This is a genomic window from Nitrincola alkalilacustris (assembly GCF_008973755.1).
In the GTDB taxonomy this organism is placed as follows: Bacteria; Pseudomonadota; Gammaproteobacteria; order Pseudomonadales; family Balneatricaceae; genus Nitrincola; species Nitrincola alkalilacustris.
Window position 1 is genome coordinate 1 of record NZ_WBOM01000002.1, and the last position, 57,671, is coordinate 57,671.

Genomic DNA, 57,671 nt, shown 5'->3' on the forward strand with positions numbered 1-57,671 from the left:
AACTCAGAAGTGAAACGCGTCATCGCCGATGGTAGTGTGGGGTCTCCCCATGCGAGAGTAGGTCATCGCCAGGCACTTAATACCGCAGCCCCCGGTCTCTTCGAGATCGGGGGTTTTTGCGTTTAGCAGCTTGCTCTGAATACGGTACAATTGCGTATGAACTCTTTTAAGTAAGCAGATGGCAGGCAAATGATCTATTTCTTTATTTTTATCGGTTTAATAGTGATTGCCGGATTACTGGCTTTTATCTTCAAGCATCTGGCAGCGCAGAAACAGCTTAAGCTTGAGCAAGAAGCCACCGTTCAGAAGGCTCGCGCGGATGCCCTGCATCATCGTCAGTATCTGATAGACAGTATCCGCATTCTCAGCAAAGGGATGGAGAAGGGAGAACTGAGACTGTCAGAGGGGTGTATTCGTCTCAAGGTGTTGCTTGATAATCTGGTTCCACATTTACTGGTTGATGCCAAATTCATGGTTTTCAATCATGTATATAATGAAACCGCCCATATTCCGCGTTTGAAGGAGTGGAAGGCTCTGACAGCAGATGAGCGTCGTAAGCATGAGGTGACACTGCAAAAGTTAGAGATGGAGTGTCAGGCTGACATTCGTGAAGCGCTGGTTGAGCTGAACCGCTACCCACTCGAGCGAATGCAGTAATGTCACAGTTTATAGCCGTTTTTCTGGTGACGCTTTGTGTCATGATTCTGATTGTCCTGGCCATGATGTTCGGTAAGCCTATCGGTTATCGCCCGTCACGCGAGTCAGTTTTACTGCTCTTGCGTGGGATAGAAGATGGCTCGACACGGCAGGAAGCCTGGGACATGTTCCTGGGTTATCCAGTCAGTCATGACCCCGAGCTTGAGGCGATTCGCAGGCAGTTAGTTACCCTTCATGAGGGGCTGGATGGCGCAACTGCTGCGAAAGAGGGGCTCAGCGGTTATATCTATGATCGTGAGGGTCGTGCCAGAGTGGCAAAGTTCACCGCGCAGCTTGAAAAACTGATCAACGAAGAACCAGGCTTTCGTGAGTTCTGAGCTGGGCGGTAGTTTTCATTCCACTTCTCAAACGCGATTTCGCATAGCCCTCTGCAGGCGGTAGTAGTGCTTCCAGATCACCTGTCTGGAGCCATGTGGTATGCTGTTGTGCAGCTCAAATACACAGGACTCCAGTTCCGGATTTTCGTAAAGCCCGGCAAGCCCTATCAACTGATGAGTGTGTGTTCGTATCTTCTCAATCTGGCCTGACAGAAGTAATTGTAATATTGCATCGAGCTGTCTCTTCACCTCTTCATTGAGTCGGTTAGCAAAGGCGAAGGATTTTACACTCGGAAAACAGCCCTGATACTGTTGATCAACGATACTCATAGTGTTGGCTGGGTCAAGCCCGGAGAGTAAGCGATGGAGCTCTGGAATTTTGATCGGTTTCAGCAGTATCTCCGTCACGCCTGTTTCACGCAGTGCTCTCTGTTCTCGTGCGGCAATGTTAGCTGTCAGCGCTACTATTTTTAGTTCTGGGTAATGGTCTTTCAGGTGTCGGGTTGCTGTGATTCCATCCATTCCCGGCATATTAACATCCATCAGTACCAGGTCTGGCAGTGCTTTTCTTACAGCTTCAAGCGCTTCTTCGCCACAGGTTGCTGTTGTCACTTTCGCACCAAGCTCCGATAGAATACGCGTGATCAGCATTCGGTTAAGCTCATTATCTTCCACCACCAGAACTTGCAGGCTTACCGGAAGCGGCTTCAGCTTCATCTCTTCATAGGTGATGGTGTGTCTGGTATCAGCGATGATCTGAATCAGTTTTTGTGGGTTAACAGGTTTGCTCAGGTAGATCAGACTACTGTCGGGCGAGTCCTGTAGTTGGTATGGCGGCATTAACAACAGTACTTTTGTTCCTCTGAAGCGGATCCTGAGTTTGTGCTGCAGGCTTTTGCTTTCTGTCAGTGTCATCTTCAGGCTGGTTCCAACCAGAATATGAGTAAACGGATTCCGGTTGAACAGCAATTCTGTTGCAGTATTGAACTCTGTGACTGATGCGCCTGCTATTCGAAGTTGTTCTGCAACTGCTCTGGAGAGCACAGGGTAGCTGTCATATACGGCAATCACAGCTTTCAGCTCTTCCTTGATCTCTTTGTGTTCCTGTACAGGCTGTAAGGGAAGATCTATTGTAATATGTGTCCCGTCGAACTCCTTGCTGTCGAGGTGTATAGTGCCGTGCATCAAAGTGACCAGCCTATATACGATTGCCAACCCAAGTCCTGACCCTCCATATTCTCGGCTGATACTGCTGTCTGCCTGACTGAAGGCATCGAACAGGTAGGGCTTGTGGTGTTCGGCTATACCAATACCTGTATCGTTGATTTCGACGTGTAAGCAGTCGCTAGCTTGATTGCTGATGCGTGTGGCTCTAATCAGAACATGCCCAGAATCAGTGAATTTGATTGCATTATTCACAAGGTTGCTGATGATCTGCCGGAATCTTGTTGGATCTCCATGAATCAGTGTCGGCAGTGAAGGACTGTAGGTGAAGATCAGCTCCAATCCTTTTTGTTGTGCAGAAGGTGCCAGCATGTCGATCACATCCTGTATCGCCGCGCAGAGGTCGAAGGGTATCACTTCAAGTTTGATTGCGTTGGATTCAAGGCGAGAAAAGTCTAGGATGTCGTCAATGATATTCAGTAGCAGTAATGAGGTTTGGTCAATAATCTGCAGATACTGTTTTTGCTGCTCCAGAGTATTGTGTTGACCCATCATCTGGGTGAAGCCGATAACAGAGGTCAGAGGAGTGCGCAACTCATGGCTCATACGAGCAAGGAACTCATCCTTGGATCGGTTCGCATCATCAGCCTTATTACGTGCGGTGGTCAATTCAGCATTTTTATTTTCTATCTGCTTGATGGTTTTTGACAGCTGACGTGTGGCAAGTTCTACACGGCGCTCTAGCTCTCTGTTCGATATCTCAATAGTGGCGGCCAGGTTGTTGATCCCTTTTGCCAGAATATCCAGTTCGTGAGTGGATGTTGATGTGGCGCGTATCGAGAAATTGCCTTTCTGCAGGAGTTTAATCACGGCTGACAGGCCGGCAATCGGTCGTGTGATGCCATTACCAATACGGCTGGCAATCATGAATGTGGTGATCAGCCCTATGCAGGACAGCAGCAGACTACGCCATATGATCTGCCTCTGCCTTTCTATGATCGGCTGATCTGAGATCAGAATTCCGACCCAGCCAACATTTTCTCTGTACTGCTCATCATGCAATTGGTCAGAAGAGTGGTCGATGACTTGTATGGGATCACTTTTGACCGGCATGATGAAATACCAGATGTTGTTGATCAGCTTGTCGCCATTAAGTGCCTGCTCAAGCTCAAGTGGAAAATCTGCTTCACGATGGAGCAGTTGACTATCAGCATCCAGGAAAATGACATCTGAGATATGCGGGTCCTGCAACAGTCGCTGACTAAGGGGAGATAACAGATCAATATTACCACTCAATATGCCAAACTCGGCAGAGGTGGCCAGTAAGCGGCTTAGCTCATGCCCCTTGGTCAGTAGTGTGCTTTTGGCATCCGATATCTGAATGTAGGTGAAGTAGCTGCCCAGCAGCACAGTAATCAGGATCATGGGAACCAGCGACAATGCGAGGACGCGGTTTTGAATGGACAGGTGTTTAGTTCTTCTGGCGGTCATATAACAGCTCGGACGTTCTGAGGGCCTCTTCGATCAACTCTAGAGGGGGAAGATCCAGTCGAAGCGTCCTTGCAGCCGTTCGGTTGACACTGACAGTGTAATATTGAGGGTATTGCGGCTCAGGCAACTCTGCCGAGCTGCTCATCGTCTTTATCAGGTCAGCCGTATGTCTGCCAACTTGCGTCGGGGTCGAATAGATACCGAGTACCGCACCGGCATCTACATAGCTGGTCGAAAATCCTATCAGCGGAATGCGGTTGCGCAGGCTGATATAGAGTATCCACTTTGCAGCCGTCCGGTTGAAGACTGAACTGTCTGGTATTGCAATAAATACATCGCTGTCTGAAATGATCGGTGTGAGAACTCGAACAGGGTTATCACTTTCATTCATCAGCGTATACACCGGACGCATACCGAAATCGGTACTGACTCGGACAAAATCAGCTTCAAGTACTCTGGAGGAAGGGCCGAACACTGAGCCTACGCTGGTCATGTTCGGTTGTATGATTCTGGCAAGTATCAGTTGTCTGGAGAAAGGCTGGTCCATGAACAGTGCGGTAATCTGCCTATTGATGAAAAGCAGGCTTGCCTGATGATTCTGGGACAGGACTGTAAATGCCTGAGAGGGTAAAAAGGTACATAGTACTCGAGTAGATGGCTGAGCATTTCGAATGACAAACTCGCAGGCACGGGTTCCGACCGCAACTATGGTTCGATCAAGGCTTTTTTCCTGATCGAGAGCTCCTTGCTGCAGGTAAGCGGTCTCGAGAGTTATCTTGAGTTCCTGCTCCAGTGTCTTGAGCAGCGTAGCATAAGCGTCTCCCTGGTCACTGAATATCAGTAAGGGGGTGCGTTCTGCCGCAACAGACTGTGTTACAGCCAGGCATATGGCCATGATCAGTAGCCGTATGAGTCGGTGATTTAACGCTGTCAGGAGTCCTTCCATAGCTCGTCCATTTGCCCCGGGCTCAATGATATTTCATCATCAGTTGAATGAAAACTCGGCGCTCGAAATCATGATAGTCATAAAACTCCTGATAGTCAGGGCCAAAGGCATTTTGCACCACTAATGCCAGTTCTGTTTCACGAGTCAGACCTCTGTTCCAGATTTTTGCGGCCTTGAGGTCGGTGCGGTTATAGGCTTTTCGATCATCACCTTCCAGCCAGTGTACCTTGTCCATGAAATAGTGAGCTGCACTGAGAGTCATGTCAGGGGCTACCTGCCAACTGATCAAGGCGGAGACTGTATGCCTTGGTGACAACATGGCGCGATTGAAAGGAGTCCTGTTCACGGCAGGGCCGCCCTGATCCCAGTTACTTGTCTGTGTTCTATTGTAACCATAGTTGAGTGTTGCAGAGACAGTGCTGAGAGGTTGCAGATTCAGTTGCAACTCCGCACCAGTATTGGTCCAGGCACCTGCATTCCTGTTGGTACGACTTCGAGCTCCAGGAAGATCATCCCCGGCTGGAATCCAGTAACTGACAATGCCATCTGAGATCTCCTCACGGTATATCCGCAGATCGAAATAGCCATTCATATTTTCCAGTGCGTGCAGCAGGCCAAACTCATAGCTACGAAGTGTTTCTGCTCTCAGTGCTGTGTTGGCCTGCACGACTCTATCGCTGACTCGTCCATCCGGCTGGTAAAGAGTGAAGTTGCCAAAGCGCTCAAGCAAGGATGGTAAACGCTGGCTGTGGCTGTAACCCAGTCTGAAGGTCGTGCTGTTCAGGTGAGAGTAGTTAATCGAGGTACGTGTAGAGCGTGCAGTCGTATGGGTGTATTGACGCTCATACAGGGCACCCAGATTGAAGACCAGATCTGGAGTCAGGTTGAGCTGGGCATTGCTGAATGCTCGCCCTTTGTTCCCTGATACGGTACCTGACTGAAGCAGCATCAGACTGGAGGCCTTCTCGTGGCGATATCCGGCACCAGCATTCAGCTTCAGCACTTCATCCTGAGTATGGGAAAAGCCCAGCTCCATATCATACAGGCTGGTGGTGCCATGCTCCCCAAGTGCCCGATAGCCGGGGTTGGCATTGAGCTGCAGTTGGATCAGCTCTACCGGTACATGGTAGAGACTTTCTGTATAGCGTTGCAACTCTTGTGCGGTGATCGGCTGTTCATCGGCGCTCAGATAGTTTCTGTAGGAGCGAAAGTAGACGGACTGATGTGGTGACAGTTGCTGTGTCCAGGTCAAGTCCTGGTAGTTGGCGCTGTAGTCGCGCCGTGCAATGAAAACCTCTTTACCTATCCTTTCACGCTGCAGAGGGCTGCTTTTGAGAGAGCCTGTGCGGGTATGACCTCTGTCAAGACCTATGCGCAGATCCAGCGTATGGCGCAGGGTTGGAGTAAGGCTGGCAGCCAGGTTCATATACTGGCGGCTTGCATCGTCACTGTGGAGGCGGCTGCCGTCGTTTTGCTGGTGACTGGCACTGATGCGATAGCGACCATGAAGCAGGTCATCGGTGACGCGCAGGTAAGCATTACGGGTATTGAGCGAGCCCGCTGTTATACCACCTTCGGCGCCGGTTTCCTTAAGCGGAGATCGTGTCACGAAATTAATGGCCCCGAGCAGAGCATTGGAGCCATGAGTGGCAACATTAGAGCTGCGAATGATTTCTATTCGCTCCAGGTCATCTACACCCAGTCCGAGTGAGGTCCAGTCCACTGCTGAAAAGAGAGGCAGGTAAACCGAACGCCCATCAATCATCACTTCAAGGCGATTCGGAAAGTCATTGCTGAAACCGTGATAGGTTGCACCGAACTTGTTTGTACTGACATGAAAAACCTGAAATCCCGGAACCAGGCGCAAGAGATCGGGAAGGTTTTGTGCTCCTGATGAGGCAATGGTCGCCTTGTCGATCACAGTGATGGATGCGGGTGCCTCATTTACCTTTTGAGCAAGACGGGTTGCCGACGTGATGACTGGAATGCTGGTCAGCAGATCATCTTCATGTAGTGCAAAGGCCTTATCATCCGCGTGATCAGACCAGGCCAGTGGCACAACCGAACACAGGGTCAGAACTGAGCAGACGGTGAGAAGTATTCTGGGCCAGTGATGTGGTGTGTAATGAACTGTTTGCATGCAGATCCAGTGTCGACAGCGTTTATATCAGGTACCCCAATTATATCAGTCTGCGGTGTGAAGTGACTAACGTACTTGAGAAAGACACATCAACGGAACTTTAGTCTGGCAGTTATCCAGGCTCTGCGATCAAACTCATTGAATGGATAAAATTCCTGATACTGTTTGCCTGACAGGTTTTGCAGGGCCAGTGATAGCTCAAATGTGTTGTCATGATCCAGCTGCCAGTGCCTGGCCACTTGCAGGTCTGTTCGATTATAAGATGGAATCACGACATGCTGGAGATTATCCGCCCAGTGTACACGGGCCATATAATAGTGGGTTACACTCATGCTCCAGTCCGCGGTTGGCTTCCAGTGCAGCATCATGGATGCTGTGTGGCGTGGTGACAGCGGGCCTGTCGGGTTAAAATGTCCACCTTGCCCCTGATCCCAGCGATTGTGGCGTGAGTCAGTATGGTTATAGTTCAGGAGCAGGCGCATGCTGCGCACTAACTGCCTACTGTACTGTATCTCCAGCCCCTTGTTTTTCATCTCGGCGTGATTGGCGTACATCAGGGCACGATCTCCGGGTCTGCGCCAGGGATGAATACCGTCACTGATGGATTCATAGAACAGGCGAAGGTCTACATGACTGGTGTCATCGAAGAGATGGTAGACCCCCAGTTCTTTGCTTTGGATCTGCTCCTGGCGCAGGTTCGGGCTTCTGGCAGAGTTAACCAGAAGTACTTCTGGGCTGGATGTGAAAGGCCTGTAGACGGTGTAGTTTCTTTCAAGCTCGAGTAGAGAAGGCAGGCGCTCACTGTGACTGTAACCCAGTCTTACGGCAGTCTGAGCCTGCGGTTTCCATAACAGTGCCGCCCGATAAGAAGTGGCATGCTGATCTGAGCTGGCATGTTCATGAAGCAGGCCCGCGTTAAGCGTGAAATGGCGGTTGAGTTGCAGTTCTCCATGGTTGAAAACGCGTATCTTTTCACGCGACACGCTGCCATTGTGAAACAGCATGGTGCTGGAAGCCTGCTCATGTCGGAAGCCCAATGCGGTCGAGTTGCGATAACGGGCATGAGGTGTGAAATCAACTCTCATCTCGGCATCACTCATTCTGGTATTGCCATGCTCGGCGAGGAGTCGACCGCCTGGATTGGCGGCGGCCAGACCATCGGCTATCTGCTGATCGCTGAAGAGATCCGGATGCAGTGACATCATCTGCCGGGTCAGGTTGATCAGACCGGTCTGATGTTTAACAGCATCCATGCCGGTGGGGGCGGCCTCATCCAGTTTCAGTCGGTTACGGTAAAACATCATGTGCAGTCGAGTGGTGCTGGAAAGGTCTCTTTGCCACTTCAGCGATTGAAAATCGGATACATGCTGGCGCTTTACAGTATAGGCATCGGGAGTACGCAGTCGTCCACTGACGATATCTCCCTGATCATAGCCAAGGCTTATATCGATGGAATCAACCAGGGTGGGCGCCAACTGAGCGGAAAAATGAGTGAATTGGCGTGAAATTCCATCGCGGAAACGCTTGCTGCCATCATTTTCATCATGGTTGACGGTAAGTCGATAACTACCCAGTGATGTGTCATGACTGAAACTTGCTCTTACCTGACGGGTATTCATTGAGCCGGCAGAAGTCTGTAATTCAATCCTGTTGTCCAGCAGCGGCCTGCGTGTGATGAAATTGATGGCGCCCATGAAAGCGTTGGAGCCATGAGTGGCAGCATTGGAGCCGCGTACCACCTCTACTCGCTCTATGTCTTCAACCGTAACGGCCAGTGTTTCCCACACGGGGGTTGATAGCAGGGGGATGTAGACTGATCGCCCGTCGATCATCACCTCCATGCGGCTCGGGTGATGGTCTGTTGCGCCATGATAGGTGGCGCCCATCTTATTGCTGCCTGTCATGAACACCTGCATACCGGGCACCAGGCGTAATAGGTCCGGGAGTGTTCGTGCGCCACTGGCCTCAATTGTTGAACGGGTGATTACAGTCATGGAGGCCGGGGCATCGGTCAGCAGTTGAGGCAGGCGCGAGGCCGCGGTGACTTCAGGGATATCGAACTCAAACAGGGATAGTTCATCTGTAGGGTCTATATCTGCCTGAGTGCCTGAAATGTAAAGGACTGAGATCAGTAGCAGTGGCGACAGTCTGTACTGGAAAAGCTTGGACGGCATCTGTATATCCCTATACACGTTCACTGCATTGCAGGTGTGGTGGTAAAAATCGGAAGTGTATTCATTATACCATTATGGAATATTTGTTCAGCATTTTCAGACTGTCTGATTTGCAACTGTCGGCTTGTGATCCGGCTCGGCTCTCCGGTAACATGTTTGCAGATTTCTGAAAAAACAACTCTGGCGATGCGCTGAATAAACCTCTGTTCAGACCGCGGAGCAGAAACCCTGATGGATAAGGCGGCTTATGCAGAATCTGAAAATAACACTGCTACAGACCTCACTGCACTGGCAGCAACCCGATACCAATCGGAGCGCTATTGAGGCCAGATTTGCCGACGTGACTGGAAAGACAGATCTGATCCTGTTGCCAGAGATGTTCACCACTGGCTTTACCATGGCGCCAGAAGGGCTGGCAGAGGAGGAGAAGGGGGAAACACTGGAATGGATGCAACGTCACTCACGACTTACTGGGGCGGCGATCTGTGGCAGCCTGATTGTCAGTTCACCAGCAGGCTTTCGCAACAGGCTCTATTGGGTCACCCCTGAAGGGGAGAGCACTTACTATGATAAGGTGCATCTGTTTCGCATGGCGAATGAGCATGAGCATTATGCCGCAGGTGAGCGGCGCCTGATCATTGCCTATCGTGGGTGGCGCATCATGCCGCAGATCTGCTACGACCTGCGTTTCCCTGTATGGTCGCGCAACCGTAATGATTATGATCTGCTGCTCTATGTCGCAAACTGGCCAGCCCCTCGTCGGCATGCCTGGCGTACGCTGCTGCAGGCCAGAGCGATTGAAAATCAGAGCTATGTTGCCGGTGTCAATCGTGTGGGCAGGGACGGTAATGGGGTTGACTACTCAGGTGATAGTCTGTTGGTGGACTTCAAGGGGGAGCTGATGATCGATCGGGCAGAGGGAGAGGTGTTTATTGAAACCGGTGAGCTCGATGGTGCAGCGCTGGCCGATTTCCGAAAAGCCTTTCCCGCCTGGATGGATGCGGATGCGTTCAGTATCAGCGGCCTGGATAGTCAGGAGAGCATAGATGGCAACAGATAAATCAGCACACAAGTTTTCCGATGATGCCGCAGTGATCGCCTTCGTCAGCGCACATAGCGATAGGCTTGACCTGAGTGCTCAGCCGTCTGTTGAAGAGATAGGTGATGGCAATATCAATTATGTCTATCGTGTCCGTGACCACAGGGGATTCAGTCTGATAGTGAAACAGGCGTTGCCCTACATTCGGATCATAGGCGAAGGCTGGCCTCTGTCACTGGATCGAATCCGTATTGAGGCTGAGGTGTTGCTTAGTGAGGCGTGCTGGGCACCTCATCAGGTGCCTGAGCTGCTGCATTACTCACCTGCGGACGCGGCCATACTGATGGAGGATGTCGGTGACCATCAGAACCTGCGCCACGCCATGATTGAACGTCGCGAGTTTGCTGGCCTGGGGCAGCAGATAGGGGGCTTTCTGGCTGCCACCCTGTTCCATACCAGTGATTTCTTTCTCGGCAGTCAGGAGAAAAAGGCGCAGTTGGCGAGCTTTATCAATCCTGACCTCTGCGGTATCTCTGAGGAGGTCTATTTCATTGATCCTTTCTGTGATCATGAGCGTAACCGGGTTAACCCATTACTGCTGGAAGATGCGCGCAACATCTGGGCCGATGAAGGGCTCAGGGCAGATGTGGCTGAACTCAAATATGGTTTCATGAATCGCACCGAGGCGCTGATTCATGGGGATCTGCACACTGGCTCCATCTTTGTCCGAGATGGCAGTATCAAGATTATCGATCCCGAGTTTGCCTTCTGTGGCCCGGTTGGGTTTGACCTGGGTACAGTGCTGGCCAATTTTCTACTGAACTACTCGGCGCAACTCGGCTTGTCGGGTCATGCGGATGAAAGGACGCGCTATCAACGCTATCTGTTACAGCAACTGCGTGAGTTGTGGCACTGTTTCAGTCAGGCCTTCCTTGAACTGGCGGAGCAGAAATCGAAGGATCCCGGATTGGCGTCAGTGCAGTGGCGGCAACGGAAAATGGCGGACTTCTTTGCTGATATGCTGGGCTATGCCGGAGTTGAAATGATGCGTCGTACGCTGGGGATAGCGCATGTTGCCGATCTGGAGGAGATAGCAGACGAGCGTTTGCGGGCTGATTCCGAGCGGTTGTCGCTCAGGTTGGCATGTCTGTTGATCACCCGCCGCAGAGAGCTGTCTGATATTGAGGCGTTACTTGAAGAGGTTCAGGCTCTGCAGGCGTAAATTCTTGAGTCTGTGACTGCCCCGATGAGGGGCAGACAGTAGAAAAGTAACTCGCGGATTACTGGCGAATACCTTCAATATACAGATCCAGGTGTACGGTTTCAGCAGCCGGGCCGAGGTTGAAGTTGAGTCCGAACTCAGGCAGATTCAATGCTGTGGTACCTGAGAAACCGGCGCGGTAGCCACCCCATGGGTCGTTACCTTCGCCTATCTTGGCTACTTCGATTTCGATTGGACGCGTCTGGTCATTCAATGTCAGCTCACCCTGCAACAGTCCCTGGCCATTGCCCTTGTCTTCATAACCTGTACTGACAAAACGTGCTTCGCTGAATTTGGATACTTCGAGGAAATCACTGCTGCGGATGTGGCGATCACGTTCGGCGTGGTTGGTGTCGACAGAGGCTGTGTTGATTTTGACCTCTACACTGGTAGCGTCAAGGTTGTCGGCATCGTAAGTGAACGTACCTTCAAATTCATTGAAGCGGCCTACAACCATGCCTACTCCAAGGTGATCGATTCGAAAGTTGACAGAGGCATGAGCGCCCTGGGTGTCAATGACATAATCGGCCGCCAAAGCTGGTGTAGCTGCAACCACTGCTGCCAGGGCGAAGCTTTTCAAAAAAGTGTTTCCAATCATCGGGTATTCTCCAGATCTAAGCCCAGAATGCGTCTGAGCGTGTTATCACGATTAATAAAATGGTGTTTCAAAGCGGCAAGGGCATGAATTGAAGCCATTACTATGAGCCCTGTTGCGGCATAAAAATGTACGGTGCCTGCCAGCTCTTCCTGGCGTGTGGCCAGTGCCGGGATGGCAGGGACACTGAACCAGTTGAATACGCTGATGCTGCGCCCATCTGCTGTAGACAGCATGTAGCCTGAGAAGAGTACAACAAGAACCAGCATATACAGGGCGATATGACCCACGGATGCGGCAATTCGTTCCCAGCGCAAATGTGACAGACTCATGGGTGAAGGATTAATAAGCCTCCACAGCAGTCGTAACAGGATCAAAACGGCGAGTAAAATGCCAATGCTACGGTGAATATCAGGGTAGAGACGATACCCGGGATCAAAGTAACTCAGGGACACGATGTAGAGGCCCAGAGGGTACATGCCAATAATTGCCAGCGCGGCTATCCAGTGTAAAAGAATGGCTACCCAGCCGAATTGCTGTTTACTGTTTCTGACCTGTTTTACCAGCGCCATAGACTAAGCTCCATGAAAAGATCTCACTAGGTTAAACTGTCGTGTATAATTCGTCTAATGCATGTGTGAGATAGTTATTATGCATGGACGATATGTTTGTCAGGTGTCTGTTTTTTTCAACCCTGTTCCCAAAGACCTGCATGGGCCGGTGTTAGTTCACTGGAGTGGCGCACAGTCGATTAATCTAGAGAGGTGCAGGTGAGCAGGGTACATGATGTCCAGTTGCGACAGTTGGATCTGAATCTTCTGGTGATATTGGATGCCCTGCTTGAAGAGCGCCATATCACCCGGGCGGCAGAGCGTCTTGAGATGAGTCAGCCGGCAGTCAGTCGGGCTCTGGCAAGACTCAGGGAGGCCTTGCAGGACCCGATTCTGGTAAGAACATCCGAGGGGTTGTCAATGAGTGCCAGGGCTGCCGGTATGCAGCCACAGTTAGCGGATCTGCTCAGAGGTATCAGCCAACTGGTCTCTCCCTCTGGTTTTGAGCCGGCGACAGATGCACGACTGATCAAGCTGACTGGACTGGATCTTGAGCTGGCACTCTACATACCAGCGCTGGCAAAACGTATTCGCAGGCTGGCACCTCTGATGCGGCTGGAAACAGTCAGGCAGGAGTTGGACAGCTTCACCATGCTGGAGCAGGATGAGGTGCATTTCAGCCTTACCGGTCTGGAGCCCATGCGTGCAGCAGACCAGTTGCATCGACTGAGTATCGATACCATGCCAAGTATCTGCCTGATGGCAGAGGATAACCCATTGGCGCTGGGCGACATGAGCACTCGGGCCTATGCGGCGGCCCCACACGGCCTGGTGTCCATCACGGGTAAGGGGCCGGGGTATATGGATCTGATTCTGCAGAAAAAAGGCTATCAGCGCACCATCATGCTGCGCCTGTCCAGCTTCATGTCAGTGGCGGATTTCTGTGAGGAGAGTGATCTGATCTTTACTTTGCCGTTACGTCTGGCCGAGCGCATCGCAGCGGGGCGCAGACTGGTGCTGCGCCCACTGCCTGAGGACATTCAACAGCCCCCCATCACCTTTTACCTCTATTGGCATGCCCGATATCATCGCGATCCAGGCATGCAATGGGTCAGAGAGCAACTGCTTGAGGCGCTGAAGGAAACCACTGCTGCCGCTTACTGACAGTCCAGATTATGAGCCCAGCGCAGGAAGCGCTCCTGCAGTTGTGAACCAGCTCCTGCATGTGCATCAGCATGGTTTATCATCAATACCACCATCAGATCCTTGCCACATTCGCTGCGCACATAGCCGGCGATCGCCGAGACATTATTCAGACGCCCTGTTTTCAGGTGCATGCGGCCGGCTTCGGGAGACGCGGTAAATTGACGACGGGTAGTCCCATCCACACCTGAGATGGACATGGAGGAGATGAACTCATGGCGCCAGGGGCTGTTCCAGCCAGCGTTTAGCACCTGCCCGAGCTGGCGTGGCGAGATGCGTACATGGCGGCTCAGGCCAGAGCCATTGTCGATCACCATGCCACCGACTTCAACGCCTGATTCGCGCAGTGTCTCGTAGAGTGCATTGCGCGCTTTTTCCAGGGTAGCGGGCGTGCCGTAACGCTCTGCACCCAGAGTCAGGGCCATATGTCGGGTCATGATGTTATGGCTCCATTTATTGGCTACCTTGACCAGATCTCCCAGCGGGCGAGACTGATGCTGCAACAGGGCTCTTGCCGGCAGAGGTGGAGAGGGAACTGTGCGAACATGGCCGTTGAACTCGCCACCCCACTGTCGCCAGTGCAGTCGGAACATCTCTGCGGCATAGAACTCAGGATCTACAGCGGTACGCAGCAGCTCATAATTACCGCAGTGAACCGGATAGCGGCCGCTGAAAGTCACCTCATTGTCGGAGGCCTGGTAATGGATACCACGCTGCCAGTCTCCGCAGTTACCTGAACCTGCTTGCAACTGGTTATTGATTTTCATGCCAGGCAGCGGTGGGTCTGCCTCTATATGAATGCGACCCTCAGCATCAGGGAGGACATGAAAGCGCAGAGAGTTGGCATTCACCAGCATTGCGTGGGGCGGCTGGTTATAGGCGCGAAGTGGCTGGCCATCAAACGCACCGGGATCTTCAGGGGCCAGTGAGAAATAGCTGCTATCGAGAATCAGATCGCCTTCAATTTTGCGCAGACCGGTTCGATACAGGCTGCCGATCATGCGCCAGTGCTCTTCACTGACCAGCCCCGGATCACCTGTGCCACGCATGATCAGATCGCCTTTAAGTACGCCGTTTACTATCGGCGCGTGGCTGTAGAACTCTGTCTTCCAGGTGTAATCAGGGCCCAGTGCATTAAGCGATGCCAGTGTCGTCGCTAGTTTGATCGTTGATGCGGGGTTGAGCATCTGCTCATCATTCAATCGTGCCAGCGGTGTTGTCTCACCGGCACGCTGCACCCAGATGCCAATGGCACTCTGTGGCAGTGATTGTGCGCTCAGTAGTCGCTGCAGACTATCCGGTACCTGTGCCAGGGCCTGGTTGAAGGGAATGCTGAGCAAGGAGGTCGTGATGATCAGGCTGAGGATATGTCGGCTTTTGTATGGATACAACATGAAAAAAGCACTCCGAAAATGATGTAACAGTTTTTACTGGACGGCAGATTACGCATGCAGCCGTGCACTTTCAACCAGCGCTGCGAAAAGCTGACGCTGACGTTTCATGAAAATCAGAAATTCCGGGTGCCACTGTACACCGATCAGAAAGCCGTAACCTGGGTCCTCAATGGCCTGGATGATACCGTCCAGATCGCGCCCTGATACATGCAGATGATAACCTGTTCTTTCTATCGCCTGATTATGCAGACTGTTGATCTTGCATCGGCTCTGACCAAGGCAGTCTGCCAGCAGGCTGCCGGGCTCTACCTCCAGTGTTTTCAGTGGCAGAAAGGTTCTTCTGTTGGAGGTTATGCGGCGCTGTGACTTGATATCCTGGTACAGGCTGCCGTTACGGCGGACATTGAGCAGTTGGGCGCCGCGGCAGATCCCAAGCAGCGGTAGCCTGCGCCTCAGTGCATCGTCTATGACCGCGGACTCAAAATGATCGCGGAGCTTGTCATAGCGTGGCTCCACCTCTGGCTCGGAGGCATAGAGCACCGGGTCAATATCATGACCGCCGGTGACGACAACCCCTTGATAATCATATTCAGCCAGAGTATCGCCGGGCCTCAGTTGCAGCGGTTGTCCACCATAGAGGCGTACCGCCAGTGCGACCATCAGGCGTGGTCCTGCCGCCCCCTTTTGCGGGCCGGTGATCGCTATTACCGGCTTAACCATCGCTTGCTGACCTCCTCTTCCCAGTGACCCAGCCAACGGTTCAGCGGTTGTTCCAGAAACAGTAGAAACGCCTGACTGCAGTCTCTGAGCCGCTCCGTATCCGATGCCAACCACTCAACCTCCACCCAGTCATTCCATGCCTGATGAAACCCCCAGTCCGGCTGATCTATTTCGCTGTCGGGCAGGCGGTAATGGAAGGTCGGACGTGCCTTGATCAGGGGATCGTGAGTGATACGGTTGACCCGCGCTTCATCCAGATACTTGAACAGCGGCAGTAGATCAAGCGCTCGGTTTCGGGTTGGGTTATGTGTCAGATAGTCGTCAATCAAGCGGCTCTGATCCGGCCAGTAAGCTGAATCAAGCACGAGACGTAAGTAGTTGATCGGAAATGGATCTATATAGTTGGTCAGGCGCCGTGTGATGTTGATATCGGCGCGTTTGAGCAGCCAGGGGTAGAGGCAGAGAAAGGCTTTCAGATAAGCGGTCAGAATCGTGGGGTCTTCGCTGGGGATTTCCGGATTGAACTGCAGGCCGAAAGCGTTGCTGGCTTTTTCCGAGGTGCCTTTGGCGCCAGCCAGACGCAATGTCTGAAACAGGGACTCCACTTCAGACAGGCGATCCAGTGGCAGTGGCGGGCTGACCATCTCAAGGGGAACCAGGGGCTCAGCTACCAGACGCAGCAACTCTTCGGCGGTTTTTCTGACCTCGGCTTTCAGATCACCTGGCTCGAGCGTTTCACGCCCCATCGTCTTCAGCAGATTGAAGTCCAGTTCGACGATCCAGTCTCCGGCCTTGTCACCTTTCAGAATGCGTTGATAACGCCCGTCGGAATGGATCTCTGTGCCCAGAAAATCACTGACAGTCTTTGCCAGTTGATCCAGTGTCAGCCCATTCATTTCCAGTTCAATACCGACTCGCCGTGTATCGCCGCCGGGGTTGTATTGCCAGGGTGGTTGTCTGATCTCTATCTCCATACTCAGTCTCCTCGGGCTACACCGTCCAGGCGGGGGTCCGCGCCACCTCTCCAGCCGGAATCTGTGCGCTCTATACCATGCAGGCCGCTCTCCAGTGATATGATTCTGATCTTATGACCGCGAGCCTGCAAGTCAGACGACAGATCGGTCAGTTGAGTTCCCTGCTCCAGTTCCAGAGCATCACCACGATGGATCATGTTGGGCAGCGCAATCGCATCCTGAAGATCCAGATTCCAGTCGAGCACACCGAGAAGCGTTTTAAGAACATAGCCGATGATCCGGCTGCCGCCGCGTGATCCGATCACCAGCTGCGTATTGCCTCGGGCATCAAAGACGATAACAGGTGACATGGAGCTGCGTGGTCGTTTTCCCGGTGCGACGGCATTGGGATGGGGCTGACCATCCAGATGTGGAACGAAACTGAAGTCGGTCAGTTGATTATTGAGCAGAAAGCCATCCGTCATACGACGATTACCGAAGGGCATCTCATTCGAGCTGGTCAGTGCGACCATGCGCCCATCAGCATCCACTATGCTGAAATGAGTTGTCCCGGTGGTTTCGCGCTGTGGGCTGAATATTTTACCCACGCGCAGTGGTGACTGGCCCGGTATACCTGGCGAGATCTCTATCAGTGCCTGCTCTTGATTAATCAGCTCGGCGCGCTGGTGCAGATAATCAGGATCAATCAGCGCCTGAGTCGGGACATCGACAAAGTCGGGATCACCGATATAGAACTCCCGATCGGCAAAAGCGAGCCGGCTGGCTTCGGCAATCAGGTGCAGGGTATCGGCACTGAGGTACTCCATCTGTGGCAATGGAAACTGCTCCAGCATGCCCAGTATCTGCAGCAGGGTAATGCCGCCTGAGGAAGGTGGCGGGGCGCCACAGATGGTCCACTGGCGATAGGGCCCGCAGACGGGGTCGCGTTGCAACGCTTTGTACTGCTCAAAGTCACTGGGCTGCAGGTCACCTGGCCAGATCCAGGGAGCGCTGGCGCGCCTGATGAAGCGCTCACCCAGTTCACCCTGATAGAGTGCTGCAGCCCCTTGATCAGCCAGAGTGCGCAGGGTATCGGACATCAAAGGGTTATGCAGTTGCGGCTCATCCCCTCGTGCCTGAGCCTTAAAGTAGCTGCGTGTATCCCGAAACAGCAGCAGAGAAGGGTCGCGGTCTATCTGTGCCTTCAATCTATCCGGCATGGGAATGCCCTGCTCGGCAAGGCTGGCAGCAGGCTCGAACAGCTCGTGCCAGGGTAGTGTGCCGTGTGCCGAGTGAGCCATCTCCAGCATTGCCATGAGGCCAGGGACGCCGACAGCTCTGCCCGAAGGGATCACCACAGGCCGGGGCACAGGCTGGCCCAGCAGGGTGAAACGCTTCTCATCGGCGGAGGCGGGAGCGGTTTCGCGACCATCGAAAAAGTAGATCTGGTTGTTGGGCGAATCATGAAACAGCATGAATCCGCCTCCGCCAATGCCGCTTTCAGGAGGTTCGACAAAGCCCAGTACCATCTGCACGGCGATGGCGGCATCAATGGCATTGCCACCGCGGCGCATCACCTCAAGTCCTGCCTCTACTGCCAGTGGGTGAGCGGCTGCCACCATGAACTGTTCAGCCTGTCGGTCGTCCAATGTCTGGCGGGAGGAGAGGTCGATTTCCTGATTGTCGCTGCAACCCTGCAGCAGTAATAAAACCCCGATGAGCAGGCCGTATTTGCCGATAAGCCGAGTGACCAGTCGGTTTTTCCCGGTCGCTGGCTCAGACCTGACTTGCACTTGCCGGTTGATCAACTTATTGTGCATATCCCTTTTTCCCTTATGGATCTCTTGTCCAGGTTACCTATGGCCCAGAAGTCGACAATTTACAAAGCGGTCCTGAATATCTCTGATATGGATCGCGGTTATTATCATGACCACCACCTTACCATTGCCTTGCACCCCTCTGAAACCGAAGAGCGGATGATGGTGCGTCTGGTGGCCTTCGCCCTCTTTGCAGATGAGTATCTGGCATTTACGCGCGGTATCAGCACAGACGATGAACCGGATCTGTGGCAGAAAAGCATGAGTGACGAGATAGAGCTCTGGATTGATCTCGGTGCTCCGGATGAGAAGCGGGTGCGTAAAGCTTGTGGCCGGAGCAAGAAATCCGTGATCATCCTGTATCATGACCGGCATCTGGTCTGGTGGCAGCAGCACCAGCATCAACTGACCCGCTTCGACAATCTTGATATCCTACAGTTCGAAGATAGTGTTGCCGATAAGCTGCTGATCCTGTGTCAGCGCAGCATGCAGTTGCAAGTCTCGATTCAGGACGGTGAGCTCTGGATCTCGGATGCTGAGCACACGGTGCTGGTCAAGCCTAATAGACTGAAGGGCTATTGATCTATCGCGACAGAGGAGGCCGGATGGCAAAGGCAGAACCGACAATGCAGATGAGCCAGAAAGGGCTCTGGTGGGAACACCTGAAAGTGACATTGCCGATCGTGCTGATACTGGCAGTGGTGGCTTTCATCGCCTGGCAGTTTGTCGAGCCGGCACCACCGCAGCATGTGCGTTTTGCCACAGGATCTGCAGGTGGAGCCTATGAAAGCCTGGGGCAGCGCTATGCTGCGGACTTTGCCCGCAATGGAATCTCTCTGGAACCTGTTGCATCGGCAGGTTCAGTGGAGAACTGGCAGCTATTGCTGTCGGAAGAGGTTGATGCCGCCATCGTGCAGGGCGGTACCGCGCCTACTGGTGCCGGTGATACCCTGCAGGCTGTTGCCAGTGTCGCCTACGAGCCGCTTTTCGTTTTTTACCGTACTGACTCACTGAGCCTGCCTGCCACACCTGAGCTGACTCAGGCAGAGCGTCTGCAACAGTTGGATGGCCTAAAAGTCGCCACAGGCGGTGAGGGCAGTGGCACTCGTTTACTGGTTGAGACACTGCTGGCCGAAGCCGGTATGCCGGAAAGTCTGAAAATTGAACAGGTTGCAGTTGGTGGACGTGCCGCTGCCGATGCTCTGCTGCAAGGGGAGATTGATGCTGCGGCTTTTGTGATGTCGCCCAGTGCGCCGATGATTCAGGAGTTGCTGTCAGCCCCAGAGCTCAGCTTGATTGATTTTGCACTGGCACAGGCCTTGTCGTATCGGCTGCCCTATCTGACGCCTGTGACCCTGTATCAGGGGGTAATTGATCCTGCTCAGGATCTGCCACCGCGAGATATTCGCATGGTAGCTCCGGCCAGCTATCTGGTTGTGCGCAGAGATACCCACCGCTCGGTTGTGCAACTACTGATGGAAGCTGCTAAGTCAGATCAGGGGCAGTCAAATCTGATCACCCGTCCAGGGGTATTTCCGTCACTGCTTTACACGGATATTCCAGTAGCTGCTGAGGCTGAGTATTTTTTTGAGCGAGGTCCCAATATTCTGCATCGCCACCTGCCCTTCTGGCTGGCTTCGATGGTGGACCGTCTGGTCATTCTGATCATACCTTTGCTGGTGATTCTGATTCCATTGCTGCGTATTGCGCCTCCGGCACTGCGCTGGAATATCCGGCGCCGTATCTATCGCTGGTACAGTAAGCTGAAGATCATGGATGCCACCCTGGCGCGCAATGATGTGCCGCTGGAGCTGCTGCAGAGCGATCTGCGCCTGATCAGAACGCTGGAGGACGAGGTGGGCAAGACCGAAGTGCCGCTCTCCTATATGGAAGAGTTTTACAATCTGCGCCTGCATGTTTCCTATATCAGGCGTCGATTGGAGGAGCGTATCAGCGAAGCCGATCAGGCGGCTGAGCTGCCCGAGGAGAAGAGCGCATAGCGGTTCTTGCCCTGTCGCTTGGCCTGATACATGGCGCTGTCGGCTTTTTTGATCAGCTCTTCGGCAGTCTGAGCGTCGCTGGTCAGGGCAATGCCCAGACTGGCGGTGACCGACAGTGAGTTATATTCGTAGGTGAAAGGGACTTTGATCCTGTGGATCAGCTTTTCGGCTACTGCTACAGCCGCCGGTAAACTGGCTTCCTGAAGGATCACCAGGAACTCGTCTCCCCCTATGCGAGCCACTGTATCCACCTCCCTGACACTCTGACTCAGCCGGTGCGCTGTTTCAATCAGTATCGCGTCGCCCGCATCATGCCCATACTCGTCATTGATCTCCTTGAAGCCATCCAGGTCTATGAATAGCACGGCAGCCATAGAGTTGTTGCGGCGGCTGAAATTGATCGCCTGAGTGATGCGATCCTTGCCGACACGCAGGTTGTGCAAGCCTGTCAGATTATCATGGTTGGCCAGGCGACTGATCTCCTGATTCTGCTCTTCCAGCAGACTGATCAATTTCTGCTGGTACTCTTTCAGATAACTGAAATGGATCATGATCAGCATCAGGGAGAACATGTTGCTGACAATCGCATTGATCCAGGCAACGTGGCTACTGGCAAATTGATTGGCTTCCACGGGGGGCTTCAGAGTGCCGGAGTAGAACAGCCAGGCAAAGAGAGTCATGATGGTCACGGCAAACAGCATGTAAAGAATCACCAGGCGGCTGGTATAGGCGATCATCAGGATAAAACCGGTGATCACGAACCAGATCATGCCATTGCTCAGTAATCCCCAGTTGGCCAGAGCCGCGATGGCAACCGAGGTACCAATAGTGGCGAGCGTATTGATCTTGAATCTCAGGCTGAGCCTGCGTCTGATGACGGCCATGACAAAGATCAGCAGGCCACAACCGATATACACATAGAATGAGAATTGCCAGCCGGAGATAAGGTAGCGTGATAGGGTGGCTGGAACTGCAATGCTTACCAGAAGGGCAGACAGCAACATCAGCCGATTGGCTGACTCATCGCGAAAACCTTCCAAATCCTGCCGTGTAAAACGAATCATGGAATCATTTTATCCTGATGTTGCTTATTATTATGATCTGGCGTCAGGCAAAAGTATGAACATTAGGTACACATTACCGGCAAGTCGATAGCATAACCACTCAAACTGCCTGACATTTTTCGGCAGGTGCCATTGAGTCGGGTCCGGTGTCAGTCTTGTGGCTTGGTAATATTCAGCTTGTCTGTTTTTTGTGCCATGATTGAAACGGACCACAGGGGGCACTAATCGCCTCAAACTCAGAGACCAGGAGCGTTATTATGGAGCATACCCTACCCCCCATGCGGCAACTGACCGATACCCTCAGAGCTTGCGGGCAGCTTCAGGCAGAGGATATTCGAGCTCTGGCAGCGGAAGGGGTGCGCACGCTGATCTGCAACCGCCCTGATCAGGAGGAGACTGATCAGCCTGCCAGCGAAGAACTGGCCGATCTTGCAAGGCAACTGGGGCTCAATTGGTATTATCAACCTGTTATCACTGGGCAGGTCACGGATGAGCAGGGAGTCGAGTTCGGAAAAATACTGCAACAGGCTGAAGCTCCGGTTGTGGCTTTCTGTCGCAGCGGTGCGCGTTGCGGCACCCTCTGGGCCCTCAGTCAGAAGTCAGTGCGCTCTGGTGAAGAACTGGTGGCAGAGCTGAAGCGTGCGGGCTACGAGATGCCGGATTTCTTCAAGCGCCTGACCGGCTGAACCCGCGCTGGTAATTGTTGTTTCGCCAAGAATAGTTAACGTGTAAAGTTTTTCTTTCGATGTTGGCTCCACAGTGGCATTCTGTCAGGGGCTGTCATGGGTTATGTGCCGAGCTCGAAGTGAACTGTGATGTGATAGTGGTTGCCTGCCATATGATGGGGCAATCAGCCAACTCTCGGTTTGCTTTTGCACCAGTATGGGTCTGGATGACTTTCAAAAGCGTTAGGCTGGCGCTTCGTGCAAAAATCTCAAAGCCGTTTATAGTTCAATGATTCCATTAAAAGATGGTTAACAAGGGGAAAGGGTATGCGCAAGCCGCTGCTGTGCCTGGACGGGTTGACTAAAGCCTACCCGGGTGTACTGGCTAATGACGATGTATCATTTGAGATCGGCGAAGGACAGGTTCACGCTCTTTTGGGTGAAAATGGCGCAGGCAAATCCACTTTGGTCAAAATGATTTATGGATTGGTTAAGCCAGATACAGGCCAGATGACATTGCGTGGTCAGCCCTATACCCCTGCACAGCCATCAGAGGCACGTTTGAATGGAGTAGCCATGGTGTTTCAGCATTTCAGCCTGTTCGACGCGCTCGATGTGGCCGAAAATGTGGCCCTTGGCATGGAAAATCCACCCGCCTTGCGCGATCTGGCACGACGTATCCGTGATGTCTCTGAGGAGTATGGCTTGCCCTTGGACCCTTCGCGCCTGGTGGGAGACCTGTCCGCAGGTGAGCGCCAGCGCGTCGAGATCGTGCGCTGTCTGCTGCAGGATCCAAAGCTCCTGATCATGGATGAGCCGACATCCGTTCTGACTCCGCAAGAAGTTGATGTGCTGTTTCACACGTTACGAAAACTGTCAGCCGAGGGTACAGCCATTCTGTATATCTCGCATAAACTTGATGAAATCCGCGCGCTTTGTGACGAAGCTACGATTCTCCGCGGAGGGCGTAAGGTCGCTACCTGTGACCCGCGTGAAAAATCGTCCCGCGAGCTGGCAGAGTTGATGGTTGGACAAGTCCTGTCCCCGCCCGAGCGCGCAGAGCGGATCCTGGGTGAAGTGGTCTTGCAGGTGGATAAGCTTTCGCTTGCCTCGAACAATCCCTTTGGAACCTCGCTGAAAGATATCTCTTTCACACTGCGTGCAGGAGAGGTCCTGGGTATCGCGGGAGTGGCCGGAAATGGGCAGGATGAATTATTGCTGATGCTTTCAGGCGAGCTGCCAGCGTCTGCAGAACAAGTGAAACTGAAGGGGCAGCCGATTGGTCATCTGGGCCCTAATGCACGCCGCAGCCTGGGCCTGGTGGCTGCACCCGAGGAGCGACTTGGCCATGCAGCCGCACCGGATATGAGCCTGACTGAAAATGCGCTTCTATCAGGTGCCGAGCGCAAGGGATTGACGAAATATGGTTTCATCGACTGGCATGCTACAGACGCTTTCGCTCGCGAAATCATTGCACGCTTTGATGTGCGCACTCCCGGTCCACATGTGCTGGCGCGCGCGCTTTCGGGGGGCAACTTGCAAAAATATGTGATCGGTCGTGAAATCGAACTTGACCCCGATGTGATCATTGTCAACCAGCCTACCTGGGGAGTAGATGCAGCCGCTGCAGCGTTTATCCGTCAGGCCTTGTTGGATCTCGCGAGCAAGGGGGCGGCTGTGCTGGTGATCAGCCAGGATCTGGATGAACTGCTTGAAGTTGCCGAGAGTTTCGCAGCTTTGAATGAGGGGCGGCTGACAGCTGTTCGTCCCGCCAAGGGGCTGAGTGTGGAGGAAATAGGTCTGATGATGGGGGGGGCACATGACATGCATCCAGCGCATGAGGGTATGGCATGATCCGGCTTGAGAAACGCAAGGAACCGTCGAAATTCTGGCGTATTGCCAATCCATTTCTGGCAGTGGCGCTGACCATGCTGGCTGGCGCAGTCATGTTTGCAATCCTGGGCAAAGACCCGATTGTTGCCATACGACTGATCTTTTTCGACCCGATTTTCTCGGAAACCTTCGGTAGCTACTCGCGTCCACAACTGCTGATTAAATCCGCTCCCCTGATCCTGATTGCAGTGGGATTGGCAATCGGGTTCAAGGCCAATATCTGGAATATTGGAGCAGAGGGGCAATACATCATCGGTGCACTGTTTGGTGCAGGTGTGGCACTGGCCTTCTTTCCTGCACCTGGGTGGTACATTTTTCCGCTGATGGTCGTGGCAGGAGCTTTTGGGGGATTCTTATGGGCAATGATTCCGGCCATTTTGAAAACGCGTTTTAATACCAATGAAATTCTAGTCTCCTTGTTGCTGGTCTATGTGGCGGAAAAAATTCTGGCGGCGATGGCGCTGGGTCTGATGCGGAACCCGGACATCCCGGGTTTTCCCGGCTCTCGTGACCTGCGTCGTTATGAGGCAGCCCATAACGCTGAAATTTTTGCAAACACGGGTATCCACTGGGGGGTTGTTGCGGCCCTGATTGCAGTGATATTTGCCTATGCGATGATGACGCGGCATATGCTGGGCTATCACGTTCGGCTTGCGGGTCAGGCGCCGCGCGCAGCTCGCTTTGGTGGAGTTTCGCCAGCACGACTGGTGGTGATCTGCCTGGGTATCTCCGGCGCACTTGCTGGGCTGGCGGGTATGTTCGAGGTGTCCGGCCCTGGTGGACAAGTGCGGATTGAGTTTGCTTCGGGTTATGGGTTTACCGCGATCATAGTGGCTTTTCTGGGCCGCTTGAATCCTATCGGCATTGTTCTTGCAGGGTTGTTATTAGGACTTACCTATATTGGCGGTGAACTCAGTCAAATGATGCTGCAATTACCCAGTGCTTCGATTCAGGTGTTTCAAGGGATGCTGCTGTTCTTCCTGCTGGCGCTGGATTTCCAGACCAATTACCGATTGCGGCTGACAAGGGGTGCACGCGCATGATGATTGGATCGATCAATATTGCTGTTCTGCTGGCCGCACTGATGGTTGCGGCTACGCCAATTCTTCTAGCCGCCATTGGCGAACTGGTGGTGGAAAAGGCGGGGGTTCTGAACCTTGGTGTTGAGGGGATGATGATCATGGGCGCTTGTGTGGGCTTCATTATAGCCGTCAACACCGGCAGCCCACTCATAGGGTTTATGGGAGCTGCCTTGGGCGGGATGGGGCTGTCGCTTCTGTTTGCACTGCTGACACAGGCATTGATGACCAATCAAGTGGCATCAGGGCTCGCTCTGACACTGTTTGGGCTTGGATTTTCCGCCCTGCTGGGCCAGAAGTATGTCGGCATCACGCCGCCACGCACGCCGAAGCTGGATCTGGGGCCGCTGTCAGAGATCCCTTTTCTGGGCCGTGCGCTGTTTTCACATGACATCATGGTCTATCTGACCATCGCATTGGTTGCGGCTGTGTGGTGGTTTCTGAAGTATGCTCGTGCGGGCATGATATTGCGTGCGGTTGGCGAGAATCATGATGCTGCCCATGCGCTGGGCTATCATGTGAAACGAGTCCGCGTGCTGGCGATCATGTTTGGCGGTGCCTGTGCTGGACTGGGTGGTGCTTATCTGTCACTGATTCGCGTGCCGCAGTGGACCGAGGGTATGACTGTGGGCATAGGCTGGATCGCATTGGCGCTGGTGGTGTTTGCAAGCTGGAGGCCATGGCGTGCGATGGCGGGTGCCTATCTGTTTGGCGGAGTGGTGGTCTTACAACTGAATTTACAGGCGGCAGGTGTCAAGATACCGGTTGAGTACCTATCGATGTCGCCCTATCTGATAACGATTGCTGTACTTGTGTTTATTTCGTCGGGCAAGGCGCGAGGGTCACTGAATGCACCCGGATCGCTGAACCGGCCTTTTCACGCCTCAAACTGAGGCATTATGCTGTCATTAGGGAGAGCTAGACTCATGAAAAAACTGCTGACTGTCGGTGTACTGTGTGCGGCGCTTGCTGCACCTGTCCTTGCTGACACAACCAAGGTCGGATTCGTCTATATCGGCCCTGTGGGCGACCACGGCTGGACTTACACACACGATTTGGCGCGCAAAGCGGTGGAGGCTGAATTTGGTGACGCAGTACAGACAAGCTATGTCGAGAACGTTGGTTACGGTGCAGATGCCGAGCGCGTGATGACACAGATGGCGCTGTCGGGCACTAACCTTATCTTTGCCACCTCCTTCGGCTATGGCCCGGATGTGAACACCGTGGCAGCGCGATTCCCGAACGTCGCCTTTGAACATGCGACTGGCTACATTCAGGAAGCTGATAATGTCAGTCTGTATAATGCACGCTTCTATGAAGGTCGTGCGGTAATCGGTCATATCGCTGGCAGGATGACTCAGACGAATAAGGTTGGCTATATCGCTTCCTTCCCGATCCCTGAAGTTATCATGGGCATCAACTCTGCCTATCTGCATGCGAAAGCGGTGAATCCTGATGTCGAGTTCAATGTGGTCTGGGTTTACAGCTGGTATGATCCTGCCCAGGAAGCGGCTGCTGCCGAGGCTCTGATAGAGCAGGGTGCCGATGTGTTGATGCAGCACACCGACTCAACCGCTCCGCTGACAGTGGCTCAGGATGCAGGCATCATGGCGTTCGGACAGGCATCTGATATGTCTGCTTTCGCGCCTGAATCACACTTGACCGGTATTACAGATGTCTGGGCACCCTATTACATTGACCGTGTGCGCGCTGTTAAAGAGGGCACCTGGAAAGCTGGGAATGTCTGGCACGGTATTGTCGACGGCATGGTTGGATTCGCGCCGATGAGTGAGCGCATTCCTGAAGATGTTCGCGCTGAAGCGGAAGGGATGATCGCTGCAATTGCTGCGGGTGAATACCATCCTTTCACTGGCCCGATCAACAAACAAGACGGCACGCCTTGGTTGGCTGAGGGTGAAACTGCACCGGATGGTGACCTGCTATCCAAGGATTTCTATGTCGAAGGTATCACTTCTGACATCCCGAACTGATCTTTTTTGATCTTTTAAAATACAAAGCCCCCGGAATTATCCGAGGGCTTTTTTGCTTATGTCTGATCAGTATCAGATCTATTCTGATTTCTGGTTCTTCAAACGCTCTTCCCAGAAGGTGGCATTCTTGATGCCCAGCTTCACTGGATCAAAGGTGATCGGGCCTCCAGCCTTTTGCTGTGCTTCATAGTCGCGCAGTGCCAGCATGGTCGGCCTGGAGATGAAGAAGATGATCAGAATGCCGACAATATTGATCCAGGCCATCAGACCCACGCCGACATCTCCCAGATCCCAGATGTAGCCAGCCGTATTCACCGTGCCGTAGGCCACCATGAACATGATCACCAGCTTGACCAGCGTGAGTGGGATGCTCAGGTTAAGCGCACGGCGCAGATAGGCCACATTGGTTTCGGCAATGTAGTAGTAGGCCAGAATGGTGGTGAAGGCGAAAAAGAACAGGGCGATACCGACAAACACCGGACCTATACCACCGAATACGCTCAATAGCGCCATCTGGGTGAAGGCAGGAGAGGCGATGATGGTGTCAGCCGGAACGTTCTGGACGATAAATTGACCCGCTTCGAGAGTGCCCTGCACATTGTACTGCTGAGTGATCAGAATCATCAGTGCCGTTGCGGTGCAGATAAACAGCGTATCCACATAGACCGAGAAGGCCTGAACAAGCCCCTGCTGGGCCGGGTGCTGAACTTCAGCGGCAGCTGCTGCGTGAGGGCCGGTACCCTGTCCGGCTTCGTTGGAGTAGATGCCGCGCTTGACACCCCAGCCGATCGCTGCACCAAAGCCAGCCTGAGCTGTGAAGGCATCTGACAGGATAAGACCGAAGATGCCTGGAATCTTTTCCAGGTTCAGGAAGATGATTATCAGCGCCATCACGATATAACCCAGCGCCATGAACGGCACCACGATCTGAGTAAAGTGCGCGATACGCTTGATACCACCGAAGATGATGAACGCCAGTACAATCAGGATGATGGCCAGTGCGATCAGCTTGGTGCTGCCGACTTCACCAAAGCTGCTGGATACCATCTGACCATTACCGAACACCTGAGTGACGGCATTACCGACGGCATTCGCCTGGATACCCGGCAGGAAGATACCGCAGGCAACGATTGAAGAGAGAGCGAACAGGATACCCAGCCACTTCCAGCCAAGGCAGCGCTCAAAATAGTAGGCAGGGCCACCGCGATACTGGCCGTTGTCATTCACTTTATACAACTGACCGAGAGTGGATTCGGCATAAGCGGTACTGGCGCCGAGGAAGGCAACCACCCACATCCAGAAAATGGCACCCGGGCCACCAAATCCGATTGCCGCTGCAACACCAGCGATGTTACCGACCCCGACACGGCCGGACAGAGAGACGGACAGTGCCTGAAATGAAGAGATGCCTTTGTCAGACTCATTGGAGTTGAACAGCAGTCGCCACATCTCTTTAAAATGACGTACCTGCGCAAAACGCGTCAGGATCGAGTAGAAAAGACCTGCGCCCAGGCACAGGAAAATAAGTGCATCACTCCAGATGTAGCTGTTGAGAGTATTAACCAGCGTTTCCATGATCAATGTGATTCCGGTTCGTTATTGTTTTAGCTCTTGGTCCTGGTATCTGACGTTATAAGCCGTGAGCTGGCTATAACATTCAGTATCCAAAACCGAGGCGCAGTATTCTGCAGCAACGAACGCGTGATATCTATTGAAGTGGCAGGTGCTTTTGCTGAATTTGCATTCTGCTTTGGGAAAATATCTTGAAATTTCAAAGTAAACGTTAAAATATTCTTATCATTATGTTAATGATTTGAATATTAAGACTTTTTTGTTTAAGGGGTGCCTTTGTAGGAGTTCTCACTTTCATTTATGTGAAAGCGGGCCGCTGAGCCCGCTGTCTGCATCACCATTTACCGACAACAAACCCGAGTTTATCAGGCAGCCAGAGTGCAATTCCTGGCACCAGCATCACCAGCACCAGTGAGCTGAGCATGGTCAGCATGAACAGAAAAGCCCAGCCGAAAGTCTGTTCCAGTCTTACCCCTGCCACTTTTGTTGTCACCATCAGGTTCACCGCGACGGGTGGGGTGAATTGCCCGATAGCGATATTCATCGCCAGCAATATGCCGAACCAGACAGGGTTCCACTCGAAATGCTGGATCAAGGGAATCAGGATCGGAGTAATGATCAGATAGATGGAGATCGCATCCAGCACCATGCCGACCACCAGGACCAGCAGCATGATCAGTATCAGCAGTACCCAGCCATTATCTGAGATAGACAACATCAGATTAGCCAGATGTCTGAAGGTGCCGAGCGTGGTGCCTGCCCAGGCAAAGATACCGGCCAGAGAGATGATCAGCATCACCACACCGGATATTCTGGCAGCTTCGCCAAACAGTGCCCAGAGTGATTTCAGACTGAGCTGGCGATAGATCACCACCCCGGTGAATACACCATAGGTAACCGCCACAACGGCGGCTTCTGTCGGGGTAAACAGACCGGAGCGCAGCCCCCCCAGAATCAGTACCGGTGCAAAGAGTGCTGGCAGAGCTTGAATGAAGCTCTCTTTCAGTGGCGGTCTTTCACCACTGTTCGGGTCTTCCCAGCCATAGCGTCGGGATAGCCACCAGGCGGGTAAAAGCAGCGACATGCCAGCGAGAATACCGGGAAACAATCCTGCTGCAAACAGCGCACGCAGATCCACGCCGGGCATCACCACTGAATAGAGAATCAGTGCGATGGAAGGAGGAATCAGAATGGCGGTAGAGGCTGAGGCCGCAATTAAAGAGGCAGAAAACGCCTTGGGGTAGCCAGCCTTGGCCATGCTCGGCAGCATCACCATGGCAACAGCCGCTGCATCGGCGGGTCCTGAGCCACTCATACCACCCATGATCAGACAGACCAGTACTGCCACCAGTGCCAGTCCACCGTGGCGAGGGCCAATCAGCGCCTGAGCGAAGCGTACCAGACTGCTGGCCACCCCCGCGCGCTCAAAAATCAGTCCGGTCAGAATAAACAGGGGGATCGCGATCAGCGGGTATTTGGCGACACTGTTGTAGGTGTTGGTGCCCAGTGTTGCGAGCATATCGGGCGATAACCCGGCGACAATTCCGGCAGCGCCACCCAGGCCCAGAGCAAAGGCGACAGGGACCCCCAGCAACATGGCCAGGCCGAAGATTGCCAGCATCCACAGATCAGGACTCATGCTCACCTCCCTGTGGCTGACCGCTGTCACGCCAGCGTTCGATCAGGCTTTGAGTCAGGCGTATGATGATGGCAACGCTCAACAGCGGCAGCCAGATGATATACATCCAGGTGGGGTAGCCAAGGCCGGGTGACAGTGACTCCCAGTGATACTCCTCCCAGGTCAGCAGCCCGCCATACCAGGTTATCAGACACAGCAACAGAACACAGGCCGCCCACTGCAGCAGATAGAGTGCACGTTTCAGCATCAGCGGCAGGCTTTCCTCGACCAGCAATATGCGAATATGTTCATGCCGTCGGGCAGCGACTGCTGCGCCGGAGAAAGTCAGCACAAACAGCAGAAAAACAGAAAACTCCTCAGTGAAGGCGAAGGATGCATTAGTGGCATAACGCACCACGACATTACCGAGACTGATCAGACAAATACCCAGCAGTGCGATTGATGCGAGCCAGGATTCAGGGCGGGATTTCGGGCCGTGCATGTGAGTACTCATCCAGAGTGTGGCGACAAAGTGTAACGAAACGTATGTGGTAAACACATCAGACCCGCCGGAAAAGGCGGGTCTGATATGCTTCAGCAGTCTGGATCAGCGAGCATCAATTGCTGCTTTGGCGGTATTGACCAGCTCTTCACCGATACGTGGTACCCATTTCTGATAAACCTCGGCAGTGGCTTCTACAAAGGCTGCGTGCTGCTCAGGTGTCAGCTCTGTCACCTCGACGCCACGTTCCTTGATGGTCTCCAGCGTTGCGCTCAGTTCTGCGCGTGATTTGGCTATCTCCCAGGCACCGGCTTCAATGGCGGTTTCACGCAGGATCGTCCGATCCTCTTCAGAGAGAGAGTTCCAGACACGTTGATTGACACCAAATACCAGAGGGTCAGCCATATAGCGCCACAGCGTGAGATACTGCTGACCTACCTGATCGATACGGGCAACATCAAACACCGACAGAGGGTTTTCCTGACCATCCACTGCACCGGTTGTCAGTGCTGGCTGGGCATCGGCCCAGCTCATTTGTGTCGGGTTGGCGCCCAGGGTATTGAAGGTGTCCAGAAACAGGGGTGATCCCACAACACGGATCTTCAGACCACTGAGGTCACTTGGCTCGCTGATCGCCTTGCGTGAGTTGGAGAGTTCACGAAAGCCATTTTCTCCCCAGGCCAGCGGAATGACTCCGCGCTGTTCAATAGCCGCAAATATCTGCTCACCGGCCTCGCCTTGAGTGATGGCATCGATTGCAGCTTCATCCGGCATCAGAAACGGCAGGGAGAAGAGATTCAGTTCCGGCACCTGCGGCGACCAGTTGATGGTTGAGGCCACCGCCATGTCAATCAGACCGCTGCGCATGGCGGAGAACTCGCGGGTCTGATCCCCGGAGACCAACTGGGCATTGGGGTAGACCGTCAGTTTCATGCGTCCTTCGGAGCGCTCTTCAACCAGCTCTGCCCATTTGACAGCAGCCTGACCCCAGGGGAAGGCGTCTGACAGCACGGTTGAGACAGAAAACTCACGTGTTTCCTGGGCCAGTACGGGGGCAGTGAAACCAACACAGATGGCAGCGGTAAGCGCAGACAGGTATAGCTTGGCTTTCATGAGATATCCTTATTGTTTTTGATCAGTCATTACAGGTCCGATGACCGGACAGTAGTGGGCTACTGTTTAATACAGGGCTTTTGAATATAGATGACGATGTGATGTTTTAAAAGTAAAACAAATGCGGACCTTAGTCGACCATGGGGATTGTAAGGTTATAAGGAGAGAGATAAGGGGCTGCAGGTTTTCAGGTATTTTTGAAGAGTGGCGGGATCGCCACTCTTCGGTCACTCGGGTGTATCAGGCTGCAAACAGCTTATGCGGATCGATAACAAATTTCTTCGCCGCACCACCATCAAAGTCGGCATAGCCTTTGGGGGCTTCATCCAGCGAGATTACCTGGACATTGACCGCCTTGGCTATCTGCACGCGCTCAAACAGAATCGCCTGCATCAGCTGGCGATGATACTTCATCACCGGGCACTGGCCGGTATGGAAGGAGTGGGATTTGGCCCAACCCAGACCAAAGCGCAGGCTCAGGCTGCCTTTCTGTGCTGCAGCATCCTTGGCACCTGGATCTTCAGTGACATACAGCCCAGGAATCCCGATCTGGCCTCCGGCGCGCGTGATATCCATCATGCTGTTCAAGACGACCGCAGGCTTCTCTTCATGGTGATGATGGCCATGGCAGTGAGCCTCAAAGCCGACACAGTCAACCGCAGCATCCACTTCCGGTACACCGAGAATCTGCTCCAGCAGGTCCGGCAGCTCTGCATCCTGACGCAGGTCGATGGTTTCGCAGCCAAAGCTTTTTGCTTGAGCCAGACGTTCTGGAATCATATCCCCGACGATGACGCAGGCAGCGCCGAGCAGTTGTGCAGAAACCGCAGCGGCCAGTCCGACAGGGCCGGCACCGGCGATGTACACGGTTGATCCGGGACCGACACCGGCTGTGACGCAGCCGTGGAAACCAGTCGGGAAGATATCTGACAGCAGTGTCAGATCACGGATCTTCTCTTTGGCCTGGTCGGAGTCCGGGAATTTCAGCAGGTTGAAGTCGGCATAGGGCACCATGACGTACTCGGCCTGGCCACCCACCCAGCCACCCATATCGACATAGCCATAGGCGGCACCGGGACGAGCAGGGTTGACGTTCAGACAGATGCCGGTTCTGCCCTCCTTGCAGTTGCGGCAGCGACCGCAGGCGATGTTGAATGGAACGGATACAATGTCGCCGACTTTCAGAAACTCGACATCACGACCGCACTCAATGATTTCGCCTGTGATCTCATGGCCCAGCACCAGCCCGGAAGGGGCGGTTGTGCGACCGCGAACCATATGCTGGTCACTGCCACAGATGTTGGTGGTGAGAACTTTGAGGATGACTCCGTGCTGACACTTGCGATTTCCGATCGCCAGTTCAGGGAAGTCTATCGAGCGCACTTCGACGTGACCGGGGCCTGTATAGACCACGCCCCGGTTTCCTGTGGATATAGCCATTGCCTTACTCCTTTATTGTTGTCATAGGCAAACATGTGCATGAATGCACAGAAGACCAAGGTAAGGCTGCACCGGCTTCTGATCCTGCCTGCCTGCGCCTTCGGAGTTGTCAAACACGACACTTTGTATTGAAGCGCCGTTATAAGGTAACAATACAGGGCCTTGAAAAGCGCCTGAGCATCATGTGCCGTGTCACCAGACGGTATGAAGCTGAATTAGTCGTATTTCAAAAATGGCAGATGGGAGGATCTGCGCTATGATGTGATCTTGAAACCTGCACTGACAATCTTTTCAAGGAGAGAAGAGCATGATTGATTTCCCATCTCTGCCAGGCTCGCGACTGCTGAGCGCCTCTGCGCTGACGTTGCTGCTGTTGACCTCATCCGGCCAGCTGTTTGCCGATACCGCCTTTCGTTACCAGGTCCCTGTCCAGCCGGAAGCTGCGTCCGGTTATCAGGACAAACCGGGCTGGGCGACGAGTTACTTTGCCGTAGCAGCGGCCAATCCACTGGCAACTGACGCCGGCTATCAGATTCTCAAGGCGGGAGGGTCTGCCATAGATGCAGCGATCGCCGTACAGATGGTACTGACATTGGTTGAGCCCCAGTCCAGCGGTATCGGAGGCGGGGCCTTTCTGATGCATTTTGATGGCAGTGAAGTGCTGGCCTATGATGGCCGGGAAACCGCACCCGCCGGAGTAACTGAGGCGCTGTTTCTCGATCAGGAGGGGGCGCCACTGAGCTTTATGGATGCTGCAGCCAGCGGCTTGTCTGTCGGTGTGCCGGGTGTGCTGCGTATGCTGGAGGAGGCGCATCGTGCTCATGGACAGTTGTCCTGGGAGGTGCTGTTCGCACCGGCCATCACACTGGCTGAAGAGGGGTTTGCTGTCAGCCCGCGCCTGCATACCCTGCTGGCAGGTGAAACAGCCCTGAAAGCGAACAGTGCGGCAGCCGCCTTTTACTATGATACAGACGGCGAACCCCTGCCGGTGGGTCATCAACTGAAAAATCCTGCATTGGCTGCTGTGTTGAAGCAGATTGCCGAGCGTGGCAGTGAGGCCTTCCATAGCGGAGCTATTGCACAGGATCTTGTACAGCAGGTACAGCAGCACCCTGTGCATCCCGGTAGCATGACGAAGGAGGATCTGGCCGCTTATACACCGCTGGTGCGTGAGCCTCTGTGTACTGACTGGAAGAGCTATCGTGTCTGTGGCTTTCCGCCCCCCTCATCCGGCCATCTGACCATGATGCAGATGCTGGGAATACTGGAGCATACCCCTGCCGTTGCAGAGCCTTTGCAGGAGGGGCTGCCAGGTGAAGCCTGGCTGCATCAGTTCACCGAGGCGGCACGCCTGAGCTTTGCTGACCGTGCGCTTTATATTGCCGATCCGGATTTTATCAACCCGCCGGGCAACAGCTGGGCCAGCCTGCTGGCGCCGGACTACCTGCGTGAAAGAGCCGGTTTGATCAGTGATACCAGCATGGGTCGTGCAACGGCGGGTACACCTGGCCCTTGGCAGGTAAGTTATGCCAGCATGCCGGAACAGGAGGAGTATGGCACCAGCCACATCAGTATTGTGGATGCCCAGGGTAATGCACTGGCGATGACCACTACCATTGAAGCGGCATTTGGTGCAAGGATACTGGCCGATGGCGGTACCGGTCTGCCGGGTGGATATCTGCTGAACAATGAGTTGACGGATTTCTCCTTCCAGCCTGCGGATGCAGAGGGTGTACCGATCGCGAATCGCGTTGAACCGGGCAAGCGACCACGCTCCAGCATGAGTCCGACTCTGGTGTTTGAGCGTGAAAGTGGTGAGCTGGTGGCAAGCCTAGGCTCACCCGGCGGTGCGGCGATTATTCACTACACGGCCAGAACGCTGATAGCGATGCTGGATTGGGGGCTTAATGCTCAGGAGGCGATCAGTCTACCCCATGCTTTGAGCTTTAACGGCCCGACCTTCCTCGAGGCTGATCGTTTTCCCGAAGCGACGCTTGAGGCGCTGCGTGCCAGAGAGCATGAGGTGACGGAGCGTGACCTTACCAGTGGTCTGCAGGTGATTCAGAAAACGCCCAACGGCTTCTTCAGCGGTGCTGATCCGCGCCGTGAAGGGGTGGTGATGGGGGAATAAGTATTAGAAAATGTTTAACTAATCTGAGGTTGCTGCCACAATAAAGAGAAACTATTACCGACACTATGATGCCAGAGGTTATCTCGATGCTGATAAGGTATTTCGAGCAGGAAAGCCACTTTGATTCTTTGCTGCTGCCGATTCGCTGTCGTGCCGATCGTATCATGGTGTTGGTAAGCCTTTTTCTTTTTCTTGTTTGTCTGTCCCTCAGCCCAGTTTACAACTCCTGGGGCAGTGCTTTGCTGATCGGGTTGCCCACCCTGCTGCTGGTGGTCTGGATGGGACTTCGGCGCAGTGGCCAGCTCTGGACGCGGCTGGTCATGGCTGGTGCCTTCATGGTCTATACAGGACTGATTATTCATCAGATGAGGGGCGATATCGCTTCGCATTTCTCCGCCTTTGGCCTGATAGCCGTGCTTCTTTACTACCGTGACTGGCGCACCATTATCAGTGCCGTGCTGGTTATTTTTCTGCATCATGCCGTGCTGGGTTTTCTGGAAGGGTTCGGCGTACCTGTGTATGTATTCGGCGATCAGCAGGAGCACTGGTTTCACCATCTGTTGGTTCATTTTGCCTACTTCCTGCCCTTTATCGGCATGATGATCTACCTCTCGATCTGGCTCAGGCGTGAGGGGTTTGAAAGTCAGAATGTCATTGAGCTGGCCAATAGAATTGCCCGTGGCAGTCTTGCAGAGGAGCTGCCCAGGGGCGAGCTGTTTGAGCGCAGTGAACTGATCCGAGCCGTCACGACCATGAAGACCCGCCTGCTGGATCTGCTCCGGGTGATGCCAGTACCTGTGGCCGTGATCAGATTGGATGATCATACTGTTGTCAGCACCAATAGTGCCTGGGAGGAGCGGTATGGCCTTGGCAATATCGTCGGCAACCGCTTTGGACAATGCCCCATCTGGGCAGAGCCGGAAACCTGGAGTTATCTGCTGGAGCGGCTCAATGATGCACAGAGTAAACTGCTGGACAAGGTCGAGGTCCGGTTGCGCCGGGTTGATGGTGTGGAGCTGATCTGCGAGTTGTCGATGATCATTCACGAGAATATCGAGCCGGTGATGGCGATTCTGACGCTGGAGGATGTGACCGAGCGCAGGCGTGCCGAGCAGTATATGCATCAACTGGCATATAACGATATGCTGACATCTCTGGCGAATCGGGCCAGATTGCATAAAGAGATGGAGCGCTCATTGCAGTTGTGCCGTGCCCGGCAAATACCCTTTGCTGTTATATTGCTTGATCTGGATGATTTCAAACCGATCAATGACCAGTATGGTCATGATGCCGGGGATGAAGTACTGAAGCTGGTGGCCGCACGGCTGATGGCGCAGATAAGGGATCAGGATCTTGTGGCCAGGCTGGGAGGCGATGAGTTTGTTGTGTTGCTGAACAGTTGCCATGAAGCGCAAAGGCTGACAGCGATCGCGGAGCGGATACTGGTTGCCCTGCAGGAACCCTTGCCGATGAAAGGACTGCAGGGTGAGAGCTTGCATATCGGCGCAAGTATAGGGGTGGTATGGGTACAGGATGGAGAAAATGATGTTGACCAGTTGCTGAAGATGGCTGATAACGCACTGTATGAAGCTAAACGGCAGGGAAAAAACAGCTTTGTACTGCACCAGCATGCGTAGAGTGCTTCAGCCTTTGGTACCCGCAGATGTACTGAATAAAGGATAATCATGACGTTACATATACAGACGCCGTTACTGGAATCACGCGCCCTGCCGCGTCGTGACGGTCAGCATATCTGGATGAAGATGGAGGCACTGCAGCCGCCGGGTTCGTTCAAGATTCGTGGTATTGGCTATGCCTGCCAGCTTTATCAGCAGCGAGGCGCACGTCGTTTCATCTCATCTTCCGGGGGGAATGCCGGGATTGCGGTTGCCTATGCCGGGCGGCATCTCGGTGTGCCGGTGGTTGTGGTGGTGCCGGAATCGACCACTGAGCGTGCCAGACAGTTGATCCGTCAGGAGAGCGCCGAACTGATCGTGCATGGCAGCTCCTGGCAGGAGGCGAACGAACTGGCGCAGTCAATGCTTGGTGAGGGGGATGCCTTTCTGCATCCCTTCGATGATCCTCTGCTCTGGCAGGGACATGCCAGTATGATCGATGAGGTGGCTGCCAGTGGTGTGCAGCCGGATGCCGTGGTGCTCTCGGTCGGTGGAGGCGGATTGCTTTGCGGGGTGATTGAGGGCCTGCAGCGCAATGGCTGGAGCAGCGTTCCGGTTGTGGCGGTGGAGACGCGCGGAGCTGACTCGTTGCATCAATCTCTGCAGCAGGGCGAGCGGATCACATTACCGGGTATCAGCAGTATCGCGACCTCGTTGGGGGCGCGTCAGGTATGTGAGCAGTCACTTGCTATGGCGAGCCGGCATCCACTGCAGAGCCTGGTGGTAACTGACCGCCAGGCGCTGCATGCCTGTGAGCGCTTTCTGGATGATCATCGCCTGCTGGTGGAGCCTGCGTGTGGCGCTACACTGGCGGTTGCCTATGCTCAGCATGAGGCGTTGGCTGGCTATCGCAATATTCTGCTGATTGTGTGTGGTGGCGTAACGGCCAGTTATCAGCAACTGCAGCAGTGGCAGGCTTCTGCTCAGTAACCTGGCAGGCGAGCTTTTCCGCTAAGGTGGAACCGGGATCACGTCCACGGCCACCTGCAGCTTATGTTCTCCACTACCATTCATGACACCTTTCAGCGGAGTGACATCAGCAAAATCCCGACCCCAGCCAAGGGTAATATAACGCTCGTCAGGTACAGTGCCATTGGTGGGGTCTATATCCAGCCAGCCCCATCCAGGAATATAGACCGACAGCCAGGCATGGGAGGCATCCGCACCGAGCAGCTTTTCCTGGCCGGGTGGCGGCAGGGTTTCCATATAGCCACTGATATAGCGTGCGGCCAGCCCCATTGATCTCAGACAGCCAATCGCCAGATGAGCAAAGTCCTGGCATACGCCGCGACGGCTCTCCAGCACCATCTGCAGCGGGGTGGCAAGGGTGGTGAACTCGGGGTCGTAGGTGAACTCATTGAAGATCGCCTGATTCAGCTCCAGCACGGCCTCCACCAGCGGTCGATTGCGGGTGAAGCAGCGTCGTGAATAGTCCACCAGGTCAAGGCTCTGCTGCACGAAAGGTGAGTCCAGCGCAAACAGTCTAGCGTGGAGATGCTCGAGAGTTTGTGTCGAACTGACCCGGTGCTCTCCGATAGCCAGCTCACGCAGCGCCTGCTCCCAGGAGAGGGTGATGTGCTGATCCGGCAGAGATCGTGGCAGAGTAGTCAGGTGGCTTTTGACTGTGACATCCAGGCTGTCGTGAACCTCCTGAATGGAAAAGTACACGACTCGATTACCGAAGAAATCGACACGCTCACGCTGGCGCACAGCCGTGGGCGTGATCGTCAGTTCACTGTTTCTGCAGCGCTGCCATGGCAACTCTCGAGGCAGCAGTCGCGCCTCATTGTGGCTCAGTGTGACAGACCCTGAATAATCATAATGGGTGGTGTGGCGTAGCTGGTATCTCATTGGTGAACTCCACATCTGCTTCGCATGATACCTCCACTTACACCGATGTCTGCATGGTGACCAATTGACGCAAGGCTTCGACATGGCTGAAGTGCGTATGCGAGATGGCATCCGACAGCTCGGACATCGGCTGGATGATCTGATCCAGCAGCTCCGACAGTGCCTCCCTGGCGCTGGCTGACTTGTCCAGATCGGCCAGCGTGTCGATATCCACCAGATGCAGCATGCTGGTTGCCTGAATCACCAGACGTGTTTCACGATTGCGATAGGGCGTGCTTTCGGGTTGTGGCAGTCGCTCTATCTGGCGACCCAGTCGCCTCAGCATGTAGCCGACGGATCGCGGGTTGGCCTCATCAAACAGCAGCAGATCCAGAATCGCTGAAGGGTGCAGCTGCGAACGATAGCGGCGGCGATACACGGTGAAGTTGTCGGTTGTCGCCAGGACCACTTCCCACAGGGGAATACCGGGTTTGTCGGCGGTCAACAGGGCGAGCTTCAGCAATGCAAGGCTGAACAGCAAGCGCTCGATAAAGCGACCGATATCCAGAAAGCGCCAGCCATAATGGTGGGGCATGGTCTCGTTACACAGGCCATAAAAGGCTGCCAGATCTGTCACCACCCCTTCAAGGCTGCGCTGTCCGCTCACGGCCCCTTGAATTCTGGGCAGATCGTTGAACTTCTGGCGCATCGCATTGATAGTGCGCCAGGCATCATCTCCCAGGTGATCCCTGACTGCACGAGAGTTACGCAGAAACAGACTGAAGAGTTGGGGCAGTGCGCTGGGGTGTTGCTCTGAAAACTGGCTCAGCAACTGATCGCGCATGAACAGATAGTCACGGGTATAGCGATTTCCGCCATCGCCCGTGTTCTCCGGTTCAGGCTCCACAGGTGGCTGCTCCAGCTCAAGAGCGGTCAGCAGATCGGGCAGAAGGCTGCTGTCAACCTCGTTCTGATCCTCCTGCAGGAGTCTGGCCAGCGCTTCACGCAGCAGGCGGGAGCGGTTATCGATACGCTCACCATAACGCCCCATCCAGAACAGGCTATCAGCAACACGGCAGGGCATATCCTTACCGTCGCGGGTCATCACGATAGGGCCTATGGCATGGCGCAGCAGACTGATATGAGGCTGCGGTACAGGGGCGATAACCCAGATATCCTTGACGATCCGACTATCCAGCAAAGGGGTTCCGGGCTCGCCCACCCAGGCCAGACCGCCCGGCATCACTCGATACTGACGTTCTCTGGCGGGCTTTATCAGGTCATCGGGCTCCATCAGACTGAACAAGCGCAGGTTCACAGCCTGGGCTTCAAACTGCTGGGTTTTCGGGTTGAAACCGGGTGTCATGGCGGCGCGAAGGGCACGTTGCCCCACATACAGATGCGGTGATTTGAACATCGACTGGCGTAGCTGACGCAGCTCCTGCAGTGACAGCATATCCGGATAGATCACTCGGGTCGTGTCGCGAATATCACGCACTTGCCACTCATCCGGCTGTGACAGGATGGTCTTGATCGCATCCGCACTGCCGCACCAGAGCGTATCACGGCAGGTCAGCAGCAGCTTCTCGCCGAGCAGACGCTCACACAGGCCTGGCAGAAAGGAGGCAAGGGCTGGGTGCTCCAGTATGCCTGTACCGATCGCATTGGCTATCTCCACCTCGCCGTTTCGTGCCGCCTGCAGCAGCCCCGGCACACCGATCAGGGAATCACCACGCAGCTCCAGTGGATCGCACCAGGGGTCGGTGATCTGGCGCACGATCACATCAACCTGGGTCAGGCCACCCAGGGTGCGCATCGATACCTGCCCGTCGCGCACCACCAGGTCGTCCCCTTCAACCAGAGAGAAGTTCATGTAGTTGGCGAGCCAGGCGTGTTCAAAATAACCGGGGCTGGCAGGGCCGGGCGAGAGCAACACTATATTGGGCTCATCCCGCTGAGAGCGTGCCATACCGGCCAGGCAGCGGTGCTGAGCCTGCAGAAAACCTGCCAGACGCTTAAGGGGAGCATCGCGGTAGAGGCTTGGCAGAGCACGGGCAAGCGTGATGCGATTTTCAAGGGCATAGCCGGCACCGGCCGGAGATTGTGTCCAGTCACCGAGAACCTGCCATTGTCCCTGATGATCGCGTATCAGGTCGGTGCCATGAAGGATAAGCAGCGGTCTGTCACCATAGCTGTTAGCGGCACCAAACAGAAAGTTGGGGTGGCCATAGATCAGTTCGGCAGGCAGCAGCCCTTCATCCACGACCTTGCGCTCGCCATAGAGATCCTCCACCAGCAGCTCCAGCAGACGACTGCGTTGCTTCAGACCCTGCTCCAGGATCTCCCACTCCTCTGTACCTATGACAAAAGGCAGACAATCCAGCTGCCAGGAGCGGAGTTTCCCCGGATCATCTTCGTAGGTATTGAAGGTGACACCATTCTCATGCAGCAGGTTCTGGAGCTCTTCAGAGCGCTGACTCAACACCTCCGGCCCCAGTGCTCCTATCTCACTCAGCACCGCTTTCCAGGGCGAGCGTACCAGTTGCTCCGGCGAAAAAAGCTCATCATGAGCATCGTGCTGGGGATAACTCTCCAGCAAGGTGCGCAGTTCAGGTGGCAGAAGGGCCGGATTGAACATGTTCAGATACCAAAGTCAATTCAGCCGGGTCCTCCGGCTGTTTTCAGAGCGTGACAAAGTGTTGATTATAAACCAGTACAAGTGTTTATCTCATGCCGGGTGGGCGGCGAAGATCCAATGTATGCGGATACTCATAGCTCACCTCTTCATGTGCTACATGGATAGTGTCATGACTGTGGCCTTCGGTCCAGAAGCGCGTCAATCGCCGAGCTTCCGCTTCATTGGCGTTGATCGGGAAGGTATCGTAGTTGCGACCTGCCGGATGCACCACATGATAGGTGCAGCCACCGAGTGAGCGGTTGTTCCAGGTATCGATCAGATCAAATGCCAGTGGTGCATGAACCGGGATCAGTGGGTGCAGGGCCGAGGAGGGCTGCCAGGCACGGTAGCGCACGCCCGCCACTGCTTCGTTACTGCGTCCGGTACCTGTCAGCGGCACCTTGCGACCATTACAGGTGACGACATGGCGGGCCGGATTATAACCGCTGACCAGAACCTGCAACCGTTCCACGGAGGAGTCGACATAGCGGGCCGTGCCGCTGCCACTGACCTCTTCGCCCAGCACATTCCAGGGCTCTATGGCCTGACGCAGCTCCAGCCGGGTCTGCTGATAGCTGACCTCGCCATAGGCGGGGAACCTGAACTCAAAGAAGGGGGTAAACCACTCGGGGTCAAACTCATAACCATGCTGCCTGAGGTCCTGGAGAATATCGACCAGATCTTCCCAGATGAAGTGCGGCAGCACCCAGCGGTCATGCAGGGCGGTGCCCCAGCGTACCAGTGGTTTGCTGTAAGGGGCGGCTGCAAATCGCGCCACCAGTGCTCTGATCAGTAACTGTTGCATCAGGCTCATGCGTGGATGAGGAGGCATCTCGAAGCCTCTGAGCTCCAGCAACCCCAGACGCCCGGTTGGTGAGTCAGGTGAGTAGAGCTTGTCGATACAGAATTCGGCACGATGCGTATTGCCGGTGATATCGGTCAGCAGGTGGCGCAGCAGGCGATCTACAATCCAGGGCTCAGTCACCTCGCCGGCAGGCATCTGCTGCAGGGCGATCTCCAGTTCGTAGATCGCCTCATGCCGCGCTTCATCGATACGGGGTGCCTGACTGGTCGGCCCGACAAACAGGCCGGAAAAAAGATAGGACAGACTCGGGTGATGCTGCCAGTAGGTGATCATGCTGGCCAGCAGGTCGGGCCGTCTCAGAAAGGGTGAATCCGCCGGAGTGGCGCCTCCTAATGTAATGTGGTTGCCACCACCGGTACCGGTATGGCGACCGTCGAGCATGAACTTCTCGGTGCCCAGACGCGACAGGTGGGCATCCTCGTACACCCCCTCGGTTTGCGACACCAGTTCGCGCCAGTTTTTGCCGGGCATTATGTTCACTTCGATCACGCCCGGGTCGGGTGTGATCAGGAATTTCTCCAGGCGTGAATCTGCAGGGGGGGCATAGCCCTCAATGCATACCGGCATCTGCAGCGCAGCAGCGGTGTGCTCAATGGAAGCCACGAGGTCAATATAATCCTCCAGCTCAACCACCGGGGGCAGGAAGATAAACAGCTTGCCGTCACGTGGTTCAACGCACAGGGCGGTATGAAAAACGGCTTCGTCCTGAGCATCCAGTGATTGCTCCTGCCAGCACTGCCCCGGTTGCTCATGATGGAAGCCACTTTGGCTGTCCAGCGTCTGCCAGTGGCTGAAACGGTTGGCAACTTCACCATAGATATCGCTCAGTTCCGAAGGCGTTTCGAACAGGGAGCGTGGGTGAGGGGTGTCGGCTGTCTGAGTCGGCAAAGAGGAGAGGGGCAGGCGCAGGCCCAGTGGTGAATCACCCGGCACCAGGAAAAGATAGTCGCGGCGTACCGGCCAGGCGCAGGACTGCCAGCGTTTGCTTCTGATATGGCGAGCCAGAGGCAGCGCGTAGCCGGCGACCTCATCCAGTCCACGTTCCAGTAGTTTTGCCAGACGCGCGCGCTCCTCATCCGCTTTCAGATCACTCTGGCGGATATCCAGATCGACAGACTGTGTGCGCTCCAGCCACAGATAATAGTAGGCATCCTCGTAGCAGGGCAGCAGACGTTTGTCGGCAATACCCAGGCCCTGCGTCAGTGCGCGGGCAAACTGTTCGGCCTCGGTGATACCCAGGTTGTAGCTCTGTTCGATATCGGCCAGCCAGCGATCATCCTGCCAAAGCGGAACCTTATCCTTGCGCCAATAGCAGGCCAGTGCCCAGCGCGGCAGGGGTTCACCGGGATACCATTTTCCCTGCTGGAAGTGTACCAGGCTGTGGCTGGCAAAGCGCTGGCGCATGCGTTTGAGTAGCGTTTCAGCGCGTTGCAGCTTGGTGGGCCCGAAAGCTGCCGTGGTCCATTCGGGTGCATCCATATCATCGATGGCGACAAACGTGGGCTCGCCTCCCATGGTCAGACGCAGATCCTGCTTTGTCAGTGCCACCTCTACTTGCTCACCGAGGGCATCGATCGCCTGCCACTGGTGATCGGTATAAGGTTTGGTGACGCGAGGAGCTTCCTGAAAGCGGGTCAGGGTCATGCTGACGTCGAATGTCACTTTGCAGGGCTCGGTTGTGCCGCTGATCGGTGCTGCACTGGTCGGCGAGGGGGTGGCTGCCAGTGGAATATGCCCCTCACCCGCCATCAGGCCGGATGTCGGGTCCAACCCGATCCAGCCAGCACCGGGAATGAACACCTCTGTCCAGGCGTGCAGGTCGGTAAAGTCTTTCTCCGGTCCTGGCGCCCCATCCAGCGCTATGGTATCCGGGGTGAGCTGGACCATATAGCCTGAGACAAAACGGGAGGCTAGGCCCAGGTGTCGCAGAATCTGCACCAGCAGCCAGGCGGAGTCACGACAGGAGCCCTGTTGCAGCTCAAGTGTTTCTTCGGCACTCTGAACCCCGGGCTCCATCCGCAGCAGATAGTTCACATCCTGTTCAAGTCGTTGGTTGAGGCCGACCAGAAAATCCACGGTCGCCATCTCCTGCAGGCTGACGGCATCAACCCAGGCCTGCATCAAGGGTCCCTTTTCGGTAACCTCCAGATAAGGGGCGAGCTCCTTCTTCAGGGACTCAGGATAGCTGAAAGGGAAATGCTGGGCATAATCCTCCAGGAAAAAATCGAAGGGATTGATCACGGTTGCTGGCGCGATCAGTTCTACATCGATATGCAGATGCTGCATCTTTTCCGGAAATACCAGTCGTGCCAGGTGGTTGCCGAAAGGGTCCTGTTGCCAGTTGATGAAGTACTTGCCACCCGAAACCTTCATCGAGTAAGCCTCGATGTGGGTACGACAGTGAGGCGCCGGTTTGAGTCTGACCAGATGTGGCGACAGACTGACTGGACGATCAAAGTCGTAATGTGTGGAGTGCTTCAATGCAACGCGGATTGTCATGCTTGTCACCTGTGGGAGTTGGCGTACCCGTTAATCAGTTATAGAGGTACAGCAATTGATATGCCAGTCGGCTGTACAACAAAAATCGGGCATATAGCGGCGCAATCGGCTATGTTTATTCGACGGGAGGTGCGGTTTTTGCCGCAACACCAACTTTCTTGCACTCTTGTGGTGCGCTCTGATAGCGGTACCTGTCTTGTTGCGGTGCAATTATCCCGGCTCAGAGTGACAAAAAGAGTGCACCAGTGCTGTTTGTGTTTTTGGTATAGCAATTGCAATAACCCTAACACAGGTCCACACAGTTTTCGGCTTGGGATAGCGCACTATGAGCAAAATAAATTGGAAACAGTACGCATGTAATGGTTTATATGATGAGTTGATGGCAGCACCCGGAGTGCCACGCCCGGCGGCCAAAGCGCTATGTGAATATCTGGCCGAACTGGATGCGCATGAGTTGGCAGAGCATAAGTCAGCGGCCGAAATAGCGATACAGGTGATGGGGATCACCTTCACAGTCTACAGTGAGGGTTCAATGATAGATCGAGCCCTGCCTTTTGATATCGTGCCACGCATCATTCCGCTGGATGAGTGGCAACGCACGGAAGCGGGGCTGAAGCAGCGTGTTCAGGCCCTGAATATGTTCATCAACGATCTCTATCACGATCAGCGCATTATCCGTGATGGAGTCGTGCCCGCTGAGATTCTGGCGCAGTCGGCCAACTTCCGCCCCCAGTGTGTCGGCGTTTCGCCCAGACACAATATCTGGGCGCATATTTGCGGCAGCGATATCGTGCGCGATGTGGAAGGTACCCTTTTTGTACTTGAGGATAATCTCAGGGTGCCCTCGGGTGTGTCCTACATGCTGGAGAACCGTAACGTCACCAAGCGTGTGCTGCCGGACTTCTTTGCTACGGGCCGTATTCAGCCGGTTGACGACTACACCTCGCAGCTTTATGAGATGCTGGCGTCCATGTCGCCTCGCCCGGGCGATGATCCGCAGATTGTGATACTGACGCCGGGGATCTATAACTCGGCATACTTCGAGCATGCCTATCTGGCGCAGCAGATGGGGGTTCAACTGGTTGAGGGCAGTGATCTGCTGGTGGCTGATGATGAGTGTGTCTATATGCGCACAGTCGATGGCCTGCAGCGTGTGGATGTTATCTACCGGCGTGTGGATGATATGTTCCTCGATCCTGAAGTGTTCAACAAAGAGTCTCTGCTTGGGGTGCCGGGTCTGATGCGGGCCTGGCGCAAGGGCAATGTGGCACTGGTGAATGCCCCAGGTGCCGGCGTGGCGGATGATAAGGTGGTATACACCTTTGTACCGGCCATTATCCGCTATTATCTGGATCAGGAGCCTTTACTGGCGAATGTGCCGAGCTATCTGTGCATGTATGAGAAGGATCGTGAATATGTGCTTGATCACCTGCACGAACTGGTGGTCAAACCCGCCAATGAGTCCGGTGGTTACGGCATGCTTATCGGGCCTCACGCCAGCAAAAAGGAGCGCAAGGCCTTTGCGGAACTGATCAAGGCTGACCCGCGCAACTACATGGCACAGCCGACGCTGAATCTGTCCACATCGCCAACCCTCTGTGATCGCGAGATGGAGCCACGTCATGTGGATCTGCGGCCCTTTGTGCTGTCGGGAGAGGGTATCTATGTGACCACAGGCGGTATGACCCGTGTGGCGATGAACAAGGGATCACTGGTGGTCAACTCTTCGCAGGGTGGCGGCAGCAAGGATACCTGGATAGTGGATATGAAAGGGGAATAAGCCATGTTGTCACGTGTTGCTGAAAATATTTACTGGATGGCCCGTTACCTCGAAAGAGCCGAAGATACGGCACGTTTGATCAGTGTGAATACTCACCTGCTGCTGGATCTGCCGCGCAGTACCACACTGGGCTGGTCCTCGCTGGTGGACATCACCGGCAGTGGTGAACTGTTCAATGAGCACTATACGCGCAGTGATGAGGCCAGTGTGCTGAATTTTCTCTGCGCTGATCGACGTTATCACGGCTCCATCATCTCGTCGCTGGCTGGTGCCAGAGAAAATCTGCGTACGACGCGGGATGTGATGCCGCGTGAGATCTGGGAGGAGGTGAATCAGCTCTACCTGAATATCAATGTCATGGTCGAGTCTGGCGTCACTCCGCGGAATATCGAGCTTCTGCTGAAACGGGTAATTCGCAGTTGTGAGACGGTCACGGGGTTGATTGAAGGGACGCTCAGCTACACCCAGGTCAGAACCTTTCTGATGATGGGGCGCTTGCTGGAGCGGGCCGATATGACCACCCGTATCATCGATGTACGCTCGGCTAACCTGCTGCCGCGCTCACCGGAAGAGCTGACGCCTTTCGAAAACCTGCAATGGATGAGTGTTCTGAAATCCCTGACCGGATTCCAGATGTATCGCCAGCATGTACGCCTGCGCGTGCGTGGGCCGGATGTACTGCGCTTTCTGCTGCAGGACAGGCGATTCCCGCGCGCCATCGCCTGCAGTCTGGACCGTCTTGCAAAAGAGCTGGATACCTTGCCTCGACATGATCAGGCGATCGCTGAGCTGGAACGCTGTCGTGAGAGGATCTTAAATGCGCAGGTCTTCAAACTGGCGGCCGAACCGGATCTGTTGCACCATTTTGTAGATGAGATACAGTTGGATATCATCAATCTGCATGATGCTATCCGGCAGAGCTGGTTTGCCTTCCGCGAGGACCCTCAGGCGCAACCGGTGATGCGTCAGGAGCAAAGCTGAGGTCGATTAGCATTCAATAACCCGATGATCTGAGCTGTCGGATGGCTGCTCAGATCCTGTCCATTCTGTTACAATCCTTCGTCAACCATCTCCCATTTTCAGTCACTCTCAGTGTTCACTGACCTGATCGACCCCCAGGGAAGGTATTTCTTAGTTAATGTTTGAGATTCAGGATCATGCAAAAATCCGATACCCGTTTGATATACCGTGCTTTCATACGATTTTTTCTGCTTGTTGCTGCAGTGTTGTGGGTGCCAATGGCGGTCATTCTGGATGTTGTCGTGATCGGGCATGGCATGCCTGAGCATGGCATCACAGAGATTTCACAGGAAATTTTACTGCTGCTGAGCTTCGGCTTCTTCGCGCTGTTGGTATTCAAGCGGCCGCAGAGTCGTGGGTTTTCCACTCTTGTGGCGGGCTTCTTCCTCTGCATGCTGATCCGGGAACTGGATTTCATGTTTGACTCCATTCAGCATGGGTTCTGGAAATACATAGTGTCTGTCATCGTTCTGTTGAGCCTGTTGCTCGCGGCGATATTCAGGCACAGTGTCGTGTCGCCGATGGCAAAGGCCACGACCTCTGTTGCTTTCCACTATATTCTGATCGGGCTTGTGATCGTGCTGTTTTTCAGCCGGGTATTCGGCACGGGTACGCTCTGGGAAATGGTGCTTGATGATGTCAGCTACACGGCACTGATCAAGAACTCAGTTCAGGAAGGCACCGAACTGCTCGGTTATATCCTGATCGCCTGGGGTGCATTGCACTACTATCGTGAGCAGCGCACCATGAAGCAGATGGATCAATTGCCGGTCATGACGGACCGGGATGAGCATGCAGCGACAGCTGAATCTCAATGATGGATGTCTGATGTCTGAACTTCCTTTTTATCTGCAACTGCGTGACAGGCTGGTCATGCTGATTAAGACTGGCGAACTACCTGCCAGTTCACGTCTGCCGGCAGAGCGTGAGCTGGCGGAACGTTTCAGCACTACCCGGGTGACATTGCGTCAGGCACTGGCACAACTGGAGAGCGAAGGGCAGATCTATCGCAGTAACCGGCGTGGCTGGTTTGTATCGCCCGCCAGACTCAATTACGAACCAGTCAAGGATGTCAGTTTCACTCGCTATGTCACGGCGCAGGGACGTACTCCCATGACACAGGTGCTGGGGTTTGAGCATGCTGTGGCGTCTGTCTCAGTGGCCGCAGCATTGGAGTTGCTTCCAGGTGACCCGGTCTACTGCCTGCGTCGGCGGCGCTATGCGGATGAGCGTCTGGTGCTGGTTGAGCGTATCTGGCTGAATGCACAGTATCTGCCGGATCTTGAGAAGGAACGCTTCGATCTCTCTCTCTGGCAGCTGTTTGCGCATAAGTATGGCATTGAACTGACCGATAAAAGCATCTCCATTATCCCCACGGCCCTGACCGGCGAGTTTGCCGATGCGCTGGAGGTCAACAGTGGCTGTCCGGGGCTGCATATCACTCGTATCAGTCGTACAGCCGATGGCAGAACACTGGAGTATGATGAGGAGTACTGGCTGCATGATGTGCTGCGGATCGGCATCAGTACTCACTCAGATGATGATTCTGCTTGCTAGGACTGCCAGTGATCTGGGCCTGAGCCTTTCCAACCGGGTAAAATAAGAAACGTGGTGCTGTTCTGGCTCATCCTGATATCCCTTATACTCCAAGACTGACGTCTGGGTTTGTCAGTAATCTGTTTTGCAGCAGTTTACCTATCACGCTCATATACTCTGCCTTATGCGGAATATCCGGAGACAGCAGGCGACCCGCTATCATTGTAAAACCGGTGTTCAATGCCAAGTTCAGGTCATCGTTGGTTGACAGGGTTGATGTGAGTGTTTGCAGACCCAGCGCATGTGCTTTGATCTGCCAGAGTTTGGTACTGGCCATTAGGTGGGCCGTGGTGGAGTAGTGTGACGGCCGCAGGGTATCCAGTGCAGCCCAGTTGAATCCTGCTGAATGAATTGATAGCAGGCTTTCCTCATCCAGATCTTTCAGGGAGGCCAGCAATGTATAGCCTCTACTGGAAAAGCTGTTGATTGCCTGAATAGCGTGCTCACTGATGCTGCTCCTATCCACTTCATGTCTGAGAACTATATCCTGCGGGCTCAACCCGAGGGCGCTGAGAAGCTGCTCAAAGACCTGCCCGTGCTGGTTGGGTACTGCGCTTATATGGCGCAGATGGACATCCAAAATCAACAAACCGGGTTTTTCATGTTCAAGGCTAATATGGTGCAGGGCATGCAAGGATCTGAGAAAACGGTCGAGGAACACGATATCCGCCGCATCCCAGGTCTGCAAATAGAGCAAGGATGGCTTGATCTCCTCGCCGGCAGGGTTGCGGATCAGTAGTGCGGTATCGTAGGCGACAATGCGTGCAGTACGGACGTCGAAAACAGGAACCTGATGTGGATAAAGGTGTAGTTCACCGATAGCGGCACTGATCTTTCCGTCTTGAAAACGAAGTTCACTGACCTGATGAAGTTTTGATTCCGGGTGAATCTCTTCAAGTAGCCTGTTGAGGTGATTTACAACATATGTAAGTGGCATGACTGTGCTCCGAATGAATTAAATTTAGAAAACATACTGTTGGTTGCGACAACACATTCGAAGAATCATAAAGACCTCGTCAGTAATAATAATCAGGCACTGGCCAGGAATATCCGACTGTTGAGCGGTTTTAACCAGGCATCATCACCCTGTAACAGCCCCAGTTCACGAAAGCGATGCTTGGGCAACTCAACATGTATCAACTCGTCGGCTGAGTCGGTTCGTAGTTCAAGGCGGACGGTTGGCCCGACCACCAGAACCGTCTCGATAACAGCGTGAATAGCATTCTCAGCACTTTTCTCTGCCAGAACTTCAAAGTCATGTGGGCGGATATAGGTAAGTCCCGACTTCTGATCGACATCGGTGAGTTCAGGAGCAGGTATAGAGAGATTACCAATCCGTGCATGACCACTTTCAATATGGGTATGGAACCTGTTTACATTACCCAAGAATTGATACACGAAGGGGTTGGCAGGGTGGTCGTAGACCTCTTCAGGGGTGCCCTCCTGCTCTACCCGACCCTGATTCATTACCACGACGCGATCAGATACTTCGAGCGCTTCTTCCTGATCATGAGTCACAAATACGCTGGTGACGTGGATCTCATCGTGCAGACGGCGCAACCAGCGACGCAGTTCGGCTCGCACTTTGGCATCGAGTGCCCCGAATGGCTCATCCAGCAGCAGAACCTTGGGCTCCACTGCCAGTGCCCGGGCCAGCGCAATGCGCTGGCGCTGCCCGCCGGAAAGCTGGGAGGGGTAGCGGTGAGCCGTCCAGTCCAGTTGCACGAGTTCGAGCAGCCTCATCACCTTTTTGCGGATCTCGTCCTTGCTGGGGCGAAAGCGGCGTGGCTTTACTGTCAGACCATAGGCGACATTTTCATAGACTGTCATATGTTTGAACAGGGCATAGTGCTGGAAAACAAATCCGACACCGCGATCACTGACATGCTGATGGGTGGCATCTTCACCATAAAACTCGATCCGGCCCGAGTCAGGTTGCTCCAGGCCGGCGATGATCCGCAACAGCGTGGTTTTTCCTGAGCCCGAAGGGCCGAGCAGGGCGGTGAGTTCACCCTCAGGCAACTCAAGGGTCACATTGTCGACCGCAACAAAATCTTTGAAGCGCTTGTTGATCTGATGGATGCGAATGCTCATGAGTCTTGGTTCCTGTTATTCAGCATTATGGCGGCTTTCAAACCACTCGACGGTGCTCTTGATGGCGATCGTCACCAGTGCCAGCCCGGTCAGAATGGACGAGACAGCAAAGGCCGCGGTAAACATGTATTCGTTGTACAGCACTTCAATGTGCAGCGGCATGGTGTTGGTTTCGCCGCGAATGCGTCCGGACACTATGGCAACGGCACCAAACTCGCCCATCGCTCGTGCATTACAGAGAATCACACCGTAGATCAAACCCCATTTGATATTGGGCAGGGTGACATACCAGAAGGTCTTCCAACCGCTGGCGCCCAGTGTCAGTGATGCTTCCTCCTCCTGTTTGCCCTGCTGTTGCATCAGCGGTATCAGCTCTCGTGCCACGAATGGCAAGGTGCCGAAGGCAATCACGATAATGATGCCGGGAACAGCAAAAATGATGCGCATGTCATGAGCGCTCAACCAGTTGCCCAGCCAACCTTGAGAGCCAAATAGAATAACGAAGATCAGACCCACGACGACTGGCGATATGGCAAAGGGCATATCGATTATCGCGAGCAGTAAGGGTTTGCCTGGAAACTCAAATTTTGTGATTGCCCAGGCTACCGCTACCCCGAAAATGACGTTGATCGGAACGACGAATACCACAACCAGCAGTGTCAGACGAATTGAGGCTGCCGCATCCGGTTCAGTGATGGCGGCATACCAGACACCCAGTCCCTGCTCAAAGGCGCTATAGAGCACGACCGCCAGCGGTAGCACCAGAAACAGGCCGAGAAATACCAGCGCGATAGTGATCAGGCTGCGTCGGACCCAGTCAGGCTCATCAGTGGCACGCTTCCAGGTGTGCGACAGGTCTGGGGTGGAGAGCAGGGGGACTGATGTCGATGTGGAACTCATGATTCACCCTCAGTGTGAAAAGCGGCGGCTGGACCACCACTGCAGGAAGTTAATGATCAGCAACATAACGAAAGCGGCGAGCAGCATTACTGTCCCGATAGCAGCGGCACCGTTGTAGTCATACTGTTCAGCCTTGGCGACGATCAACAATGGTGTGATCTCGGTTTTATAGGGCAGGTTGCCAGATATGAACACGACGGATCCGTACTCACCCAGTGCGCGGGCAAAAGCCAAGGCGAAACCGGTAAGCAATGCAGGCAGTAGCGTGGGAAAAATCACTCTGCACAGGGTTGTCAGGCGTGATGCACCCAGCGCACTGGAGGCTTCCTCGAGCTCTGCCTCAAAATCCTCCAGCACGGGCTGGACGGTGCGTACGACAAAAGGCAGGCCTATATAAGTCAGTGCCAGAACGACACCCAGTTGTGTGTAGGCAATTCGAATGCCGAACAGATTCAGGTACTGCCCAACCCAGCCGGTGGATGCGTAGAGGGTAACCAGTGCTATGCCAGCAACGGCAGTGGGAAGTGCAAAGGGGAGATCGATCAGAGCATCCACAATCCGCTTAAAAGGAAACTGGTAGCGCACCAACACCCAGGCAACCAACAACCCAAACACCAGATTGATGCTGGCAGCGATCAGTGATGCGGTAAAGGAGAGCTTATAGGATGCGACCACTTGTGGATGACTGACCGCACGCCAGAACTCTTCCCAGCTCATCAGTGAGGTATAGAGCAACAGACCTCCTACCGGGATGAGAAACAGCAGTGTCAGATACAACAGGGAAAATCCCATGGTCAGGGTAAATCCCGGGATGACATTGCGCTGGCGGCTGGCAGCGTGGATCATGAGTTATGGCTCCTGAATGAGGTGGCACATCCTTGTGCCGATTGGCTTAGCGTCGCTTGTTGGCGATGTTTTCAAGGATACGGTCGAAGTGGCCGCCGTCATTAAAGTGCGCGTTTTGCGCCACTTCCCAGCCACCGAATACTTCATCGATCGTGAAAAAGTTCACCTCAGGGAAGCGATCGCTGAACTCTGCTGCAATCACCGGATTGGATGGGCGGTAGAAGTGCTTTCCGGCGAGACGTTGTGCGTCATTGGTATAGAGGGCTTCAAGATAGGCTTCCGCTACTTCGCGAGTCCCTTTACGATCTACATTGACATCCACAACCGTCACAGGTGGCTCTGCCAGTATGCTGGTTGATGGAACAACGATCTCATACTCACCACGACCCAGTTGTTCAACCGACAGGAAGGCTTCGTTTTCCCAGGCGATGAAAACATCCCCTATGCGGCGCTGAACAAAGGTATTAGTGGCACCACGTGCTGCGGGGTCCAGTACAGGTACATTCTCAAAAATCTTCTCTACAAACTCGAAAGCCTTTTCTTCCGAGCCGTATTTTTCCAGGGCAAAGCCCCAGGCAGCAAGATAGTTCCAACGGGCGCCGCCGGATGTTTTCGGATTGGGTGTGATCACTTCAACATCGTCACGTACCAGATCGTCCCAGTCGAGGATGTTTTTAGGATTGCCGGCACGGACCAGCAGAACGATTGTGGAGGTATAGGGTGAGCTGTTACCCGGCAGGCGCTCCTGCCAGTTTTCCGGAATGAGGTTGGCGCGTTGTCTCAAAGCATCGACATCGTAGGCCAGTGCAAGGGTCACCACATCGGCATCCAGACCGTCTATCACAGAGCGTGCCTGAGAGCCCGATCCGCCATGTGACTGACGAACGGTAACTGCCTGATTTTTTTCAGACTTCCAGTGATTTGCAAACCAGTCATTGTATTCCCGATAAAATTCACGGGTCGGATCATAGGATACGTTCAGCAGGCTTACTGACTCTGCCTGAACATTGGGCAGGCTGACAGACAGGCCGATGGCGGTTGCCAGCAGTAGTTTCTTGATTGGTTTAGCGAAAGAAGGCATCAGTAGTACTCCAGTCATTCAGTTCAGTGTGTGAGTCGTCTGAGTTTTATATTAAGTTGATCGTTATAGTTCAAAAAGAAATTAAAAACGAAATTGTTATCTTGATATGTGATAAGTGATTCAGACGATCGACTCACCTGCCAGCGCATCATCTATCTCTCTACGGGTCAGTGATTCGTTGCATAAATTAATAAAATCATATAGATAGCTGCGCATGAAGCCACTTCTTCGCACCGCCAGGAAGGTGGTGCTCTCCTGAAAAAGGTTCTTCCCGCTGATCAGGCTAAGTCCCTGGTCGCGGCGCTCATCAAATGCCATGGAGGCAATGATTCCGACACCGAGGCCCAGCTCCACATAGGTTTTGATTACGTCAGCATCGATTGCAGTCATGGTGATTTCAGGCTGCAGCTGCGCCTGCTGAAATGCAGTATCAATGTTCTGCCGCCCCGTATACCCCTCGTGATAGGTGATCAGAGGGTAGGCGGCAATCTCTTCCAGCGTAGGAGATGTAATGGCGGTTAATGGATGCTGCTCCGGTACGATCAGGCTGTGATTCCAGCTGTAATACGGAAAACAGATGAATGAGCCGTTGCTGGACATGAGGGCCTCCGTGGCGATGCCGATATCGACCTCGCCACCTCTTAACAGCGAAACTATCTCACTGGGGCTGCACTGATGCAGTTCCAGGCGGACTTTCGGAAAGCGCTGCTGAAACGTCAGAAGCACTTTTGGCAAGGCGTAGCGTGCCTGGGTGTGTGTAGTGGCGATACGCAGGGTGCCGTTGTCGCTCTGGATGAACTCCTGTGCCGTCTGCTTGAGAGTATCCATCTCGGCCAGAATGCGCTCGACCGACCTGAGCACGGCTTGTCCCGGCTCAGTCAAGCCCAGCAGGCGCTTGCCATGCCGTTCGAAAAGCACAACGCCCAGCTCATCTTCCAGATCTCTCAAGTGTTTGCTGACACCGGATTGTGAGGTGTAAAGTGCTGCCGCCACGGCCGTGAGGTTGAACTGTCGGCGTGCTGTCTCTCTCACAATTTTCAGCTGTTGAATATTCATATTGCATCTCGATTTTTAATTCCTTAAAAGAATATAAATCCTTATCTTATATAACCATAAATAATAAATTTCGATATCCATATCGTTCGAATGACTTAAGAGCCTAGAAATCATTCTCCTGGTTTGGGTGTTCATCAAGGATTCAACAAACCGTCATCTCACTGACATATTTCACTAGTATCTTCTGGTCTATACCAACTGATCGACCCTCTTAGACCTGGGAGTACAAGATGAAAGCCTCAAACCTGTTTGCCGGAATGATGACAGCTACGACGCTGATCGCGAGTGCCATGATGGTATCCACTGCTGTTTCCGCTACCGAACTTACCGTCTACACGGCGGTTGAGTCCGATGACCTGCAGAAATATGCGGCGCGCTTTAATCAGGCGCATCCTGATATTCAGATCCGCTGGGTGCGTGACTCCACCGGTGTCATGACGGCACGTCTGATGGCCGAGAAGGAAAATCCACGTGCTGATGTGATCTGGGGCCTTGCGGCGACCAGCCTGCTTCTACTTGATAATGAAGGTATGCTGCACCCTTATGCACCCAAAGGTGTTGAAAAGCTCGATCCTAAATTTGTCGATAACAATGAAACACCTGCCTGGGTAGGTATGGATGCCTGGGTGGCCGCGATCTGCTACAACACCATCGAAGGTGAGCGTCAGGGCGTGCCGATGCCGACCAGTTGGGAAGATCTGACCCGCCCTGAGTATGAAGGTCATGTGATCATGCCTAACCCCAGCTCGTCCGGTACCGGTTATCTGGATGTGGCCAGCTGGATGCAGCTCTGGGGCGAGGATAAAGCCTGGGATTTCATGGACAAGCTGCACAACAACGTGAGTCGCTATACCCATTCTGGTTCTGCACCCTGCAATCTGGCGGGTTCAGGTGAAGCGGTGGTCGGCGTCTCCTTTGCTTTTCGCGCTGCGCGTCTGAAGTCTCAGGGTGCTCCTATTGAGGTGGTATTCCCGAGCGAAGGGCTGGGTTGGGATATGGAAGCGGCAGCGATAGTCAAGGGTACACAGAACCTTGAAGCGGCCAAGACTCTGATGGACTGGGCGGTGAGCCAGGATGCCAATGAGCTTTATAACGAAGGTTACGCGGTAGTAGCGATGCCGGGTGTCGCCAAGCCTATCGAAAACTATCCTGCCGATATCGTCGAGCGCATGATCGACAACGACTTCAGCTGGGCTGCAGTCAACCGCGACCGCATCCTGCAGGAATGGACACGTCGCTATGATGGCAAAACGGAAGTGCGTTGATCCCATCGCACTGATTCCACTGCGGTAGGCTTCTCGCCTGCCGCTTTCCGTTTTGATGATTGATCAGCCACCAGCTCAGGGAGGGCGGTGGCGTTATCAGCCTTGCAGGTTACACCCATGAATCTATCTAATCGTACCCTGTCTGAGGAGCGCGCAATGGCACATGCCGATGCTTTTCAGTCTGCCCCCGAGTGTCTGCGCATTGAGGGCCTTTCCAAATCTTTCGGTCATTTCACTGCGCTGGAATCGATCGATCTGTCGATCCGCGAAGGTGAGTTTGTCTGCTTTCTGGGTCCATCCGGTTGCGGTAAAACTACTTTGCTGCGTGCCATTGCCGGTCTGGAGCTGCAAAGCCGCGGACGTATTATCCAGCAGGGGCGTGACATCTCCTGGTTACCGCCGCAGGATCGGGATTTCGGTATCGTATTTCAGTCCTACGCGCTCTTTCCTAATCTGAGCGTGGCAGAGAATATTGCCTATGGTTTGCGTAATCAGCGTCGTCAGCGACAGCAGATTCAGCTGCGCGTGAATGAGTTGCTGGCGCTGATTGATCTGCAGGGTTCGGGTAGCAAGTATCCGGCGCAACTCTCCGGTGGTCAGCAGCAGCGTGTGGCATTGGCCCGTGCATTGGCGACCGAGCCGGGCCTGTTGCTGCTGGATGAACCTCTGTCAGCATTGGATGCTCGTGTGCGTCTGCATCTTCGTCAGCAGATCAAGGCGTTGCAGCAGCGTCTGGGTGTGACCACCATCATGGTGACGCATGATCAGGAGGAGGCGCTGACCATGGCCGATCGCGTGGTGGTAATGAATCATGGCAGTATCGAGCAGATAGGCACGCCGCAGGAGATCTATCGCGAGCCGGTCAGCCCTTTTGTTGCTTCATTTGTTGGCAGTATGAATCTGCTGAAGGTTACGGTTGAAAGTCGCCAATCGGTG

46 protein-coding genes and 1 rRNA gene (1 of these 47 running past the window's edge) are annotated in these 57,671 nt (G+C 54.1%); 22 read left to right on the forward strand and 25 right to left on the reverse strand.

Annotated features, from left to right (window positions below):
• The 3 genes from rrf to F7R27_RS02860 form a co-directional block, all read left to right on the forward strand.
• Positions 1–74: ribosomal RNA gene (gene rrf, locus F7R27_RS19020) — 5S ribosomal RNA — on the forward strand; the annotation flags it as partial.
• Between the two features lie 115 nt (positions 75–189).
• Positions 190–657, forward strand: coding sequence for a DUF2489 domain-containing protein (locus F7R27_RS02855; RefSeq protein WP_151702732.1), 468 nt, complete (start codon positions 190–192; stop codon positions 655–657).
• Positions 657–1,034: a hypothetical protein gene (locus F7R27_RS02860; protein ID WP_151702733.1), complete on the forward strand. Its 378-nt coding sequence runs from the start codon at positions 657–659 to the stop codon at positions 1,032–1,034. Before F7R27_RS02855 ends, F7R27_RS02860 begins: the two co-directional genes overlap by 1 nt.
• A gap of 27 nt (positions 1,035–1,061) precedes the next feature.
• On the opposite strand, the gene F7R27_RS02865 is transcribed toward F7R27_RS02860, so the two are convergent.
• The 4 genes from F7R27_RS02865 to F7R27_RS02880 all read right to left on the reverse strand — a co-directional run bounded on the left by F7R27_RS02865 (position 1,062) and on the right by F7R27_RS02880 (position 8,949).
• Positions 1,062–3,623 carry a response regulator gene (locus tag F7R27_RS02865; protein ID WP_168927411.1) on the reverse strand — a complete coding sequence of 854 codons (2,562 nt, stop codon included), beginning with the start codon at positions 3,621–3,623 and terminating at the stop codon, positions 1,062–1,064.
• 46 nt (positions 3,624–3,669) lie between these two features.
• Entirely contained in the window at positions 3,670–4,584 is a 915-nt protein-coding gene (locus tag F7R27_RS02870) for an ABC transporter substrate-binding protein (protein ID WP_151702735.1), read from the reverse strand.
• A 73-nt stretch (positions 4,585–4,657) separates the two neighbouring features.
• Positions 4,658–6,775: a TonB-dependent receptor plug domain-containing protein gene (locus tag F7R27_RS02875; RefSeq protein ID WP_151702736.1), complete on the reverse strand. Its 2,118-nt coding sequence runs from the start codon at positions 6,773–6,775 to the stop codon at positions 4,658–4,660.
• 89 nt (positions 6,776–6,864) lie between these two features.
• Positions 6,865–8,949: a TonB-dependent receptor plug domain-containing protein gene (locus F7R27_RS02880; protein ID WP_151702737.1), complete on the reverse strand. Its 2,085-nt coding sequence runs from the start codon at positions 8,947–8,949 to the stop codon at positions 6,865–6,867.
• Between the two features lie 247 nt (positions 8,950–9,196).
• Between F7R27_RS02880 and F7R27_RS02885 the strand changes: the two genes are divergently transcribed.
• Together F7R27_RS02885 and mtnK are read left to right on the forward strand one after the other, a co-directional pair.
• Positions 9,197–10,009 carry an amidohydrolase gene (locus F7R27_RS02885; RefSeq protein WP_206060357.1) on the forward strand — a complete coding sequence of 271 codons (813 nt, stop codon included), beginning with the start codon at positions 9,197–9,199 and terminating at the stop codon, positions 10,007–10,009.
• The gene (mtnK, locus tag F7R27_RS02890; protein ID WP_151702739.1) at positions 9,996–11,210 is read left to right on the forward strand and encodes an S-methyl-5-thioribose kinase; all 1,215 of its coding nucleotides are present in this window, start codon (positions 9,996–9,998) and stop codon (positions 11,208–11,210) included. The genes F7R27_RS02885 and mtnK overlap by 14 nt, the downstream gene beginning before the upstream one ends.
• A gap of 58 nt (positions 11,211–11,268) precedes the next feature.
• Here the strand turns inward: mtnK and F7R27_RS02895 are convergent, their stop codons facing one another.
• Both F7R27_RS02895 and F7R27_RS02900 read right to left on the reverse strand, forming a co-directional pair.
• Positions 11,269–11,847 carry a YceI family protein gene (locus tag F7R27_RS02895; protein ID WP_151702740.1) on the reverse strand — a complete coding sequence of 193 codons (579 nt, stop codon included), beginning with the start codon at positions 11,845–11,847 and terminating at the stop codon, positions 11,269–11,271.
• A complete protein-coding gene (locus F7R27_RS02900) occupies positions 11,844–12,416 on the reverse strand; it encodes a cytochrome b (protein WP_151702741.1) in 573 nt (190 codons plus the stop codon). The genes F7R27_RS02895 and F7R27_RS02900 overlap by 4 nt, the downstream gene beginning before the upstream one ends.
• A 198-nt stretch (positions 12,417–12,614) precedes the next feature.
• Here F7R27_RS02900 and F7R27_RS02905 point away from each other — a divergent pair, with 198 nt between their 5' ends.
• Positions 12,615–13,559: a LysR family transcriptional regulator gene (locus F7R27_RS02905; protein ID WP_151702742.1), complete on the forward strand. Its 945-nt coding sequence runs from the start codon at positions 12,615–12,617 to the stop codon at positions 13,557–13,559.
• Here the strand turns inward: F7R27_RS02905 and dacB are convergent.
• Genes dacB through ggt (F7R27_RS02925) form a run of 4 tightly spaced genes read right to left on the reverse strand, consistent with a single transcriptional unit; the run spans position 13,553 to position 18,485 of the window.
• On the reverse strand, positions 13,553–14,992 hold the full coding sequence (dacB, locus tag F7R27_RS02910; RefSeq protein ID WP_151702743.1) for a D-alanyl-D-alanine carboxypeptidase/D-alanyl-D-alanine endopeptidase: 1,440 nt from the start codon (positions 14,990–14,992) through the stop codon (positions 13,553–13,555). The two genes, F7R27_RS02905 and dacB, sit on opposite strands and share 7 nt — an antisense overlap.
• 48 nt (positions 14,993–15,040) lie before the next feature.
• The gene (locus F7R27_RS02915) at positions 15,041–15,712 is read right to left on the reverse strand and encodes a gamma-glutamyl-gamma-aminobutyrate hydrolase family protein (RefSeq protein ID WP_151702744.1); all 672 of its coding nucleotides are present in this window, start codon (positions 15,710–15,712) and stop codon (positions 15,041–15,043) included.
• Positions 15,697–16,686, reverse strand: a complete 990-nt coding sequence (locus F7R27_RS02920) for an amidoligase family protein (protein ID WP_151702745.1) — start codon at positions 16,684–16,686, stop codon at positions 15,697–15,699. Before F7R27_RS02920 ends, F7R27_RS02915 begins: the two co-directional genes overlap by 16 nt.
• A 2-nt stretch (positions 16,687–16,688) precedes the next feature.
• Positions 16,689–18,485, reverse strand: coding sequence for a gamma-glutamyltransferase (gene ggt / locus F7R27_RS02925; RefSeq protein WP_151702746.1), 1,797 nt, complete (start codon positions 18,483–18,485; stop codon positions 16,689–16,691).
• A 39-nt stretch (positions 18,486–18,524) separates the two neighbouring features.
• On the opposite strand from ggt (F7R27_RS02925), the gene F7R27_RS02930 reads away from it, so the two are divergent.
• Positions 18,525–19,064 carry a YaeQ family protein gene (locus tag F7R27_RS02930; RefSeq protein WP_151702747.1) on the forward strand — a complete coding sequence of 180 codons (540 nt, stop codon included), beginning with the start codon at positions 18,525–18,527 and terminating at the stop codon, positions 19,062–19,064.
• A 23-nt stretch (positions 19,065–19,087) separates the two neighbouring features.
• A complete protein-coding gene (locus tag F7R27_RS02935; protein WP_151702748.1) occupies positions 19,088–20,482 on the forward strand; it encodes a TAXI family TRAP transporter solute-binding subunit in 1,395 nt (464 codons plus the stop codon).
• On the opposite strand, the gene F7R27_RS02940 is transcribed toward F7R27_RS02935, so the two are convergent.
• Positions 20,446–21,546, reverse strand: coding sequence for a GGDEF domain-containing protein (locus F7R27_RS02940; protein ID WP_151702749.1), 1,101 nt, complete (start codon positions 21,544–21,546; stop codon positions 20,446–20,448). The two genes, F7R27_RS02935 and F7R27_RS02940, sit on opposite strands and share 37 nt — an antisense overlap.
• Positions 21,547–21,803: 257 nt before the next feature.
• On the opposite strand from F7R27_RS02940, the gene F7R27_RS02945 reads away from it, so the two are divergent.
• The 5 genes from F7R27_RS02945 to F7R27_RS02965 all read left to right on the forward strand — a co-directional run bounded on the left by F7R27_RS02945 (position 21,804) and on the right by F7R27_RS02965 (position 27,174).
• Positions 21,804–22,232 (forward strand): protein tyrosine phosphatase family protein, encoded by a 429-nt coding sequence (locus F7R27_RS02945; protein ID WP_151702750.1) that lies wholly within the window; start codon positions 21,804–21,806, stop codon positions 22,230–22,232.
• Between the two features lie 306 nt (positions 22,233–22,538).
• Entirely contained in the window at positions 22,539–24,065 is a 1,527-nt protein-coding gene (locus F7R27_RS02950) for an ABC transporter ATP-binding protein (protein WP_151702751.1), read from the forward strand.
• Complete coding sequence (locus F7R27_RS02955) at positions 24,062–25,147, forward strand: ABC transporter permease (protein WP_151702752.1); 1,086 nt, start codon at positions 24,062–24,064, stop codon at positions 25,145–25,147. The genes F7R27_RS02950 and F7R27_RS02955 overlap by 4 nt, the downstream gene beginning before the upstream one ends.
• Positions 25,144–26,076 (forward strand): ABC transporter permease subunit, encoded by a 933-nt coding sequence (locus tag F7R27_RS02960; protein WP_151702753.1) that lies wholly within the window; start codon positions 25,144–25,146, stop codon positions 26,074–26,076. Before F7R27_RS02955 ends, F7R27_RS02960 begins: the two co-directional genes overlap by 4 nt.
• Before the next feature lie 33 nt (positions 26,077–26,109).
• Complete coding sequence (locus F7R27_RS02965) at positions 26,110–27,174, forward strand: BMP family ABC transporter substrate-binding protein (protein WP_151702754.1); 1,065 nt, start codon at positions 26,110–26,112, stop codon at positions 27,172–27,174.
• A 78-nt stretch (positions 27,175–27,252) separates the two neighbouring features.
• Here F7R27_RS02965 and F7R27_RS02970 read toward each other — a convergent pair whose 3' ends face one another.
• From F7R27_RS02970 to fdhA, 5 genes are all read right to left on the reverse strand, one after another.
• Positions 27,253–28,749 carry an alanine/glycine:cation symporter family protein gene (locus F7R27_RS02970; protein ID WP_151702755.1) on the reverse strand — a complete coding sequence of 499 codons (1,497 nt, stop codon included), beginning with the start codon at positions 28,747–28,749 and terminating at the stop codon, positions 27,253–27,255.
• A gap of 331 nt (positions 28,750–29,080) precedes the next feature.
• A complete protein-coding gene (locus F7R27_RS02975) occupies positions 29,081–30,385 on the reverse strand; it encodes a TRAP transporter large permease (protein WP_151702756.1) in 1,305 nt (434 codons plus the stop codon).
• Positions 30,375–30,866 (reverse strand): TRAP transporter small permease, encoded by a 492-nt coding sequence (locus F7R27_RS02980; RefSeq protein WP_151702757.1) that lies wholly within the window; start codon positions 30,864–30,866, stop codon positions 30,375–30,377. The genes F7R27_RS02975 and F7R27_RS02980 overlap by 11 nt, the downstream gene beginning before the upstream one ends.
• Positions 30,867–30,971: 105 nt before the next feature.
• Positions 30,972–31,979, reverse strand: a complete 1,008-nt coding sequence (locus F7R27_RS02985; protein ID WP_151702758.1) for a DctP family TRAP transporter solute-binding subunit — start codon at positions 31,977–31,979, stop codon at positions 30,972–30,974.
• Positions 31,980–32,219: 240 nt separating this feature from the next.
• A complete protein-coding gene (fdhA, locus tag F7R27_RS02990; protein ID WP_151702759.1) occupies positions 32,220–33,419 on the reverse strand; it encodes a formaldehyde dehydrogenase, glutathione-independent in 1,200 nt (399 codons plus the stop codon).
• 307 nt (positions 33,420–33,726) lie between these two features.
• On the opposite strand from fdhA, the gene ggt (F7R27_RS02995) reads away from it, so the two are divergent.
• The 3 genes from ggt (F7R27_RS02995) (at position 33,727) to F7R27_RS03005 (ending at position 38,156) form a co-directional block, all read left to right on the forward strand.
• Complete coding sequence (gene ggt, locus F7R27_RS02995) at positions 33,727–35,550, forward strand: gamma-glutamyltransferase (RefSeq protein ID WP_151702760.1); 1,824 nt, start codon at positions 33,727–33,729, stop codon at positions 35,548–35,550.
• Positions 35,551–35,636: 86 nt separating this feature from the next.
• Positions 35,637–37,187, forward strand: coding sequence for a diguanylate cyclase domain-containing protein (locus F7R27_RS03000; protein WP_168927412.1), 1,551 nt, complete (start codon positions 35,637–35,639; stop codon positions 37,185–37,187).
• 48 nt (positions 37,188–37,235) lie between these two features.
• Positions 37,236–38,156, forward strand: a complete 921-nt coding sequence (locus tag F7R27_RS03005) for a pyridoxal-phosphate dependent enzyme (RefSeq protein ID WP_151702762.1) — start codon at positions 37,236–37,238, stop codon at positions 38,154–38,156.
• Positions 38,157–38,177: 21 nt separating this feature from the next.
• Here the strand turns inward: F7R27_RS03005 and F7R27_RS03010 are convergent, their stop codons facing one another.
• From F7R27_RS03010 to F7R27_RS03020, 3 genes are all read right to left on the reverse strand, one after another.
• Entirely contained in the window at positions 38,178–39,077 is a 900-nt protein-coding gene (locus F7R27_RS03010) for a transglutaminase family protein (protein ID WP_151702763.1), read from the reverse strand.
• A 37-nt stretch (positions 39,078–39,114) separates the two neighbouring features.
• Entirely contained in the window at positions 39,115–41,694 is a 2,580-nt protein-coding gene (locus F7R27_RS03015) for a circularly permuted type 2 ATP-grasp protein (RefSeq protein WP_151702764.1), read from the reverse strand.
• 85 nt (positions 41,695–41,779) lie between these two features.
• Positions 41,780–45,097: a transglutaminase family protein gene (locus tag F7R27_RS03020; RefSeq protein ID WP_151702765.1), complete on the reverse strand. Its 3,318-nt coding sequence runs from the start codon at positions 45,095–45,097 to the stop codon at positions 41,780–41,782.
• Between the two features lie 325 nt (positions 45,098–45,422).
• Between F7R27_RS03020 and F7R27_RS03025 the strand changes: the two genes are divergently transcribed.
• The 4 genes from F7R27_RS03025 to F7R27_RS03040 all read left to right on the forward strand — a co-directional run bounded on the left by F7R27_RS03025 (position 45,423) and on the right by F7R27_RS03040 (position 49,454).
• Complete coding sequence (locus F7R27_RS03025) at positions 45,423–46,877, forward strand: circularly permuted type 2 ATP-grasp protein (protein ID WP_151702766.1); 1,455 nt, start codon at positions 45,423–45,425, stop codon at positions 46,875–46,877.
• 3 nt (positions 46,878–46,880) lie between these two features.
• The gene (locus F7R27_RS03030; RefSeq protein WP_151702767.1) at positions 46,881–47,858 is read left to right on the forward strand and encodes an alpha-E domain-containing protein; all 978 of its coding nucleotides are present in this window, start codon (positions 46,881–46,883) and stop codon (positions 47,856–47,858) included.
• A gap of 176 nt (positions 47,859–48,034) precedes the next feature.
• Positions 48,035–48,715: a hypothetical protein gene (locus F7R27_RS03035; RefSeq protein ID WP_151702768.1), complete on the forward strand. Its 681-nt coding sequence runs from the start codon at positions 48,035–48,037 to the stop codon at positions 48,713–48,715.
• Positions 48,716–48,725: 10 nt separating this feature from the next.
• Positions 48,726–49,454 (forward strand): UTRA domain-containing protein, encoded by a 729-nt coding sequence (locus F7R27_RS03040; RefSeq protein WP_151702769.1) that lies wholly within the window; start codon positions 48,726–48,728, stop codon positions 49,452–49,454.
• An 82-nt stretch (positions 49,455–49,536) separates the two neighbouring features.
• Here the strand turns inward: F7R27_RS03040 and F7R27_RS03050 are convergent, their stop codons facing one another.
• From F7R27_RS03050 to F7R27_RS03075, 6 genes are all read right to left on the reverse strand, one after another.
• Positions 49,537–50,430 (reverse strand): EAL domain-containing protein, encoded by an 894-nt coding sequence (locus tag F7R27_RS03050; RefSeq protein ID WP_151702770.1) that lies wholly within the window; start codon positions 50,428–50,430, stop codon positions 49,537–49,539.
• Between the two features lie 92 nt (positions 50,431–50,522).
• A complete protein-coding gene (locus F7R27_RS03055; RefSeq protein ID WP_151702771.1) occupies positions 50,523–51,587 on the reverse strand; it encodes a sulfate/molybdate ABC transporter ATP-binding protein in 1,065 nt (354 codons plus the stop codon).
• 15 nt (positions 51,588–51,602) lie between these two features.
• On the reverse strand, positions 51,603–52,487 hold the full coding sequence (gene cysW / locus F7R27_RS03060; protein ID WP_151702772.1) for a sulfate ABC transporter permease subunit CysW: 885 nt from the start codon (positions 52,485–52,487) through the stop codon (positions 51,603–51,605).
• 9 nt (positions 52,488–52,496) lie between these two features.
• Entirely contained in the window at positions 52,497–53,333 is an 837-nt protein-coding gene (gene cysT / locus F7R27_RS03065; RefSeq protein WP_151702773.1) for a sulfate ABC transporter permease subunit CysT, read from the reverse strand.
• A 46-nt stretch (positions 53,334–53,379) separates the two neighbouring features.
• The gene (locus F7R27_RS03070; RefSeq protein ID WP_151702774.1) at positions 53,380–54,414 is read right to left on the reverse strand and encodes a sulfate ABC transporter substrate-binding protein; all 1,035 of its coding nucleotides are present in this window, start codon (positions 54,412–54,414) and stop codon (positions 53,380–53,382) included.
• A 120-nt stretch (positions 54,415–54,534) separates the two neighbouring features.
• On the reverse strand, positions 54,535–55,470 hold the full coding sequence (locus tag F7R27_RS03075) for a CysB family HTH-type transcriptional regulator (RefSeq protein WP_151702775.1): 936 nt from the start codon (positions 55,468–55,470) through the stop codon (positions 54,535–54,537).
• Between the two features lie 230 nt (positions 55,471–55,700).
• On the opposite strand from F7R27_RS03075, the gene F7R27_RS03080 reads away from it, so the two are divergent.
• On the forward strand, positions 55,701–56,735 hold the full coding sequence (locus tag F7R27_RS03080) for a putative 2-aminoethylphosphonate ABC transporter substrate-binding protein (protein ID WP_240776197.1): 1,035 nt from the start codon (positions 55,701–55,703) through the stop codon (positions 56,733–56,735).
• A 117-nt stretch (positions 56,736–56,852) separates the two neighbouring features.
• Positions 56,853–57,671, forward strand: partial view of a putative 2-aminoethylphosphonate ABC transporter ATP-binding protein gene (locus F7R27_RS03085; protein ID WP_476739162.1) — the 5' portion only. 327 nt of this gene lie beyond the right edge of the window; 819 of the gene's 1,146 nt are visible here — the first part of the coding sequence; the start codon lies at positions 56,853–56,855; its stop codon lies off the right edge, out of view.

What these genes read in the sequence shown, in the direction of transcription:
- F7R27_RS02855 (WP_151702732.1), top strand. Translation starts at nt 190, where the DNA reads ATGATCTATTTCTTTATTTTTATCGGTTTAATAGTGATTGCCGGATTA.
- F7R27_RS02860 (WP_151702733.1), top strand. Translation starts at nt 657, where the DNA reads ATGTCACAGTTTATAGCCGTTTTTCTGGTGACGCTTTGTGTCATGATT.
- F7R27_RS02865 (WP_168927411.1), bottom strand. Translation starts at nt 3,623, where the DNA reads ATGATCCTGATTACTGTGCTGCTGGGCAGCTACTTCACCTACATTCAG.
- F7R27_RS02870 (WP_151702735.1), bottom strand. Translation starts at nt 4,584, where the DNA reads ATGGCCATATGCCTGGCTGTAACACAGTCTGTTGCGGCAGAACGCACC.
- F7R27_RS02875 (WP_151702736.1), bottom strand. Translation starts at nt 6,775, where the DNA reads ATGCAAACAGTTCATTACACACCACATCACTGGCCCAGAATACTTCTC.
- F7R27_RS02880 (WP_151702737.1), bottom strand. Translation starts at nt 8,949, where the DNA reads ATGCCGTCCAAGCTTTTCCAGTACAGACTGTCGCCACTGCTACTGATC.
- F7R27_RS02885 (WP_206060357.1), top strand. Translation starts at nt 9,197, where the DNA reads ATGCAGAATCTGAAAATAACACTGCTACAGACCTCACTGCACTGGCAG.
- mtnK (WP_151702739.1), top strand. Translation starts at nt 9,996, where the DNA reads ATGGCAACAGATAAATCAGCACACAAGTTTTCCGATGATGCCGCAGTG.
- F7R27_RS02895 (WP_151702740.1), bottom strand. Translation starts at nt 11,847, where the DNA reads ATGATTGGAAACACTTTTTTGAAAAGCTTCGCCCTGGCAGCAGTGGTT.
- F7R27_RS02900 (WP_151702741.1), bottom strand. Translation starts at nt 12,416, where the DNA reads ATGGCGCTGGTAAAACAGGTCAGAAACAGTAAACAGCAATTCGGCTGG.
- dacB (WP_151702743.1), bottom strand. Translation starts at nt 14,992, where the DNA reads ATGTTGTATCCATACAAAAGCCGACATATCCTCAGCCTGATCATCACG.
- F7R27_RS02915 (WP_151702744.1), bottom strand. Translation starts at nt 15,712, where the DNA reads ATGGTTAAGCCGGTAATAGCGATCACCGGCCCGCAAAAGGGGGCGGCA.
- F7R27_RS02920 (WP_151702745.1), bottom strand. Translation starts at nt 16,686, where the DNA reads ATGGAGATAGAGATCAGACAACCACCCTGGCAATACAACCCCGGCGGC.
- ggt (WP_151702746.1), bottom strand. Translation starts at nt 18,485, where the DNA reads ATGCACAATAAGTTGATCAACCGGCAAGTGCAAGTCAGGTCTGAGCCA.
- F7R27_RS02930 (WP_151702747.1), top strand. Translation starts at nt 18,525, where the DNA reads ATGGCCCAGAAGTCGACAATTTACAAAGCGGTCCTGAATATCTCTGAT.
- F7R27_RS02935 (WP_151702748.1), top strand. Translation starts at nt 19,088, where the DNA reads ATGGCAAAGGCAGAACCGACAATGCAGATGAGCCAGAAAGGGCTCTGG.
- F7R27_RS02940 (WP_151702749.1), bottom strand. Translation starts at nt 21,546, where the DNA reads ATGATTCGTTTTACACGGCAGGATTTGGAAGGTTTTCGCGATGAGTCA.
- F7R27_RS02945 (WP_151702750.1), top strand. Translation starts at nt 21,804, where the DNA reads ATGGAGCATACCCTACCCCCCATGCGGCAACTGACCGATACCCTCAGA.
- F7R27_RS02950 (WP_151702751.1), top strand. Translation starts at nt 22,539, where the DNA reads ATGCGCAAGCCGCTGCTGTGCCTGGACGGGTTGACTAAAGCCTACCCG.
- F7R27_RS02955 (WP_151702752.1), top strand. Translation starts at nt 24,062, where the DNA reads ATGATCCGGCTTGAGAAACGCAAGGAACCGTCGAAATTCTGGCGTATT.
- F7R27_RS02960 (WP_151702753.1), top strand. Translation starts at nt 25,144, where the DNA reads ATGATGATTGGATCGATCAATATTGCTGTTCTGCTGGCCGCACTGATG.
- F7R27_RS02965 (WP_151702754.1), top strand. Translation starts at nt 26,110, where the DNA reads ATGAAAAAACTGCTGACTGTCGGTGTACTGTGTGCGGCGCTTGCTGCA.
- F7R27_RS02970 (WP_151702755.1), bottom strand. Translation starts at nt 28,749, where the DNA reads ATGGAAACGCTGGTTAATACTCTCAACAGCTACATCTGGAGTGATGCA.
- F7R27_RS02975 (WP_151702756.1), bottom strand. Translation starts at nt 30,385, where the DNA reads ATGAGTCCTGATCTGTGGATGCTGGCAATCTTCGGCCTGGCCATGTTG.
- F7R27_RS02980 (WP_151702757.1), bottom strand. Translation starts at nt 30,866, where the DNA reads ATGCACGGCCCGAAATCCCGCCCTGAATCCTGGCTCGCATCAATCGCA.
- F7R27_RS02985 (WP_151702758.1), bottom strand. Translation starts at nt 31,979, where the DNA reads ATGAAAGCCAAGCTATACCTGTCTGCGCTTACCGCTGCCATCTGTGTT.
- fdhA (WP_151702759.1), bottom strand. Translation starts at nt 33,419, where the DNA reads ATGGCTATATCCACAGGAAACCGGGGCGTGGTCTATACAGGCCCCGGT.
- ggt (WP_151702760.1), top strand. Translation starts at nt 33,727, where the DNA reads ATGATTGATTTCCCATCTCTGCCAGGCTCGCGACTGCTGAGCGCCTCT.
- F7R27_RS03000 (WP_168927412.1), top strand. Translation starts at nt 35,637, where the DNA reads ATGCTGATAAGGTATTTCGAGCAGGAAAGCCACTTTGATTCTTTGCTG.
- F7R27_RS03005 (WP_151702762.1), top strand. Translation starts at nt 37,236, where the DNA reads ATGACGTTACATATACAGACGCCGTTACTGGAATCACGCGCCCTGCCG.
- F7R27_RS03010 (WP_151702763.1), bottom strand. Translation starts at nt 39,077, where the DNA reads ATGAGATACCAGCTACGCCACACCACCCATTATGATTATTCAGGGTCT.
- F7R27_RS03015 (WP_151702764.1), bottom strand. Translation starts at nt 41,694, where the DNA reads ATGTTCAATCCGGCCCTTCTGCCACCTGAACTGCGCACCTTGCTGGAG.
- F7R27_RS03020 (WP_151702765.1), bottom strand. Translation starts at nt 45,097, where the DNA reads ATGACAATCCGCGTTGCATTGAAGCACTCCACACATTACGACTTTGAT.
- F7R27_RS03025 (WP_151702766.1), top strand. Translation starts at nt 45,423, where the DNA reads ATGAGCAAAATAAATTGGAAACAGTACGCATGTAATGGTTTATATGAT.
- F7R27_RS03030 (WP_151702767.1), top strand. Translation starts at nt 46,881, where the DNA reads ATGTTGTCACGTGTTGCTGAAAATATTTACTGGATGGCCCGTTACCTC.
- F7R27_RS03035 (WP_151702768.1), top strand. Translation starts at nt 48,035, where the DNA reads ATGCAAAAATCCGATACCCGTTTGATATACCGTGCTTTCATACGATTT.
- F7R27_RS03040 (WP_151702769.1), top strand. Translation starts at nt 48,726, where the DNA reads ATGTCTGAACTTCCTTTTTATCTGCAACTGCGTGACAGGCTGGTCATG.
- F7R27_RS03050 (WP_151702770.1), bottom strand. Translation starts at nt 50,430, where the DNA reads ATGCCACTTACATATGTTGTAAATCACCTCAACAGGCTACTTGAAGAG.
- F7R27_RS03055 (WP_151702771.1), bottom strand. Translation starts at nt 51,587, where the DNA reads ATGAGCATTCGCATCCATCAGATCAACAAGCGCTTCAAAGATTTTGTT.
- cysW (WP_151702772.1), bottom strand. Translation starts at nt 52,487, where the DNA reads ATGAGTTCCACATCGACATCAGTCCCCCTGCTCTCCACCCCAGACCTG.
- cysT (WP_151702773.1), bottom strand. Translation starts at nt 53,333, where the DNA reads ATGATCCACGCTGCCAGCCGCCAGCGCAATGTCATCCCGGGATTTACC.
- F7R27_RS03070 (WP_151702774.1), bottom strand. Translation starts at nt 54,414, where the DNA reads ATGCCTTCTTTCGCTAAACCAATCAAGAAACTACTGCTGGCAACCGCC.
- F7R27_RS03075 (WP_151702775.1), bottom strand. Translation starts at nt 55,470, where the DNA reads ATGAATATTCAACAGCTGAAAATTGTGAGAGAGACAGCACGCCGACAG.
- F7R27_RS03080 (WP_240776197.1), top strand. Translation starts at nt 55,701, where the DNA reads ATGAAAGCCTCAAACCTGTTTGCCGGAATGATGACAGCTACGACGCTG.